The organism is Micromonospora sp. CNZ322 (assembly GCF_007827755.1).
Genome location: NZ_VITD01000027.1, coordinates 1 through 46,536 on the forward strand (window position 1 = coordinate 1; position 46,536 = coordinate 46,536).

The 46,536-nt window shown below is 70.2% G+C and carries 35 protein-coding genes and 1 pseudogene; 16 read left to right on the top strand and 20 right to left on the bottom strand.

Annotation, left to right across the window (positions count from 1 at the left end):
* Window positions 1–277: 277 nt before the first annotated feature.
* Both FB453_RS33715 and FB453_RS33720 read left to right on the top strand, forming a co-directional pair.
* On the top strand, window positions 278–1,192 hold the full coding sequence (locus FB453_RS33715; protein WP_112700226.1) for a DUF1996 domain-containing protein: 915 nt from the start codon (window positions 278–280) through the stop codon (window positions 1,190–1,192).
* 71 nt (window positions 1,193–1,263) lie between these two features.
* Entirely contained in the window at window positions 1,264–1,857 is a 594-nt protein-coding gene (locus FB453_RS33720) for a DUF305 domain-containing protein (RefSeq protein ID WP_145796824.1), read from the top strand.
* Between the two features lie 8 nt (window positions 1,858–1,865).
* On the opposite strand, the gene FB453_RS33725 is transcribed toward FB453_RS33720, so the two are convergent.
* From FB453_RS33725 to FB453_RS33735, 3 genes are all read right to left on the bottom strand, one after another.
* Window positions 1,866–2,396: an alpha/beta hydrolase gene (locus FB453_RS33725; RefSeq protein ID WP_486480595.1), complete on the bottom strand. Its 531-nt coding sequence runs from the start codon at window positions 2,394–2,396 to the stop codon at window positions 1,866–1,868.
* A 152-nt stretch (window positions 2,397–2,548) separates the two neighbouring features.
* A complete protein-coding gene (locus FB453_RS33730; protein WP_145796829.1) occupies window positions 2,549–4,192 on the bottom strand; it encodes an ABC-F family ATP-binding cassette domain-containing protein in 1,644 nt (547 codons plus the stop codon).
* Window positions 4,193–4,404: 212 nt separating this feature from the next.
* Entirely contained in the window at window positions 4,405–5,016 is a 612-nt protein-coding gene (locus FB453_RS33735) for a TetR/AcrR family transcriptional regulator (RefSeq protein ID WP_145796831.1), read from the bottom strand.
* A gap of 132 nt (window positions 5,017–5,148) precedes the next feature.
* Between FB453_RS33735 and FB453_RS33740 the strand changes: the two genes are divergently transcribed.
* Window positions 5,149–6,237 (top strand): aldo/keto reductase, encoded by a 1,089-nt coding sequence (locus FB453_RS33740; protein ID WP_145796833.1) that lies wholly within the window; start codon window positions 5,149–5,151, stop codon window positions 6,235–6,237.
* 65 nt (window positions 6,238–6,302) lie between these two features.
* Here FB453_RS33740 and FB453_RS33745 read toward each other — a convergent pair whose 3' ends face one another.
* From FB453_RS33745 to FB453_RS33760, 4 genes are all read right to left on the bottom strand, one after another.
* Window positions 6,303–7,268, bottom strand: coding sequence for an alpha/beta fold hydrolase (locus FB453_RS33745; protein ID WP_145796836.1), 966 nt, complete (start codon window positions 7,266–7,268; stop codon window positions 6,303–6,305).
* Window positions 7,269–7,343: 75 nt separating this feature from the next.
* On the bottom strand, window positions 7,344–8,240 hold the full coding sequence (locus FB453_RS33750; RefSeq protein WP_145796838.1) for an acetyltransferase: 897 nt from the start codon (window positions 8,238–8,240) through the stop codon (window positions 7,344–7,346).
* A 159-nt stretch (window positions 8,241–8,399) separates the two neighbouring features.
* Window positions 8,400–9,599 (bottom strand): low temperature requirement protein A, encoded by a 1,200-nt coding sequence (locus FB453_RS33755; RefSeq protein WP_145796840.1) that lies wholly within the window; start codon window positions 9,597–9,599, stop codon window positions 8,400–8,402.
* Window positions 9,600–9,714: 115 nt separating this feature from the next.
* Entirely contained in the window at window positions 9,715–11,256 is a 1,542-nt protein-coding gene (locus tag FB453_RS33760) for a flavin-containing monooxygenase (protein WP_145796843.1), read from the bottom strand.
* Between the two features lie 215 nt (window positions 11,257–11,471).
* On the opposite strand from FB453_RS33760, the gene FB453_RS33765 reads away from it, so the two are divergent.
* Window positions 11,472–12,434, top strand: coding sequence for an AraC family transcriptional regulator (locus FB453_RS33765; RefSeq protein WP_145796845.1), 963 nt, complete (start codon window positions 11,472–11,474; stop codon window positions 12,432–12,434).
* A gap of 70 nt (window positions 12,435–12,504) precedes the next feature.
* Here the strand turns inward: FB453_RS33765 and FB453_RS35295 are convergent, their stop codons facing one another.
* Window positions 12,505–14,484 (bottom strand): pectate lyase family protein, encoded by a 1,980-nt coding sequence (locus FB453_RS35295; RefSeq protein WP_486480592.1) that lies wholly within the window; start codon window positions 14,482–14,484, stop codon window positions 12,505–12,507.
* An 828-nt stretch (window positions 14,485–15,312) separates the two neighbouring features.
* Here FB453_RS35295 and FB453_RS33775 point away from each other — a divergent pair.
* Window positions 15,313–16,932, top strand: a complete 1,620-nt coding sequence (locus FB453_RS33775; protein ID WP_486480593.1) for a pectate lyase family protein — start codon at window positions 15,313–15,315, stop codon at window positions 16,930–16,932.
* Between the two features lie 31 nt (window positions 16,933–16,963).
* A complete protein-coding gene (locus tag FB453_RS35300; RefSeq protein ID WP_486480594.1) occupies window positions 16,964–19,480 on the top strand; it encodes a pectate lyase family protein in 2,517 nt (838 codons plus the stop codon).
* A gap of 86 nt (window positions 19,481–19,566) precedes the next feature.
* Here the strand turns inward: FB453_RS35300 and FB453_RS33785 are convergent, their stop codons facing one another.
* From FB453_RS33785 to FB453_RS33815, 7 genes are all read right to left on the bottom strand, one after another.
* Window positions 19,567–21,003 carry a rhamnulokinase gene (locus tag FB453_RS33785; protein WP_145796848.1) on the bottom strand — a complete coding sequence of 479 codons (1,437 nt, stop codon included), beginning with the start codon at window positions 21,001–21,003 and terminating at the stop codon, window positions 19,567–19,569.
* Window positions 21,003–23,036 (bottom strand): bifunctional aldolase/short-chain dehydrogenase, encoded by a 2,034-nt coding sequence (locus FB453_RS33790; RefSeq protein WP_145796885.1) that lies wholly within the window; start codon window positions 23,034–23,036, stop codon window positions 21,003–21,005. The genes FB453_RS33785 and FB453_RS33790 overlap by 1 nt, the downstream gene beginning before the upstream one ends.
* A 37-nt stretch (window positions 23,037–23,073) precedes the next feature.
* Window positions 23,074–24,255 carry an L-rhamnose isomerase gene (rhaI, locus tag FB453_RS33795; protein WP_145796850.1) on the bottom strand — a complete coding sequence of 394 codons (1,182 nt, stop codon included), beginning with the start codon at window positions 24,253–24,255 and terminating at the stop codon, window positions 23,074–23,076.
* A gap of 64 nt (window positions 24,256–24,319) precedes the next feature.
* A complete protein-coding gene (gene rhaS, locus FB453_RS33800; protein ID WP_145796852.1) occupies window positions 24,320–25,405 on the bottom strand; it encodes a rhamnose ABC transporter substrate-binding protein in 1,086 nt (361 codons plus the stop codon).
* 38 nt (window positions 25,406–25,443) lie between these two features.
* Window positions 25,444–26,499, bottom strand: coding sequence for an ABC transporter permease (locus tag FB453_RS33805; protein WP_145796854.1), 1,056 nt, complete (start codon window positions 26,497–26,499; stop codon window positions 25,444–25,446).
* Window positions 26,489–27,550 (bottom strand): ABC transporter permease, encoded by a 1,062-nt coding sequence (locus tag FB453_RS33810; RefSeq protein WP_112605312.1) that lies wholly within the window; start codon window positions 27,548–27,550, stop codon window positions 26,489–26,491. Before FB453_RS33810 ends, FB453_RS33805 begins: the two co-directional genes overlap by 11 nt.
* A complete protein-coding gene (locus FB453_RS33815) occupies window positions 27,547–29,070 on the bottom strand; it encodes a sugar ABC transporter ATP-binding protein (protein ID WP_145796857.1) in 1,524 nt (507 codons plus the stop codon). The genes FB453_RS33810 and FB453_RS33815 overlap by 4 nt, the downstream gene beginning before the upstream one ends.
* A gap of 196 nt (window positions 29,071–29,266) precedes the next feature.
* Between FB453_RS33815 and FB453_RS33820 the strand changes: the two genes are divergently transcribed.
* A complete protein-coding gene (locus tag FB453_RS33820) occupies window positions 29,267–30,298 on the top strand; it encodes a LacI family DNA-binding transcriptional regulator (RefSeq protein WP_112605318.1) in 1,032 nt (343 codons plus the stop codon).
* 28 nt (window positions 30,299–30,326) lie between these two features.
* Here the strand turns inward: FB453_RS33820 and FB453_RS33825 are convergent, their stop codons facing one another.
* Entirely contained in the window at window positions 30,327–33,923 is a 3,597-nt protein-coding gene (locus FB453_RS33825; protein WP_222431460.1) for a family 78 glycoside hydrolase catalytic domain, read from the bottom strand.
* Between the two features lie 343 nt (window positions 33,924–34,266).
* Between FB453_RS33825 and FB453_RS33830 the strand changes: the two genes are divergently transcribed.
* Window positions 34,267–35,370: a glycosyl hydrolase gene (locus FB453_RS33830; RefSeq protein ID WP_145796859.1), complete on the top strand. Its 1,104-nt coding sequence runs from the start codon at window positions 34,267–34,269 to the stop codon at window positions 35,368–35,370.
* A 1-nt stretch (window position 35,371) separates the two neighbouring features.
* On the opposite strand, the gene FB453_RS33835 is transcribed toward FB453_RS33830, so the two are convergent.
* Window positions 35,372–36,265, bottom strand: coding sequence for an NAD-dependent epimerase/dehydratase family protein (locus FB453_RS33835; protein ID WP_145796862.1), 894 nt, complete (start codon window positions 36,263–36,265; stop codon window positions 35,372–35,374).
* A 69-nt stretch (window positions 36,266–36,334) separates the two neighbouring features.
* On the opposite strand from FB453_RS33835, the gene FB453_RS33840 reads away from it, so the two are divergent.
* The 6 genes from FB453_RS33840 to FB453_RS33865 all read left to right on the top strand — a co-directional run bounded on the left by FB453_RS33840 (window position 36,335) and on the right by FB453_RS33865 (window position 40,344).
* Window positions 36,335–36,745 (top strand): VOC family protein, encoded by a 411-nt coding sequence (locus tag FB453_RS33840; protein WP_091399534.1) that lies wholly within the window; start codon window positions 36,335–36,337, stop codon window positions 36,743–36,745.
* Window positions 36,746–36,841: 96 nt separating this feature from the next.
* Complete coding sequence (locus FB453_RS33845) at window positions 36,842–37,468, top strand: VOC family protein (protein ID WP_145796864.1); 627 nt, start codon at window positions 36,842–36,844, stop codon at window positions 37,466–37,468.
* An 11-nt stretch (window positions 37,469–37,479) separates the two neighbouring features.
* Entirely contained in the window at window positions 37,480–37,935 is a 456-nt protein-coding gene (locus FB453_RS33850) for a pyridoxamine 5'-phosphate oxidase family protein (RefSeq protein ID WP_145796866.1), read from the top strand.
* Between the two features lie 85 nt (window positions 37,936–38,020).
* Window positions 38,021–38,440 (top strand): PPOX class F420-dependent oxidoreductase, encoded by a 420-nt coding sequence (locus FB453_RS33855; RefSeq protein WP_030337921.1) that lies wholly within the window; start codon window positions 38,021–38,023, stop codon window positions 38,438–38,440.
* A 49-nt stretch (window positions 38,441–38,489) separates the two neighbouring features.
* Entirely contained in the window at window positions 38,490–39,185 is a 696-nt protein-coding gene (locus FB453_RS33860; protein ID WP_145796868.1) for a TetR/AcrR family transcriptional regulator, read from the top strand.
* Window positions 39,186–39,333: 148 nt separating this feature from the next.
* The gene (locus tag FB453_RS33865; protein WP_145796870.1) at window positions 39,334–40,344 is read left to right on the top strand and encodes a hypothetical protein; all 1,011 of its coding nucleotides are present in this window, start codon (window positions 39,334–39,336) and stop codon (window positions 40,342–40,344) included.
* Between the two features lie 60 nt (window positions 40,345–40,404).
* Here the strand turns inward: FB453_RS33865 and FB453_RS33870 are convergent, their stop codons facing one another.
* Complete coding sequence (locus tag FB453_RS33870; protein WP_145796872.1) at window positions 40,405–41,289, bottom strand: bile acid:sodium symporter family protein; 885 nt, start codon at window positions 41,287–41,289, stop codon at window positions 40,405–40,407.
* 145 nt (window positions 41,290–41,434) lie between these two features.
* On the opposite strand from FB453_RS33870, the gene FB453_RS33875 reads away from it, so the two are divergent.
* On the top strand, window positions 41,435–42,778 hold the full coding sequence (locus FB453_RS33875; RefSeq protein ID WP_145796875.1) for a glycoside hydrolase family 18 protein: 1,344 nt from the start codon (window positions 41,435–41,437) through the stop codon (window positions 42,776–42,778).
* Between the two features lie 58 nt (window positions 42,779–42,836).
* On the opposite strand, the gene FB453_RS33880 is transcribed toward FB453_RS33875, so the two are convergent.
* Window positions 42,837–43,193 carry an effector-associated constant component EACC1 gene (locus tag FB453_RS33880; protein WP_486480596.1) on the bottom strand — a complete coding sequence of 119 codons (357 nt, stop codon included), beginning with the start codon at window positions 43,191–43,193 and terminating at the stop codon, window positions 42,837–42,839.
* Window positions 43,194–43,368: 175 nt separating this feature from the next.
* Here FB453_RS33880 and FB453_RS33885 point away from each other — a divergent pair, with 175 nt between their 5' ends.
* On the top strand, window positions 43,369–46,173 hold the full coding sequence (locus FB453_RS33885) for a M14 family zinc carboxypeptidase (protein ID WP_145796879.1): 2,805 nt from the start codon (window positions 43,369–43,371) through the stop codon (window positions 46,171–46,173).
* 69 nt (window positions 46,174–46,242) lie between these two features.
* On the opposite strand, the pseudogene FB453_RS33890 reads toward FB453_RS33885, so the two are convergent.
* Window positions 46,243–46,353, bottom strand: a pseudogene (locus tag FB453_RS33890) (DUF397 domain-containing protein); the annotation flags it as partial.
* Window positions 46,354–46,536: the final 183 nt, after the last annotated feature.

The window sequence follows — 46,536 nt, forward strand, 5'->3', positions numbered from 1 at the left end:
TGGATCGCCACCCGCGGCTACGCCACCAGCTGACCCACACACCACCAGCACACACCGAAGGGCCGGACCCCCACCACGGGGCCCGGCCCTTCGGCGTCTTTTCCACCAACTGCGGCACGTATTGACAATTGTCGACTTCAACGTGAGGCTGGGGGCAGTGAGAGCGCTCTCTCACACCGGCCCAACCGGCCACCACCCAGTCTGGCCAGGCACAACTCCGATGCCTTCGGCGGCGGCGCCGGAGCTGTCCCTGACCCGTCCCCCGACAGGAGTCACGATGGACAGGGCCGCACCCCTCTCCGGCATCCCCCGCCGACTGCGCCTCGCCACGGCGATCGGTGCCCTGCTGGTGCTACTCGGCACGTACCTGGTGTCCACCACCAACCGGGCCGACGCCGCCCCCGGCCGAGCCGGCGCTGACTTCGGCGCCAACGCCATCCGGGTCGCCGAGTTCCCCGCCGACTGCACCTACAGCCACCGGCTACCGGACGACCCGATCGTCTTCCCCGGGCTGCCCGGGGCGTCGCACATGCACAGCTTCTTCGGCAGCACGGTGACGAACGCCAGGACCACGCTCCCGGACCTGGTCAACTCGCCCACCACCTGCAACCCGCGGGTGGACGTCTCGTCGTACTGGGTGCCGACCCTGTATCGGGACAACGTCGCCGTGGAGCCGGCGATCGCCACGTTCTACTACCTGGGCGAGGGCGTGCGCGCCGACGTCGTCGCGAACACCCAGCCGTTCCCGCTGGGGCTGCGGCTCGTCGCCGGCAACGCGAAGGCCACCGGGCCGAACGACAGCATCGCCCGCTGGTCCTGCCTGCACGCCGGGCACGTGCCGCCGTCGAAGGACTTCGTCAACTGCCCGTCGGGCACGATGCTGGAGTCGTACCTCGACTTCCCGCAGTGCTGGAACGGCCGTGACCTCGACTCACCGGACCACAAGAGCCACCTGGCGTACCCGGTGAACCAGGCCTGCCCGAGCACCCACCCGGTGCACGTGCCGAAGTTGCGCCAGGTGCTTCGGTACCCGGTCACCGGCGACCCGTCGCGGTTCCGGCTGGCCTCCGGACCGGGTTACACGATGCACGGCGACTTCTTCAACGCCTGGCCGGTGGCGGAGCTGGCCCGCCGCGTCCAGGACTGCATCCGTCCCGTCATCAAGTGCGGTCACGACGGCCGACCGATCTGAGCGACAGCTCCACACCACTGCGGCGGGTCCGGTCACCCGGGCCCGCCGCAGTGGTCGGGAAGGGAGATCGGATGCGCAAGCCCACGGCGTTTACCCTGCTCATCGCCGTGCTGCTCGTCGCCGGCTGCGCCGACGGGCCACAAGACGCGGCCAGCACCGCCACACCACCCGTGACCGCGCCACGGGTGACGGCCGCGCCGACACCCACGGGTACGGCGTTCAACCCCACCGACATCGCCTGGCTGCAACTGACGGTGGCGATGGCCGAACGCCTGCTGCCCGTCCTCGATCTGGTGCCGGCGCGGACCACCGACCCGGCCTGGCGGCGGACGGCCACTCAGGTCGCTGGCACCCGGCGCGCCGATCTGGACCACGCCCGCCGGCTACTGGCCGACGCCGCCGCCCCGACGACGAATCCGCACGAGGGGCACGACATGCCGGGCATGGCCACGGCGCAGGAGATGACAGCGCTGCGGGCGGCCAGCGGGCAGCCCTTTCACCGCCTCCTGGCCGGGCACCTGCGGGCGCATCTCGCACAGTCGGTCCGGATCGCCACCGCGGAGCAGCAGAACGGGGTCCAGCCGGCCACCGTCGCGCTGGCGGAGGCCGTGGTCCGGTCCGGCACCGCCGACCTCGAACGACTCGATCACCTCGACCCCGCGTAGCCGCGCGCTCAGCGAGAGGTGACGATCTCGTCGAGCAGTGCGGCCAGCTCGACCGGACGGGACAGGAACGGTGAGTGGCTGGACTCGATCCGCCGGGCGTTGCTGGCCCGCTCGGCCATCTTCCCCTGCAGCGGCACCGGAATGGCCTGGTCGTTGGTGCAGACGATGTAGGTCGACGGGATTGAGCGCCACGCCGGCTCGGTCACCCGGTCCAGGCATGCCCGCAGGCGCTGGTCGACCAACTGACTGATGGCGGCCTCGGCATCGGCGTCCGACAGGTCGCCGTAGAAGGCCGCCCGCGGGTCCCCGGTGATCGGGATCAAAACGTCGGTCTCGACCGGGTCCGGCACGCCGTGGAAGCTGAACATCGACTCGCCACGGTCCAGCTGGTACGCCGTCACGTAGACGAGGTGCTCGACCTCGGACAGGCCGGTGGCGGCCTCGCTGACCGGGATGCCGCCGTACGAGTGGGCCACCACGACGACCGGCCCGCCGATCGCCGCGATCTCCTTGCGGACGGCGGCGGCGTCGTCCTGCATGCCGCCCACTGATCGGACACGATGCCGGACAGTGTGTCCGACTGAGCCAACGATAGCGGGCTCCGCCCCGCCGACCACCCGAGGCGGGTGAACTCCCGGTGTCGGTGCCGTGATCTGCGCGACCATCACCCGGCCCAGCCCGTCGTCGTCACTCACCCCAGGTCCGAGCACGGCATTCCAGCTCCCGGGAGCGAGAGCTCTCGACCTGGCCAGTGGGAGCGGAGTCTGCGGTCGTGGCTGGCCACGACGATGGCACCCGGGCCGGTGCCCAGGGCTTCCTCCAGTTCGTCGCAGAGCGTCGGCGAGAGGTGGTTGGTGGGCTCGTCGAGCAGGAGCAGCTCCGGCGGATCGGCGACGAGCACCGCCAGGGCGAGCCGACGGCGCTGCCCCACTGACAGGTCGGCCACCGGGCGGTCGAGGTCCGCCGGGGCGAGCAGCCCGAGGGACGACAGCGGTACGACCTCGGCCCGCTCCACGCCGACGGCCGCGTCGAAGACCTGCCGGGCCGTCCGCCGCGCATCCGGGAAGACGCTGTCCTGGGCGAGCAGGCCGACCCGCAGCTCCGGTCGTCGCCAGAGCGCTCCGACACCGGCCAGGTGGCCGGCGAGCACGGCGAGCAGTGTGGACTTGCCCGCGCCGTTGGGGCCGGTCACCAACAGCCGATCGCGGGACTTGAGTTCCAGGTGCGCCACCCGCAGTCGGCCGGGAACCTCCAGCCGGTCCGCCGTGACGATGACCCCGTCGCTGTCGCCAACGGCGAGTGCCGGCGCGTGGAAGCGCAACGGCTCCGACGGCACCGGAACGGGGTCGCGCTCGATCGTCTCCAGTCGACGGACTGCGTCGCGAACGCGACGGGAGATCTGGTTCTGGACGCGGCCGGCGGTGTGCCCGTACCCCATCTTCTCGCTGTCGCGCGGGCCCCGGCCGTGGGCGACCTGATGCCCGGTCACGGCTGCGGCCTCGCGCAGGTCGGCCAGGAGCGCCTGCTCGTCGTCGTAGCGCCGCCGCCATCGTTGCGCCTCGGCCCGCTTCGCCGTCAGGTACGCGGTGTAGCCGCCGCCGAAGCGGACCGGCCCGTCGACCGCCGGGTCCAGGTCGATGAGATCGGTGCAGACCGCGTCCAGGAAGGCACGGTCGTGAGTGGCCACCGCGACCACCCCCGGCATGGCACGAAGCTGGTCCTCGCAGAACGCCGCCGCCGCGTCGTCGAGATGGTTGGTCGGCTCGTCGAGCAGCAGCGCGCTCGGCCGGCGGATCAGCATCGCCGCGAGGGCGAGGCGGCCACGTTGCCCACCGGAGAGCACGCCCACCATGCGGTCGTGGGGCAGCCCGCCGAGACCGAGGCCGTCGAGGACCGTCCGGGCACGCCGGTCGGCGTCCCAGGCGTCGCGGTCCTGCGCCCGCTCCAGCACTTCGCCGTACGCGGCCAGCAGCCGGTCGTGCTGCTCGGTGCCCTCCGGCGAGTCGGCGAGCGCGACGCCGATCCGGTCCAGCTCGGCGAGGTCGGCGCGAGCCTCGCGCAGCGCGTCGTCGAGGACGGCGGCGATGGTGGTGGATGTCCGGAAGGGCAGTTCCTGGTGCAGGAAGCCGACGTCCGGTGGGCGCGTGACGGTGCCGGAGTCGGGTACGTCGACGCCGGCCAGGACCCGCAGCAGTGTCGTCTTGCCGGTGCCGTTCTCACCGATCAGGCCGATCCGGTGGCCGGGCGCGGCGGTCAGGGAGACGCCGTCGAGCACCCGGCGGTCGCCGCAGACCCGCACGAGGTCATGGGCGATGAGAGCAGGTCGAACAGACATGGGGAACCTCGGAGAACGACGATCCGGGGCGCGCAGCGGCAACCCGGCGGAAGCAGGACATGACGACGGAGGCCGCGGCGACAAAGGCGCGATCACGCGCCCGTCGGCGGCCGGTCCGGGTGCTCACCCGGAGATGTCGTCGTCACCTGCCACGTCTGCTCCGATCTCCGAAAACTCGGGCGCAAGGATAACTCGGCGTCGCGGGCCTCGGCTCAGCTCCCGCCCGTCCGGGCGCCTGCCCGCAGCGAATCGATGGTGAGGTCGAGGACGGCTTCGAGGTGGTCGATCTTTCCGGTGGAGAGCAGCAGCAGCACCCCGCCCTGGATGCCGGCGAGCAGCGCCGCGGCGGCCCGGTCGGCGTCGAGGTCCGGGTCGATGTCGCCGGTCGACTGCATGTGCCGGATGCCCTCGGTGATCGCCTTCTGCCAGCGCCACATGAGCCCGGTCACGATCGCCTGCGCGCCAGGCGCCCGCCGGCCGGTCTGACCGAGCAGACCGTTGAGGGGGCACTTCACCCCCTGCGCGAGATACCGCTCGATCAGTCGGTCGCGCCAGGCGAGCCAGGCCGGCCAGGACGTCAAATTGCTCAGCATCGGCTCCTGGTCGATGAGCACCTGGTCCGCCTCGTGCTGGGCCACCGCGAGCAGCAACCCCTCCTTCCCGTCCGGGAAGTAGTGAAAGAGCTGACCCTTGCTGGTGCCGGTGTGGGCCATCACATCCTCGAGGCGTACCTCGTCGACGCCGCGCTCGCGGACTTCGGCGGCGGCACCGGCGACGATCCGCGCCCGGGTCGCCTCGCCCTTGCGGGTCAACGCCCGTGTCATGAGACCTCCTGGTCTGGATCTGCGGGTCCAACCCTATCCCGGTTTTTGGACTTGCAGGTCCATTTTTGCCGAGCAAAGGTCTGGAACGCGCGGTCCGCAGCGGGCCGACACCACGATCGGGAGGGCACCACGATGAACCACTACTACCTGCTCGGGCGGTCCGGTCTGCGGGTGAGCCGGCTGGCGCTGGGCACGATGAACTTCGGCGTCGACGGGTTCCACGCCGCGTACGGCAAGACCGAGGACGAGGCCGAGCCGATCTTCCGGCAGTACCTGGAGTCGGGCGGGAACTTCATCGACACTGCGGACTTCTACACCGCCGGCGAGAGCGAGAAGATCCTCGGCCGTCTGATCGACCGGGCCGGCGCACGAGAGCGGCTCGTGCTCACCAGCAAGGCCACCAACACCGTCGACCCGAGCGACCCGAACGCGAGCGGCAACGGCCGCAAGCACATCATGCGGGCCGTGGAGGCGTCGCTGCGCCGGCTCGGCACCGATTACATCGACCTGTACCTGCTGCACACCTGGGACCGGATCACCCCGGTCGAGGAGGTCGTGCACACCTTCGACGACCTGGTGCGCTCCGGCAAGATCCGCTACGCCGGGCTCTCCGACGTACCGGCCTGGTACGCGGCTCGGGCGCAGAGCTACGCCGAGGCGCACGGGCTGGCCCCGATGATCAATGTGCAGCTGCCGTACTCCCTGGTCACGCGCGACATCGAGGCGGAGCACGTGACGATGGCCCAGACCCTGGGCATGGGGCTCACCGCGTGGAGCCCGATCGGCGGGGGTCTGCTCAGCGGCAAGTACCGGCGTACCGGCGAGGGCATGACCGGGACCGGCCGGTTGACCAACCCCGACGCCGCTGGTCGGGAGATCAGCGCCAGTGACTGGCAGGTGATCGAGGCGCTGGAGAGCGTGGCCGCCGAGTTGGGGCGCAGCATGGCGCAGGTGGCGATCAACTGGGTGGCCACCCAGCCCGCCGTCGGTTCGGTGGTGATCGGAGCGAGCAGTCCCGACCAGCTCGCCAGCAACTTCGGTGCGCTCGACTTCGAGATCCCGGCCGACGCCCGCCACCGGCTCGACGAGGCGAGCGCCCCGAAGGTCCCGCTGCTCTACTCCATGTTCACCCCGCAGTACCAGTCCTGGGTGGTGAGCCCCGGCCTCGGTATCGGCGACAAGCCGACCGGCTACGCCCCTCCGGTGTTCAACGGCAAGTAGAACCTCGCCAGGCACCATCGCGCCCGCCACGCTCCTGCCCGCGGGGCGGGGGCGGGGCGGCGGCGCTACCGATGGGTCGGCGCGTCGGTCGTCGGCGCTGGCTCACCCTCGTACAGCGCTACGTACCGCCGGCGCCACTCGTCGCCGTGGGCGCCGAGGTTGAGGGTGTTGTGTTCGACGCCCAACGTCTCCGGCAGGGTGCACACCCGCAGCGGTATCGCGTTCGCATCGGCGATCCGGCGCGGCACCCGGACCGCTGCCCTGAGGTCCACCACGCCGTCGAGCGGGCTGATCGCGACCGCCGCGGTCCGCAGACCGGTCCGCCGGGGCGGGTTCGGCAGGGTACGGGCGATCGTCAGGTACTGGGTGACGGCGGCGAGCGAATAACCACGTGACGTGACGCGATCCCGGAGAACGCGACGCCCGTACAGCACGATCAGCGGTTTCACCGCGTAGGCCGGCGCCTGTCGCGGATTCGGACCGAAGAACGGCGACAGCAACAGCAGATGCCGTACGACGTTGCCCGGCACCTGGGCCAGCCAGGCGGCCAGCACGGCGCCGCCGGAGATCCCCACGACGCCGACCTCGTCTCCCAGAGCCGCCGCGACGGCCCACCCCTGCGCGGCGTACGTCGTCAGCTCACCGGCCTCGACCCGGTGGTGGGCCCGCCGGTCGACGGTCCCGTGCTGGGGCGCCCGGGGAACCCAGACGTTGTACCCACTGTCGAAGAACTCCTCGGCCAGCCCTTCGTACTGCTCGGGCGCGAGTGTGTACCCGTGCAACAGCAGCACGGCCCGGCCGGTACGGGAACCGTGGCTCAGCAAGCGGCTGCGCGACTCCGGTCGCACCTCCGGATCGGCCGTCTCGGCGGCGATGATGGCCGCGGCGGCACGGGTGGCCGTGTCGAAGTCGAGCGGTCCGGCCGGCGCGACCCGTAGGCCACGGCGGCCCACCGGCCAGAGGTAGAGCCCGGCGATCGCCGCCCCGACGAGCGCCAACCCGCCGACGAGAAGCGCGATGATCTCCGGCATGGTCAGATGCTGACAGGGGCCGCGCTCGACGCTGGCTGAGGGGGTGCGCCCGGGTGACCGGGCGCACCCGGTCAGCTATTCCTGACTGTTCGGCGGCGCGAAGACGACCCGGGAGCGCAACTGCCGAAAGCCGGTCCGCTCCAACTCCGCCAGCACGGTCACCCGGTGCGATTCCACATCGGCGATGACCTCGCGGGCACCGCCGGCGGCCAGCACCCGGACCGCCTCGGCCAACAGCTCGGGCCGGGCCGCCTCGTCGAGGAGGCCGAGATAGGCGAGCAGGGGGTAGCAGGCGTCCCCGGCCGTGCCGACAAGCCCGACCGGGTTGCCGGCCGCCAGGGCGATGCGCCACTCCTCGGTGTTCTCGCCCAACCAGGCCAGCGGGTCGGTGGCGAGGTCGACGCCGCCGACCACCCGCGCGATCTCGACGCCGGTCAGCACGTCCGGCTCGGCGACCCTGGCGACCACGGCCTTGACCTCCGCCACGTCGACGGGTGGGCGGAAGTCGTACCGCCCGGACGATGCCGGCAGAGGGGTGCCCGTCCAGGAACAGCGGAGCCGCTCCCCCCGCTCGACCAGCCCGGCGAGTCGGGCGGCCTCCATGGGCGCCCGCACCACGGCCAGCACCTCGGGCCGACGCCGCCAGTGCGCCGGCAGTGCGGCGTAGTACAGACCGGGCCCGCCCAGCGCCTCGTGGGCGGCGCGCAGCAGCTCGGCGCCCACCTCCGGCTCGGCGTCCAGATCGAACCGGTCCAACCAGGGGGCACCGACGGCGCCCGGCGGAAGGAGCCAGGCGGCCCGACCCACCAACCGGCCGGCGCGCAGTGCGACCCAGGTGTTCTCGGGCCGGTAGCCGCCGCCGGCGATCCCGTCGGTGTACGCGACCTGGCGTAGTTGGGGCAGCGGATCAGGCATGGAGTCGAACAGGTTTTCCTCGCCCGCGACGAGCGGACGGATGACCAGATCAGTCATGGGTTGGTCCTCCGGGAAGCGCGCGCCCCGGATCAGATCCGCGCGGACGCCGGAGCGCGGAGGGGGCGCAGAACATCGGACATTGTTCTGACCTCCTTCCCAGCTCGACGGCGTGCCCGACGACCATACGCGGCCTGGTCGCCGGCTCGCAACGGGTCGTCACAGCGTCGGATTGGTCTCCGCCCCACGCTTGTGGGCACGCTGGTCGTACACGGTGATGCCGGCCAGGATCACCGCCGCGACGGCCGCCACGGCGACCGGCGGGAGCAGCACCATCGGCGGAGCCGCCACGGCGAGCGCCACCGCGCCGTAGTACAGCGCCCGACACCGTGGCGCGGATCGGTCCTCCCGCTCCAGGGCGCTCCGCCCGATCAAGAACAGCACCGGGCCGCCGAAGATGATGGCCACGAGAGCCCAGTCGATCGGCGGGTGCGGATCCTCGATGACCTGACCGAAGCCGACGGCGGTGCAGATGATGCCACCGACGATCAGCAGCAGGCTGTAGCTCGCCCACCGGGACAGCTGGATCCCCTGTCCCCTCGCGTTAGCGGCATGGCCGGATCTGACGTGGTAGAAGTAGATCCGCCAGAACGAGACGACTACCACGAACGAGGCGACGAGGACGATGGTTCCCTCGGTGGTGAAGCCCGGGAAGCTGACCGCGGCGCCGGCTTCGAGCACCACCTCGGCGAGAGCGATCATGAAGAACTGGTTGTACCGCTCGGCGAGATGCTCCTGCGAGACGGTGACCCCCGAGCTGGTGAGCTGTCTCCTTCCCATCCGGGGCAGGGGGTAGGTGGTGGCGGCGCCGATCAGCTCGATGGCGAGAGCGAGGGTCCAGAAGACGCCCCGACCGAGACCACCGCTGATGCCGCCACTGATCCAGAGCACGCTGGACGCCAGGTGCCAGGTCAGCACCCGGAGCGCGAACGCCTGGCCCGCGTGACCCCGCAGGGCGAGCGACGTGAAGAGCGGTCGACCGACCTGGATGACGACGTAGGTGCAGGCGAAGACGACGCCGCGTTGGCCGAAGGCCTGCGGCAGGGTGACCGCCAGCACCAGCGTGCCGAACATCGTCGCCAGCAGGACGGCCTGCAAATCGGGGCGACGGGGGTCGTAGGTGCTCGCCAGCAGAGCGTTGAGCGACCAGATCATCCACATCGCCGTGAAGAACAGGACGGTCTGGCCCGCCTCGGACAGCAGCGTGTGCCGGACGATGGTCAGGTCGTCCGCGACCCGCCCGGCGAGGCGAGCCAGCGCGAAGACGTAGACGATGTCGAAGAGCAGTTCCAGGACGGTGGCCGAGCGTGGGCTCCTACTGTCCCCGAGCCCACGAAAGAACTCGGTGCGCGTCAGCACGGAGGGCGAGACAGCTCAGCCGGCCAGGGCCGCCGGCGTGGGCACACCACTGTGGTGACCCTGTTCCGCTGCCATCGTCCCCGAGCCTCCCTCGCCGACCGGCCCCGCCTGATCCCTATCTGCGTATTTTATCCATCTTCATCGGGTTTCCGTCGTTGATGGCGGATACCGGGTCGGCGGTACGCCGGATCATCTGTGCCGTCACCCTGCGGTACGAGCCCGGGTCGACGGGGAACAGCCACTGCCGGGCCCGGGTCAGCGGGCCGACGTTGAGCCCCAACTCGTCCAGCACCTCGTCGACGTTGTGCATCGAGAACGGGATGATGTTCGTGCCGCGAGCGTGCCGTCCGTTGGTGCGCTTGGTCATCCAGAACAGCCGGGCGCGCACCTCGTCGCGCATCTGTACCTCGGTCGGCAGCGTGATCCCACCCCGCAGGTGCGCGGCCGTCCAGACCGCCGCCATCTCCGCGCTGAGCGGGCTGAAGAACGACGAGTTGTAGCCGGCGAACGTCAGCCGCGGCACGCCGATCGGCAGGATCTGCCGGTAGAGCATGAAGTTGCCGGCGTCGTCCTGGAGGCGGGCGTGCAGCGCGTCGTCGAAGAACGGCACGTGCTGGCGGAAGCCGGTGCCACAGATCACCAGGTCGGCGGGGAGCACAGTGCCGTCGGCCAGGCGGGCGGCGGGCCGGCCGCCGTCGACCAGCAACTCGGTGATCACCTGTTCCCGGTGCACGGCGATGCGACCGTCGGTGACCCGCTCGAAGAAGCCCTCGGTGGCGAGGCTGACAGTGCTGCGGGCGATGTCCTCGAAGCTGCCGTTGGGCACGAGACCCAGCTCGCGCAGCTTGAACTGCCGGGTCGCGACCGAGCCGACGCTGTCGACCATGCGCCGGCGCAGACCGTTCCCCGGGCCGTGCAGGAACCGCTCGAAGCCCCTCAGGTGCAGGTAGCGGAAGAGCGCCTCACCCATCCGGGTGAGCAGCAGGTACTTGTAGTTGAGCGCACCACCGAGCTTGCGGGGCATCTTCCAGAGCAGTTCGCGCGCCACCACGTGGGTCTGGGCGGCGACCTCGCTCACCGGGACCGCCACGTCGCAGGACGACTTGCCGTACCCGACCACGAGGACGTTCTTACCTCGGGCCGCCTCGATGTCGTGGAACTCCCCCGTCGCCAGTACGCGCCCCCCGGCGGCGGTGAAGTTCGCGTGCCCGGCGAAGGACGGGACGAACGGGTCGGAGAAGATGCCGTTGGCGACGATCAGGTGGTCGTACCGTTCCACGGTCAGCGGGTCCTGGGCACCCGCCGGCCGCGAGGTGACCAGCCACCCGGTCTCGTCGTTGACCAGCTCGGCCGAGGCGACCTCCGTGGACAGGCGCAGCGCGCTGGACAGCCGGAACTTCTCCACATAGCTCTCCAGGTACCGCTGGACCTGCTCTCCCGACGGCCACTGCGGGTAGTCGGCGGGCATCGGCAGGTCGGAGAGGTGGTAGGTGCCCTTGTCGTTCTGGGTGTGCAGGCCGGGGTATCGCCGGGTACGACTCCACACCCCACCCACGTCGGGCGCGCGCTCGAACACTGTGACGTCGAATCCGCTCTGCCGCAGCACCTTCGCTGCGCTCACACCGGCGAATCCGGCACCGACGACGGCAATCCTCATGATCTCCTCCGAAGGACGTACGAACCGTGCCGGCGCTGACCGCCCGCGGTGGTCGCACGCTAGCGAGCAGGCCGGCAAGGTCGCTATCCGCTCGACGCGGGCGCTGTCCGCGCTACGCAGTTGGACCCTTTTCCTGTCGGGTCGGCGGCTTTCGGGTCTGGTCCGGGCCGGTCGCGCCTTACGGTCAGCGCGACGGGACGCCCGGGAGGTGTCGGATGGATGCGGTGACGGTCCGGACGGACGATGTCGACCGGGCTCGCGCCGAGGTGGGTCGGGTCTTCTGTCCACACCGGCTCACCCCGCAGGCGGGTGTGCACACCGTGCAACTGCGGATGGCGGCTCGCCGAGCGGGTGGGGTGGGCGTCATCGATCTGGACTACGGGCAGGCGGTGCGCATCCAACCGCCGGCGCTGGAGACCTTCTACCTCGTCCAGATCCCCAGCGCCGGCAGCACGATGGTCCGGCACGCCGGTCAGACCGTGACCTCGACCCCGGACGTCGCCTCGGTGCTGTCCCCGTACGACTCCTCGGACATGCGGTGGTCCGAGGGATCGCCGCACCGGATCTTCTACGCCGACCGACGGGCCGTCGACCGGGAACTCGCCCGCCTGCTGGGCCGCCCGGTGGACGACCCGGTCCGCCTCGACGTCGGCATGCTCATGACCACGCCGACCGCGCAGGCGTGGGCGCGTGGGGTGGCGTTCCTCGCCGACGAGCTGTCCCAGCCGGCCGACGCATCCCTGTTCGACCACCCGCAGGTAGCCGCCCGTTTCGAACAGGGGCTCATCGGCAAGCTGTTGCTGGCCCATCGGCACAGCCACTCCCACCTGCTGGCCGAGCCGGGCCAGCACGCCCACCCCGGGCGTCTCGTCCGCCGGGCCTGCGCCCTGATCTCCGAACACCACGGGGAGGCACTGACCGTCGGTGATGTCGCCGAGGCGCTACGGGTGAGCGTACGAACACTGCAGGACTGTTTCCGCCGTGAGTTGCAGACCACCCCGACCGCGTACCTGCGGGCCTGCCGGCTCGACGCGGCACACCGCACGCTCCGCTCGGCCGCGCCGGGGGCGTCCGTGACGACTGTTGCCCTGCAACACGGCTTCGTGCACCTCGGTCGGTTCGCGACCGAGTACCGGACGCGATTCGGGGAGTCACCGTCCGCGACCCTGCGGCGCTGACCGGGCCGTCCCGCGTCGTACCGCCCAGGCCGCGTGCTGGGCACCACCTCGACGGTACGACCTGCGGGCGTCAGGTCAGTCGGCCGACCCCGGCACCCGCGGTGACCAGCGCCGGAACGTTTGCCGCCGGGTCCAGCTGGTACGGGTAGTAGGTTCGCGGCTCCGTGACCGTGCCGGCGGTCTCGGGCTGGCCGGAGTTGACGAAGACGTTGCCGCGCTGCACGGCACGGCCAGGGCCGCTGTCGGCGTACCCGCTCGCGGAGTGCAGCGGGTACGGGACGTCCCGGAAGTAGTTGCCCTCGACCAGGACGCCGGCGTTCTCCGTCGACGCGACGCCGTAGAGGGCGTTGCCGAGGAAATAGTTGTTGTAGACGTGCACCGGCTCGCCGAACCGCACCCGGGGATGGCGTTGGCGGCTGTGGTCGAAGAAGTTGTGGTGGATGCTCACCTTCAGGTGCCCGACGTCGGTGGACGCCGCGCCGTCGGAATGCCCGATGAGCATGCTCTTGTCAGCGTGGTCGAAGTGATTCCAGGAGACCGTCACGTAGTCGGCGCCCCGCACGATGTCGACCGAGCCGTCGATCGCGCCGGCGAAGCGGTTGTGGTCGATCCAGATGTGGTGGGAGTTCTGGCCGACGTTTATCGCGTCGTCCTCGGCCTCGGTGAAGTTGATGTTGCGGACGATCACGTTGTACGACCGGTAGAAGTCCAGCCCACCCCCGGTGATCTCGGCGTTCCCCACGCCGATGATCGTCTTGTGCGGGCGCACCCCCTGCTTGCTGCTGATCCGGATCACGCCGCTGACCTGGATGACCATCGGCCCGATGGTGTCGATGTAGTCGAGGAAGTCCGCCGCGTTGGTCGCGGTGACCACCGGGCCTCCTGCTCCGCCGGTCGTACCGTTCTGACCGAGCGCGGCGACGCTGGCGAACCCGTCCGGTTGGTTGGCCGGTACCGCGCTCGGCGAGGCACCGGCGAGTGTCGACGACACCTTGCCCACCCCGGCACCGGCCGGAACCGTGGTCGGGATGTCGGCGGCGGGGGTGAGCTGGTAGGGGTAGTAACCACGCGGATCGGGAACGGTGCCGCGGGTCTCGATCGGATGGTTGCAGGCGACGAGGATGTTTCCCCGTGCCACGATCCGGCCCAGATCGCCGCTGAAGTCCACCCGGCCGGGGTTGTTCACGGAGTAGAAGTAGTTGTTCTCCATGAGCACGGCGGCGTCGTAGGTGGACGCGACCCCGTAGCTGTTGTCGTAGTAGTAGTTGTTGTAGACGTGCGCCAACGCGGAGAACCGTACCCTGGGGTTGCGCTGGTCGGAACGGTCGAAGAAATTGTGGTGATAGGTGACCCGCAACCGGCCGGTGTCCTGCGGTCCGGCGTCCTCGTCATGTCCCAGTAGCAGCGTCTTGTCGTGATCGTGGAAGTGATTCCAGGAGACGGTCACATAATCTGATCCCCGTTTGATGTCGACCGCACCGTCATCACCATTCGAGAACTCGTTGTGGTCGATCCAGATGTGGTGGGAGAACATCTGCACGTTGATCAGGTCGTCGCTCGCGCCGGTCAGGTGCAGGTTGCGAATGATGATGTTGTGTACGGCGTTCGCCGGCGGCGCGGTGACGTCGTCGTCGACCGGCACACCGATGTTCAACCCGCCACCGGCGAGCATGGCGGTGGCGCCGAGCCCGATGATGGTCTTGTCCGAGGCGACGTCGTGCATTCCGTCATTGCTGCCCGCGGGCAGGTTGATGGTGCCGGAGACCTGGATGACGTAGGGGCCCGGCCGTGCGATGTAGTCCAGGAACTGGGCGGTGGTGGTGGCGGTGACGGTGGGTCCGCCGGCTCCGCCGGTGGTGCCGGCCTGGCCGAGCGCGGCGACGCTGGCGAAGCCGTCAGCGGGACCGGCCACAGCGCTGGTGGCGGGGATCGCCGTGGCGGTGGGCGCGGCTTGGGCCAACCCGGGCGGGGTGAGCAGGACGGTGGCGAGCCCGACGGCGGCGAGGGACCACCAGCGCGAGGCGGTACGGCGAGCGGGGGTGGAGAACATCTGGCCGCCTTTCGCGGGGGGCGAATCGCGGACCGGGGCGGGTCCGACGGGCCGCGGCGGCGAGCCCGAACCGGTCCGCGGTGCCTGGACGTCGGCGTCACGGGGCAGGGGCGAGCGCCGGATCGGCCGGCGATCCGTGGCGGTGGGGTGCGAGGGCGGAAAGCGCTTTCCGGAACCCATGCTAGGCGCGGTGATTAATTCATGTCAATCAACGGATCTTCGTTTCCTGCAAACGGTTGTTGCATTGATCATGGTCTACGTTCATGATCTCGCTACCAGCAGGGGACGGTAAGACGGCTCCCATCCTCACCAACGCGGATAAATGCCGCAGGTTCGCGGCGGGGCATTGACGCCCATCCAGCTTCTGTGGTTCCTTCGCTGCAAACCTTTGCAGGTTCGGGAGGTGACTTCCGGTGCCAGCGACGGCCATCAACCAAGACCTCCGCACCCCGCGCCGACACGCCGCCGCACCGCCCGACGGATCGTTCGGCCGACTGACGGCAAGCGCCGGCGGAGGCCGCCGGGCCCGCGCCACGAAACACCGGTCGAGCACAGGAAAGCCGCGACAACTGAACACCAGCCGCCGCGAAACATGCGTTGAAAGGCTGCAGAGAACTGGTGCGACCGTTCGGTGGAAATCGCACCGAACAAAGGACAGCTCGGCCGCCAGCGGCCGGGCAATACGCATTTCCCGAATAGTCTGCAACATACCTGCACACTCAATTCATTGACTCTCGCCAGTACGTCTCCCTACCGTTCGTGTATGGCTCATTTCAATTCCGTTACGTCGACGGACATCTGAGCCCGCCACCACCACCAGGGAGGCCCATGATGAAATCTTTGAACCCTCGGGGCCGGCCGAGGCCCCGGCTGATCGCGGCGGCGCTCGCCGCCGGAGCGCTCGCCGCCACAGCGGTGCTCATCGCCACCCCGCCCGCCTTCGCCGACACGCTGCTCAGCGACGACTTCTCCGACGGCAACTCGACGGGCTGGTCGCGGTCGGGAGGCAGCTGGTCGGTGGTGACCGACGGTTCACTGGCCTTTCGGCAGTCCGGCACCAGCAGCGACGCCCGGGCGTTGACCTCCGCCCCAGGCTGGACGGACTACGGCGTCCAGGCGCGGGTCAGACCCACCGGGTTCGGCGGCACGAACCGGCACGTCGGGGTGATCGCCCGGGCACAGAACAGCAGCAGCTACTACGCGTTGGCGGTCACCGCCAGCGGCGGCGTGCAACTGCTCCGGCGCGCCGGTGGAGACCCGGTGGCGCTCGACTCGGCCGCCGGCGGCGTGACCACCGGCAGCTGGGCCACGCTGCGCCTGGAGGCCGTGGGCACGACACTGCGGGGCTACGTCAACGGCGCACTGGTGGTCGAGGCGACCGACAGCGCGTTCGCCGCCGGCCGCGCCGGGCTCGCCACGTCGTACGCCAGCGCCTCCTTCGACGACGTCCGGGTGGACACCGAGACCGGAGCGCCTGGGGAGCCACCAGGCGAGCCGACACTGCCACCCACCGAGCCGCCACTGGACCCGGGCGCACCGCCGATCGGCTTCGCGTCGGTGAACGCGCTCGGCCAGATCGGCACCACCGGCGGCGCGGGTGGTCCGACAGTCACCGTCGACACCGCCGCCGAGTTCCTCGCCGCGATCGGGACCGCCGGCGCGTTGAACATCCGGGTCAGCGGCGTGATCGCGCTACCCGGCCCGATGCACGACGTGACCTCGGACAAGACGATCGTCGGCGTGGGCGCCAGCTCGGGCATCACCGGCGGCGGCCTGAACATCGGCCTGCCGGTGAGCACCGCGACCAGCCCGCCCGCCAACGCGGTGCACAACGTGATCGTCCGCAACCTGAACTTCCGCAACACGGTGGACGACGCGATAAACGTGCAGATGTTCTCGCACCACATCTGGATCGACCACAACGACCTGGCGTACGGCTACGACGGACTGATCGACATCAAGCGTGGCGTCAGCTACGTCACCGTCTCCTGGAACCACACCCACCATCACACGAAGAACATGCTGCTCGGACACGACGACAGCAACGCCGCCCAGGACACCAACTATCTGAAGGTGACCTACCACCACAACTGGTTCGACCGGACGCCGCAGCGCAACCCTCGGGTCCGTTTCGGCGAGCCGGTGCACGTGTTCAACAACTACTTCGTCTACAACACCGACGTCGGGGTCGCCTGTCAGCTCAACTCGGGCTGCGTGGTCGAGGGCAACTACTTCGAGGACGTCGAGGTGCCGTGGTCGATCAGCTACGCCGGGTCCAAGGGTCGGCTGATCGCCCGGAACAACGTGCTCGCCGGCACCAGCGAGCCGGGTGACGCGGGTGGCTCGGTGCAGGAGCCCAGCACCTACTACCCGTACACGGTCACCGATCCGAACACCATCAAGTCGGTCGTCTCGGCCGGCTCCGGCACCGGAAAGCTCGGCTTCTAGCAGCGACAGCTGCCACCACCAAGGAGGTTCCGTGCACACCACCGAAACCTGGCGAAGGCATCGCCGAGGTCTCCTGCTCACCATCGGGGCCGCGCTCGCCGCGGTCGCCCTCGCCCTCGGCATGGGCGCCACCGGCGCCTACGCCGACACCCTCTTCACCGACGACTTCGAGGACGGCAACGCCACCGGATGGACCGCGTCCGGGGGAAGCTGGACCGTCGCCACCGACGGCTCCCGGGTCTACCGGCAGTCCGGCACCAGCAGCGACGCCCGGTCGTTGGCCGGTACGGCGAGCTGGACCGACTACTCGGTCCAGGCCACCGTCAAGCCGACCGCGTTCAACGGCTCCAACCGCTTCGTCGCGCTGCTGGCCCGGGCGCAGAGCAGTACGAGCTACTACTACCTGGCTCTGCGCAGCAACAACACCGTCGAGCTCAAGCGGCTCAGCGGGGGCTCCAGCACCACGCTGGACAGCGCCGCGACCACGGTGACCGTCGGCACCGCGTACACGCTGCGGATCGACGTCGCCGGCAGCTCGCTGAAGGGCTACGTCAACGGCACCCTGCTGACCGAGGCCACCGACAGCCAGTTCGCCAGCGGCCGGATCGGTGTCGCCACCTTCAACGCCAGCGCGAACTTCGACAACGTCCAGGTCACCAGCGCCACCCCCGGGCCGGACCCGACCGACCCGACGCCGACCCCGCCCGGTGACCCGGGCACGAACGTGGCGGACGGCTGGGCGTCGGTCGACGCCTGGGGTCAGAACGGCACCACCGGTGGGGCCGGGGGCCCGACCGTCACGGTGACGACCGCGGCGCAGTTCATCGCCGAGGCCGCCTCCGCCGGTCCGAAGATCATCCAGGTCAGCGGACTGATCGCCCTGCCCGGCCCGATGCACGAGATCACCTCGGACAAGACGATCGTCGGGCTCGGCGCCAACTCGGGCTTCACCGGCGGCGGACTCAACATCGGCCTGCCGATCGACAACGCGGTCACCAGCCCGCCCGCGAACGCCGTGCACAACGTGATTCTGCGGAACCTCAACTTCCGCAACTGGGCCGACGACGCGATGAACGTGCAGATGTTCTCCCACCACATCTGGATCGACCACAACACCTGGACCACCGGCTCGGACGGCGGCCTCGACATCAAGCGCGGCTCGTCGTACGTGACGGTGTCCTACAACCACGCCGACGGCACCAACAAGAACATGCTGCTCGGGCACGACGACGGCAACGCCGCGCAGGACACCGGACGGCTGAAGGTCTCCTACCACCACAACTTCTTCGACGAGACCCGTCAGCGCAACCCCCGGGTCCGCTTCGGCGACCAGGTGCACGTCTACAGCAACTACTACCTCAACACCGGTGACTACGGTGTCGCCGCGACGGAGAACTCCGGCGTGATCGTGGAGGGCAACTACTTCGAGAACGTCGACGACCCGTACCACCTCGCCGAGGCCGACTCCGGCCCCGGTCGGCTCGTCGCCCGCAACAACTGCCTCATCAACTCGGGCGCGGGTGAGACCGGCGGCAGCGTGACCAACCCGCCGTACGAGTACACCATCACCACCGCCTGCGACATCAAGGCCTTCGTGACCGCGCAGGCCGGGGTCGGCAAGGTCGGCCTGCCGGGCGGGCCGACCAGCCCGCCCCCGACGACCCCTCCCCCGACCACCCCGCCGCCGACCACCCCACCGCAGACCGGCCTGGTCGGCTGGGCCACCCAGAACGGTGGCACCACCGGCGGCGCGGGTGGTCAGACGGTCACCGTCTCCGACGGCCCGGCGCTCGCCGACGCCCTGGAGTCGGCAGCACCGCTGATCATCCGGGTGCAGGGTTCGCTCACCATGCCGGACAAGATGAACGACGTCCGGTCGAACAAGACAGTGCTCGGCGTCGGCAACGCCACGCTGGACAACGGGCTGAACGTCAGCAGCGCCAGCAACGTCATCATCCGCAACCTCACCTTCCGGGGCTGGGACGACGACGCGGTCAACGTGCAGAACTCGCGCAACGTCTGGATCGACCACAACACCTTCGACGGCGGCTACGACGGCGCGTTGGACATCAAGCGGGAGTCCGACTTCGTCACCGTCTCGTGGAACCGGGTCACCAACCACACCAAGAGCATGCTGCTCGGCCACGACGACGGCTTCACCGCCGACATCGGGCACCTGCGGGTGACCTACCACCACAACTGGTTCGACGGCAGCAAGGAGCGGCACCCCCGGGTCCGGTTCGGCGACCCGGTGCACGTGTTCAACAACTACTACTTCGGCGCGGACTACGGCGTCGCGTCCACCATGGGCGCCGGTGTACTCGTCGAGGGCAACTACTTCGAGAACGTGACCCGGCCGACAGCGGTCGGCTACGCCGAATCGGACCCGGGCGACCTCGTCCAGCGCAACAACGTCTTCGTCAACTCCGGTGCGCCGGAGAGCGCGGGCGACGTCGCGGCCATCCCCTACTCCTACCAACTCGACGCCGCCAGCGGTGTGAAGGCGAGCGTCACCGCAGGTGCCGGCGCCGGACGCATCACGGTCTGACCCGTTGAACGGGGCGGCGGTCACCGGACCGCCGCCCCACTCCTGCCTGTGGAGCGCACCGGTCAGACCGCCAACCGCCCGCACGCTCAGTCCGCCCATCCGAGCCTTCGGGCTGCGGCGCGCCACGCCGTCGCGTCGGGGCGTGGCTCGTACCGCACGATCTGTTGCGTCCCACGCAGCACGGACCGCAGCTCGGCCAGGCCACCGCCGATCACGCCGAGGGTCCGGGCCTGCACCAGGGCGTTGCCCAGGGCGGTGGCCTCGACCGGCCCGGCGAGGACCGGCAGGCCGCAGGCGTCGGCGGTGAGCTGACAGAGCAGGTCGTTGCGGGCGCCGCCGCCGACGACGTGCACCGCGTCGACGTGCCGACCGGAGAGCTGCTGCGCTTGCTGGACGGCGCGCCGGTGCGCCAACGCGAGGCTGTCCAGGATGCACCGGACGGTCGCCGCCGGGTGCTCCGGCACCGGCTCGCCGGTACGTCGACAGGTCTCGGCGATGCGGGCGGGCAGGTCACCGGGTGGCAGGAACGTGGGGTTGTCCGGATCGACCACGGACCGGAAGGCCGGCTGTTCGGCCGCCTGACGGAGCAGGGCGGGCAGGTCCGTGGTGCCCCAGGTACGCAGTGACTCCTGCAGCGGCCAGAGGCCCATCACGTTACGTAGGTAGCGGAACGTGCCGTCGACGCCGGATTCGTTAGTGAAGTTGGCCCGCCGGCTCGCCTCGGTGAGCACCGGGGCGTCCAGCTCGACGCCGACCAGCGACCAGGTGCCGCAGGAGATGTAGGCGAAGTGCTCACCCACCGCCGGCACTCCCACCACGGCCGAGGCCGTGTCGTGCGATCCCACCGCCACCACCTCGGGCGTTCCGGGCAGATCGAGCGTGGGCAGCACGGGGCCGATCCGGGTTCCCGGCTCGCGCAGCGGCGGGAACATCTCGCCGCGGATCCCCGCGTCGGCCATCAGGTCGGTGGCCCAGGTGCGGCGGCGCAGGTCGTACAGCTGGGTGGTGGAGGCGTTGGTGACCTCGGCGCCGATCACACCGGTGAGCCAGTAGGCGATGAGGTCCGGGATCAGCAGCAGCCGGTGCGCGGCCTCCAGCTGAGGCGTTCCGGCGGCGGCGACGAGCTGGTAGAGGGTGTTGAACGGCAGATGTTGCAGCCCGGTCGTGGCATACAGCCGCGCCGGGCCGAGCTGCTTCGCCACCCGGTCACCGACGCCCTCGGTACGCCCGTCGCGGTAGTGCACCGGATTGCCGAGCAGAGCACCGGTGGCGTCGAGCAACCCGTAGTCCACCGCCCAGGTGTCGATGCCGAGACCGGCGACCGGACCGGCGGCGCGCAGCCCCTCCAGGACGCCCCGGTAGAGCGCCAGGACGTCCCAGTGCAGGGTGCCTGCGACCCGCACCGGATCGTTGCGGAACCGGTGCGCCTCGGTCAGCTCCAGCGTCCCTGGCCCGACACGAGCGAGCATGACCCGGCCGCTGGACGCGCCCACGTCCACGGCGGCCAGTCGCACGGCGGTCATCAGCGGAGGAAGGCTGCGGCGACCCCGGCGTCCACCGGGATGTGCAGCCCCGTGGTGTGCGACAGCTCGCCGCCGGTGAGCACGAAGACCGCGTTGGCGACGTGCTCGGGCAGCACCTCGCGCTTGAGCAGCGTGCGCTGGGCGTAGAACTCGCCCAGCTTCTCCTCCGGCACGCCGTAGACGGCGGCCCGCTGCGCACCCCAGCCCCCGGCGAAGATGCCGGAGCCGCGGACCACCCCGTCCGGGTTGACACCGTTGACCCGGACGCCGTGGCCGCCGAGTTCGGCGGCGAGCAGGCGGACCTGGTGCGCCTGGTCGGCCTTGGCCGCGCCGTACGCCACGTTGTTCGGGCCGGCGAACAGCGAGTTCTTGCTGGAGATGTAGACGATGTCCCCGCCCATCCCCTGCGCCAGCAGCACCCGCGCGGCCTCCCGCGAGACGAGGAAGGAGCCCTTGGCCATCACGTCGTGCTGGACGTCCCAGTCCGCCTCGGTCGTCTCCAGCAGCGACCTGGACAGCGAGAGCCCGGCATTGTTCACGACCAGGTCCACTCCACCGAAGGCGAGCACCGCGTCGCGCAGGGCGTTCGCGACGGCCGTACCGTCGCTGACATCGACGGCGACGGCGACCGCCACGTCGGTGCCGCCGATCTCCGTGGCGACCGCGCCGGCCGCCTCGGCGTCGCGGTCGGCGACCAGGACGCACGCGCCTTCCGCGGCGAGCCGGTGGGCGATGGCCCGGCCGATGCCGGAGCCACCGCCGGTGACGAACGCGATCCGCGTGGCGAGGGCCTTCGGCTTCGGCATCCGCTGAAGCTTCGCCTCCTCCAACACCCAGTACTCGATCCGAAACTTCTCGGCCTCGTCGATCGGCGCGTAGCGTGACACGGACTCCGCGCCGCGCATCACGTTGATGGCGTTGAGGTAGAACTCGCCGGCGACCCGGGCGGTCTGCTTGGTGGCACCGAAACTGAACATGCCCACGCCCGGCACCAGCACGACGGCCGGATCGGCACCACGCATCGCGGGGCTGTCCGGACCGGCGTGCCGCTCGTAGTACGCGCGGTAGTCGTCACGGTAGGCGGCGTGCAGCTCGCTGAGGCGGGTGAGCACGGCCTCGACGGGGGCGGTGGGCGGCAGGTCGAGCACCATCGGACGGACTTTGGTACGCAGGAAGTGGTCCGGGCAGGAGGTGCCGAGGGCGGCGAGTGCGCGGTGCTTCTCCCGCGCGACGAAGTCGAGCACCACGTCACTGTCATCGAAGTGGCCCACCTGCGGCCTGTCGGTGGACGCCAGACCCCGCAGTACCGGGAACAGCGCCGCCGCCCGACGCCGACGTTCGTCCGGTGGCAGCGGCTGGTAGCCGGCGATGACCGGGCCGAACGGTTCAGCCTGGCCCCGCTCGTCGAGGAACGCCTGTGCGTCCCGGATCATCTCCAGCGAGTTGCGTTCGCACTCGTCGCTGGTCGCGCCCCAGGCCGTGATGCCGTGCCCGCCGAGGATCACACCGATCGCGCGTGGGTTGGCTCGCGCCGCCGCGGCGATGTCGAGGCCGAGTTGGAAACCGGGCCGTCGCCAGGGCACCCACAGCACCCGGTCGCCGAAGATCTCCTTGGTCAGCTCCGGCCCGTCCTCGGCGGTGGCGATCGCGATTCCGGCGTCGGGGTGCAGGTGGTCGACGTGCGCGGCGTCGACGAGGCCGTGCATGGCGGTGTCGATGGACGGCGCGGCACCGCCCCGGCCGTGCAGGCAGTAGTCGAACGCGGCGACCATCTCGTCCTCGCGCTCCACGCCGGGGTAGACGTCGACGAGGGCGCGGAGGCGGTCCAGCCGCAGCGCGGCCAATCCGGACGCGGTGAGCGTGCCGAGGTCACCGCCGGAGCCCTTGACCCACAGCAGCTCGACCGGACCGCCGGTGGCCGGGTCGGTGGCCGCACCCTTGGCCGAGGTGTTGCCCCCGGCGTAGTTCGTCGTGGTCGGGTCCGCGCCGAGCCGGTTGCTGCGCGCGATCAGCGCCTGAACCTCGGATTGCATGGTCCTCACGTCCTCAGTCTGCGAATCTGTGTGGCGATCAGGCGCCCCAGCCGGCCTGTTGGCCGCCAGCGCGTTCGGCGCGGATCCGCTCGAAGTAGCCGGAGCGGGCGTACGCGGCCATCGGGTCCGGATCCAGGCCCACCTCCGCGCGCAGGTCGGCGAGCAGCGGTCGGACGTCGCTGTTGTACGCGTCCATCAGCACGGCGTTCGCGGCGAGCACGTCGCCGCTGCGCTGTGCGGCGGCCAGCGCGTCCGCGTCGACGAGGAGGGCCTTCGCCGTGGCCTCCTGCACGTTGAGCACCGAGCGGATGATGGCGGGGATCTTCGCCTCGATGTTGTGGCACTGGTCGAGCATGAAGGCGATGCCGGCTTCCGGCGCCAGTGCGTCGCCACGGACGATCTCGTACATGATCCGGAACAGCTGGAACGGGTCCGCCGAACCGACCATCAGATCATCGTCGGCGTAGAAGCGTGAGTTGAAGTCGAACGCGCCGAGCTTGCCGGCCCGCAGCAGGAACGCGACGATGAACTCGATGTTCGTACCGGGGGCGTGGTGCCCGGTGTCGATGACCACCTGCGCCTTCGGCCCCAGTTCCAGGCAGTGCGCGTACGCGGTGCCCCAGTCCGGCACGTCGGTGCTGTAGAACGCCGGCTCGAACAGCTTGTACTCCAGCAGCAGCCGCTGGTCGTCGCCGAGCCGGTCGTACGTCTCGCGCAGCGCCGCCGCGAGCCGGTCCTGCCGGGTGCGGATGTCGTCCTGGCCCGGGTAGTTGGTGCCGTCGGAGAACCAGAGCTTCAGGTCGCGGGATCCGGTGCGGTCCATGATGTCCACACACTCGAGCAGGTGGTCGACGGCCTTGCGGCGTACCCCCGGATCGGGGTTGGTGACGCTGCCCAGCTTGTAGTCGTTGTCCTGAAAGACGTTGGCGTTGATCGCGCCCAGGGCGACGCCGCGCTCCGCCGCGTACGCGGCCAGCTCGGCGTAGTCGTCGACCCGGTCCCACGGGATGTGCAGCGCCACAGTGGGTGCGATGCCGGTGAGCTGGTGTACGACCGCCGCGTCGGCGACCTTCTCGTACGGGTTACGCGGCACCCCCTCCTGCGGGAAGACCTTGAACCGGGTTCCAGAGTTGGCGTACGCCCAGGATGGCGTCTCGATCTGCTGGGACCGCAGGGCCTGCCTGACCCGTTCGAGGGTCTGCGTGTCGGGCAGCGTCATGGTGTCTCTCCCGTCGGCTCCCCGGTCGGTGCACGGCGTGCGCCGGCACCGACCGGAAGGGCGCTCAGAACTGGAACTGGTCGATGTTGTTCTTGTCGAACACGGTGGGCGGGCCGAGGATGACCACCCCGTCCTTGGCGACGGTGAACTCGCCGAGCTTGCCGGCCTTGAACTTGTCGCCCTCGGCGCCGGTGATCTGACCGGAGGCCAGGGCCGCACCGGCGTACGCGGCGAGGTAGCCGAGGTCGGCCGGGCTCCACAGGGCGAACGCGTCGACAGTGCCGTCCTTGACGTACTGGCGCATCTGGTTCGGCGTGCCCAGGCCGGTCAGCTTGACCTTGCCCTTGTACTGCGACCCGCTGAGGTAGCGGGCGGCGGCGGCGACACCGACGGTGGTGGGCGAGATGATGCCCTTGAGGTTCGGGTACGACTGCAGCAGGCCCTGGGTCTCCTGGAAGGACTTCTGGTCGTCGTCGTTGCCGTACGCCACGGTGACCAGCTTGATCTTGCTGTACTCGGGCTTCGCCAGCTCCGTCTTCATCAACGCGATCCAGGCGTTCTGGTTGGTCGCGTTGGCGGTGGCGGAGAGGATCGCGATCTCGCCGGCACCACCGATCTGCTCCGAGATGAGCTTGACCTGGTTCTCGGCGATGCCCTCGGCGGTGACCTGGTTGACGAAGACCTGGCGGCACTCCGGCTTGGTGTCCGAGTCGAAGGTGACGATCTTCGCGCCGGCCGCCTTCGCCTGGTTCAGCGCCCCGCAGATCGCGTTCGGGTCGTTGGCCGAGGTGACGATCACGTCCATGCCCTGCTGGGACAGGGTGTTGATGTAGCTGACCTGGGACGAGGCGCTGGCCTCGGAGGGACCGACCTCCTTGAACTCACCCTTGATCTCGGTGACCGCGTCCTTGCCGCCGTTGTCCGAGACCGTGAAGTACGGGTTGTTGAGCTGCTTCGGCAGGAAGGCGATCTTGAGTCCTTCCCGGAGAGCGGCGTTGGGATTGGCGGCGCCGCTGGCCTGGTTGCCGGCACCGGAGTCGTTGTCGGTGTCGTCCCGGGTGGTGCCGCCACAGGCCGTGGCGCTGAGCAGCAGTGCGACGAGAGTGAGGCTGGTGGCCCCGACGCGGAGCCCTCTGCGGTACGCGGACATCGTCATCCTTCCGGGGGTGGTTGGTGCGCGGGGGAACGTCACGACCCGGCGGGCTGCCGCTGTCGTCGACGGTGCAGCCGGGCGCGGACGTCCGCGACGGCGTTGGGCAGTACGACGGATGCGATGAGCAGAGTGCCGGTGACGATCGTCAGCGCGTTGGCGTCGACGTCGGCTAGTTGCAGCGCGTTGCGCAGGACTCCGAGGAGCAGCACGCCGGCCAGCACACCGAGCAAACCACCCCGACCCCCGAAGATCGACACACCGCCGAGCAGGACAGCGGTCACCACTGTCAACTCCAGGCCGGTGGCGTTGTCGCCCCGGGCGCTGGCGTAGCGCAGGGTCCAGAAGATGCCGACCAGCCCACAGACGGCACCCGAGACCACGAAGAGCCAAAACTTCGTGCGGGCGACCGAGACGCCGGTGAACGTGGCGGCCTGGTCGTTGTTGCCCATGGCGTAGAGCGCACGGCCGGCCGGTGTGGCGTGCAGCACGACCGCGAACACCACCGCGAGCAGCAGCAGCGGCAGGATGACGACCGGAACGGAGGTGCCGGGGATGTTGCGCACCATGGCGGCCGTCCAGTCGGCGGGGAAGTCTGCGACGGCCTGGTCGCCGAGCACGACGAAGGACAGGCCGCGGTAGAGGGCGAGCGTGCCGATGGTGACCGCCAGCGACGGCAGGCCGAAGCCGGTGACGAAGAGGCCGTTCACCGCGCCGAGCACGGCGCCGAGCAGCACCACGAGGACGCAGATCAACTCCAGGGACAGCCCGCTGGAGAGCCAGAGCTGACCCATCAGGGTGCTGCTCAGGCCCACCATGCTGGCGACTGAGAGGTCGATCTCGCCGGTGATCACGATCAGGGTCATCGGTAGCGCGATGAGCGCCAGCGGCACCAGATCCAGCAGCAGGAACTGGGCATTGCGGCCGGTGGCGAAATTTTCCACGGTCAGGCCGGCGAGCAGCACGACAACCACGAGAGCGGCGACGATCACCGCGTCCCAGGACCCGAGCAGCCCGCGCAGGCTGGCGATGCGGCCCGCGCCGGGCTCGGCCTCGGTGGTGGGCGGTGCCGCGTACAGGCTGTCATGCGCCATGGGCGCTTCTCCCTCGGAGCCGGGCCGCCACCCGCAGGGCCAGGAGCCGGTCCAACCCGATGGCGGCAAGGATGAGTGCGCCGACCACGGCCTGCTGCCAGAACGGGTCGATGCGCAGAACGGCGAGCGAGCTGCCGATCGTGGTCAGCAGCACGGCGCCGAGCGCCGCGCCGTACGCGCTGCCGCTGCCGCCGAAGATCGCCACTCCGCCAACCACGGCAGCGGCGACGACCTGGAGCTCCAGCCCGGTCCCGGCGGCCGCGTCCAGGGTGCCGAACCGGGCCGCGTACAGGACGCCGGCGAGGCCAGCGAGGGCGCCGTTGGCCACGAAGACGGCGAAGACCCGCCGCCCCACCGGGATGCCGGAGAGGCGCGCCGCGGCCGGTTCGGAACCGATCGCGTAGAGCTCCCGGCCGCTCCGGTAGGACCGCAGGTAGAAACCGATGACGGCCACGACGCCCACTGCGACGAGGAAGAGCACGGGTACGCCGAGCACCGTCTGGTTGCCCAGCCGCAGGAACGACTGTGGCATGTCGGCGGCGTTGATCTGCCGCCCGGACGCCCAGTAGTAGTCGATGCCCCGGAAGGCGTAGAGGGTGCCGAGGGTGATGACCAGCGCGGGTACCCGGGCCACCGCGATCAGGCCGCCGTTGACGACCCCGCACAGCGCGCCCAACGCGATACCCAGGACGAGCGCCACCGGCCACGGGGTGCCGGGGGCGGAGACGAACAGCGTGCCGGTGGCGAAGGCGACCAGGCCCAGGATCGAGCCGACGGAGAGGTCGACGTTGCGGGTGACGATGACCAGGGTCTGGCCGACCGCCAGGATCACCAGGATCGCGCAGCCCAGCAGGAGGTCCTTGACGCTCTGACCGCTCAGGAATCGGTCGTTGCGCAGGGTCGTGACCAGTACCAGCAGGCCGAGCGCGATCAGCAGGCTCAGCTCGCGTACGGCCAGCAGCCGCTCGGTGAGGCCACGGCGCCGCCGGCCGGGGTCGGTCGGGGCGCGCCCGGCGGTCTGGACTGGCGCTTCGGCGTCGGTGGGGCTCACGCGACTGCTCCTTGACCGGTGGCGGCGAACATGATCGAGGTTTCGTCCGCCTCGGCCCGGGACAGCTGGCGGACCAGCCGCCCCTCGTGCATGACGAGAACCCGGTCGGCCATCCCGAGCACCTCGGGCAGTTCACTGCTGATCATCACGATGGCCAGACCTTCGCCGGCCAACTCGGAGAGCAGGCGGTGCACCTCGGCCTTGGTCCCGACGTCGATGCCACGGGTGGGTTCGTCGACGATCAGGACCCGTGGTTCGGTGGCCAGCCACTTGGCGAGTACGACCTTCTGCTGGTTGCCTCCGGAGAGGGTCGCCACCGGCGCCCCGAGCCGGGCGCCCTTCACCTGTAGCCGCCGGGTCCAGCGGTGGGCCTCGGAGCGCTCGGCGCTCCCGAGCAGGAGGCCCAGCCGGCTCAGTGCCCGGCGGCGGGCCAGGGTGGCGTTGCGCTCCACCGACAACTCCATCACCAGGCCCTGCTGTCGACGGTCCTCGGGGACCAGCGCCATGCCGGCGGCGATCGCCCGGCCTGGGTTCCCGGCCGGTACGGCCCGGCCGGCCACCAGCACCGCACCCGTGTCGTAGCGGTCGACGCCGAACACGGCCCGGGCGACCTCGCTGCGCCCGGCCCCGACCAGCCCGGCGAGGGCGACGATCTCCCCACCCCGGACGGAGAACGACACGTCGGCGAAGACCCCGGTCCGGGTCAGCCCACGGACCTCCAGCAGCGTGTCCCGCAACTCGGCGTCCTGCTTCGGGTAGAGCGAGGAGACGTCCCGACCGACCATGCGCCGCACCACCTCGTCGACGGTGAGGTCGGTGGCGGCGTCGCTGGAGACCCAGGCGCCGTCACGGAGCACTGTGATGCGGTGGCACAGGTCGAACACCTCGTCGAACCGGTGCGAGATGAACAGCACCGCGGCCCCGCGCTCGCAGAGCGACCGGGTGACCGCGAACAGACGCTCGACCTCCACACCGGACAGCGCTGCGGTGGGCTCGTCCATGACCAGGACCCGGGCATCGAAGGAGATCGCCTTGGCGATCTCCACGAGTTGCTGGTCGGCGATGGAGAGCCCGCGAGCGGGTCGGGTCGGGTCGATCCGGACGCCCAGCCGTTGAAAGAGTGCCGCCGCGTCACGGTTCATCGTCGCGGTGTCGATGCGGCGCAGACCGCGAAGCGGTTGCCGGCCCATGAAGATGTTCTCCGCCACCGACAAATCCGGGAAGAGCGTCGGCTCCTGGTAGATGACGGCGATGCCGGCAGCCCGGGCGTCGCCGGGGCCGCGTAGGCGCAGCGGCTGCCCGTCGAGAGTCATCTCGCCGGAGTCCCGGTCGTGCGCGCCGGCCAGGATCTTCACCAGTGTGGACTTGCCGGCTCCGTTCTCACCGACAAGGGCGTGCGCCTCGCCGGAGTGCAGCGCCAGGTGCACCCCGCGCAGCGCGGCGACGGCCCCGAAGGACTTCGTCACGCCGTCGAGTACCAGCAGCGGAGCGCGGTCCGTGTCCGGTGCTTCGGCGGTCATGCGACCCCCTCCTGAATCGTTTCACGCATCGACATGGACCGTATGGGCCGGTCTTCGAGAGCGTCAAGAGTTTCACTGTCATTTCTTTCCTGTTGCCACACCGAGGCGAATAGATGAAACGTTTTAGCCGCTATAGACTGCCGGGCGGACCCGGTCGGCGCGGGCCGCGACCACCGCACCAGGCATTGAGGGAGTCATGGCAACGGCGAACATCAAGGAGGTCGCCCGGCACGCCGGCGTCTCCCTCGGCACCGTGAGCAACGTGCTCAACCGGCCCGACACGGTCGCCCCCGCCACCCGCCAGCGGGTGCTCGACGCCATCACCACCCTCGGTTACGTCCGCAACGACTCCGCGCGTCAACTACGTGCCGGGCACAGTCGCACCGTCGCCATCGTGGTGCTGGACGTGGCCAACCCGTTCTTCACCGACGTTGTGCGGGGCGCCGAACAGGTGATCGAGGAAGCCGGCGCCATGCTCGTCGTCTGCAACAGTGGCGAGGACAGCGCCCGGGAGCGCCGCCACCTGGAGTTGCTGGAGGAGCAGCGGGTCCGGGGCGTCCTCATCACCCCGGTCGGTCACGGCCCCCAGCCCAACCTGGACAAGCTCATTGACAGGGGCATCCCGGTGGTGCTGGTCGACCGGGGCACGGGCCGCGCGAACCGCTGCTCGGTGGCGGTCGACGACGTCCTCGGTGGCCGACTCGCCATGGACCACCTGCTGGACCAGGGGCACCAGCGCATCGCCTACCTCGGTGGCCCGGTCTCCATCGCCCAGGTCGCCGACCGGCACGCCGGAGCCGCCGCAGCGCTGAAGGAACGCGGCGGCACCGCCGAACTCCGGGTGGCGGTCACCGGCAGCCTGACCGTCGCCGCCGGCCGACGTGCCGCCGAGGAACTGCTGGCCCTACCGGCCCGGCAGCGCCCCACCGCCGTGTTCTGCGCCAACGACCTGCTCGCTCTCGGCGTACTCCAGGAACTGACCGCGCGTGGGCTGCGGGTGCCGGCCGACGTGGCCATCGTCGGCTACGACGACATCGAGTTCGCCGACGCGGCGGCGGTGCCGCTGTCGTCGGTACGCCAGCCCCGCGACCAGCTCGGCCGCACCGCGGCGGAGCTACTGCTGGACGAGGCCGATTCCGGCGACACGCACCGGCACCGGCACGTGGTCTTCCAGCCCGAGCTGGTCGTCCGCCGATCCAGCGACCAGCCCCGACGCACCCGACGGTGATTCACGAACCCGCGGGTGCCCGGCCGGCTCAGGCCGCCGGGCCGGGCATCGCCCAGACGTCGGCGATCGACGGGTCGTAGCCGGTGCCGGTGTCCTGGTACCGCACCCGCACGACGCCGTCCCGGGTGGCGTCCGGCAGGTTGACGACGAACTGGTAGCTGACAGTGCCGGGGCCGCCTGTCGTGCGCTGCCACGAGCGGGTGTGGGCCACCACCCCGTCCACGATCACCTGGTAGTCCTTGAGCTGAGGCCCGTCGTACGTCTCGACCTGGCGCAGCGCGAACGGTTCACCGGGCCGGACCGCGAGATCGAACTCGAACCAACCGCCCGGGCGGGTCACGTCGGTGTACCGGCGGGTCAGCCCGGCCTCGGTGCTGGTGCCCGAGTAGGTGGAGGCGGTGAGGCGGTGCGCCTGCTCGGACCCCGCGACGCCGAGGTCGACGTGGTCGGAGGCGCCCGCTGTTGGGACGACCGCGAAGGAGTACGAACCGGACCCGATCTCGTACACGGCGACCGCGCCGTCCATCCGCACGAACCGCACCCCGTCGGCCTGCTCCGCCGGCCGGCCGCCCTCGGTGACCGCCTCGCGTCCGGGTGCCGGGAAGCGCACCGTCGCCGTGGTGTTCGCCGGCACTGTGACGCGCAGCCGCATGTCACCGCGCGCGTCGAGGTCCCAGTCGCTGCCGATCGTCCCGTACGCCGAGCGGTACGACGCCTTGGCAGAGGTGAGGTTGCCACCCGGCTGGGGGGCGAAGGTGACGTGCGCGTATCCCGGGTTGGCGGCGTCGGGCTGGATGCCGGCCACCGTCCGGTACATCCAGTCGCCCACCGCGCCGTACGCGTAGTGGTTGAAGGAGTTCATCCCCACGTCGCCGAAGCTGCCGTCGGGTCTGATCGAGTCCCAGCGCTCCCAGATCGTGGTCGCACCTCTGGCGATCTCGTAACCCCAGGACGGGTAGGTGTCATTGAGCAGCAGCCGGTAGGCGACGTCGAGATGTCCGGTGGCGGTCAGCGCCGGCAGCAGGTCCGGAGTGCCGAGGAAGCCGGTGGAGAGGTGCCAGTCGTGCCGTTGCACGTTGGCGACCAGCCGGTCGGCGGCCCTGGCCCGCAGCGGGTCGGTCAGCAGGCCCATGCCGATGGCCAGCACGTAGCCGGTCTGGCTGTCGCCCTGCACGGTGCCGTCGGCCGCGACGTAGGTGTTGACGAACGCCTGGGCGATGGCCCTGGACAGCGCTGCGTAACGGGTCGCGTCGGCGTCGCGCCCGATGGCGGCGGCCAACTCCCCCAGCAGCCGGATGCTGTACGCGTAGTAGGCGGTGCCGACCACCCCGGCCGGTGTCGGATCGTCGAGGTTGAGCCAGTCGAGGTACGGGCCGGCGTTGGTCCGCAGGTTGCCCGAGCTGGTGCTCTCCAGCCAGGACGCGTACCGCACCATCGACGCGTAGTGCTCCTCGACCACCCGGGTGTCGCCGTAGCGCTGCCACAACGCGTACGGCACGGTGATCCCGGCGTCCGCCCAGCCCGTCGCGCCGTCCCCGCAGCAGGCGCGCGGCGCGACGTCGGGGTACGCGCCGTTTGCCGACTGCGCGTCGCGCAGGTCCTGCAACCACTTGGTGAGGAACGTCAGGCTGTCCATGTTGAACGTCGCGGTGTTCGCGAAGACGTTGATGTCGCCGGTCCAGCCGAGCCGCTCGTCGCGGGCCGGGGTGTCGGTCGGGATGGACAGGAAGTTGCCGCGCTGTCCCCAGGTGATGTTGCTGTGCAGCCGGTTCACCATGGCGTTGGAGGTTTGGAACTCGCTGGTCAGCTCCCCGTCGGTGTGCATCACCAGGCCCGTGACCGAGGACAGGTCGGGGGTGCCCGGATAGCCGGTCAGCTCGACGTACCGGAAGCCGTGGAAGGTGAAGGTCGGCTCGTGGACCTCGGCACCGCCGCCGCGCACTGTGTAGAGGTCGGTGGCTCGGGCCGTACGCAGGTTGGCGGTGTACGCGGTGCCGTTCGGGTTGAGCACCTCGGCGTGCCGGACCCGGACCGTCGTACCGGCCGGGCCGTTGACCTTCAGCCGCACCTTGCCGACCATGTTCTGGCCGAGGTCGAAGATCCAGGTGCCCGGGGTGGGCTGGGTCAGCACCCGGGCCGGCAACTCCTGCGTGACCCGCACCGGTGGGTCGACCTGGGCGACGATCTTGTCGGTGGCGTCGACGGCGTCGACGGTGGCGGGCTTCCAGCCGGAGTCGTTGAACCCGGGCTGGTTCCAGCCGGCCGGCAACCGCCGCGCGTCGTAGGTCTCGCCGTGGATCAGGTCGCTCTGCAGGAACGGCCCGGCCGTGGCGCGCCACGAACCGTCGGTGTTGACCGTCGCGCTGCGACCGTCGGTGTAGTCGATGAGCAGTTGCGCGCTCAGGTGCGGCCGGGAGCCGTAGTTGTCGGTGCCGAACCAGGCGATGCTGCCCGCGTACCAACCATCGCCGAGCAGGGCGCCGAGGGCGTTGTCGCCCGGGCGGAGCTGGCCGGTCACGTCGTACGTCTGGTACTGCACCCGCTTGTGGTAGTCGGTCCAGCCGGGTGCCAGCTCGTGGTCGCCGACCCGCTGGCCATTGAGGGAGAGCTGGTAGACACCGAGCGCGGTGGCGTAGATCCTGGCCCGGGCGACCGTACCGTCGACCCGGAAGCCCCGTCGCAGCAGCGGGTTCGCGTCCAGCGCGACGAGCATGGCCTCGGTGTCGCCGCCGACCCGCAGCCCGGCCGCGGTGGCCGTGCCGGCCCCGAACGGGTTCACCCCGTCGGTGAGCGGAGCCGCGAAGAGCGTCTGACCGCCGCTGGTCACCGAGAAGGCGGAGAAGACACCGGATTCCAGCCCGTTGGTCCGCAGGCCGACCGAGCCGGCCGGGTGCGCGGTGCTGGTGGTGACGTCGACCTGGGTCCCGTCGACCCAGGTGGTGATGGTGTTCCCGGCTGCCGTGATGCGCAGGGTGTGCGGCGTCGTCAGCCGGTCGGCCGGTACGACACCGCCGAGCGGCACCTCCTTGAGCACGGTCCAGGCACCGTTGACCCGTACGTGCGGGCGCAGCTTGGCGCTGCCGCCGGTGATGGAGAACTGCCACATGTACGCGTTGCCCGCGCCCCGGGCACGCAGGAAGATCCCGGCCGCGTCGCGTTCCAGTCGGACGGTCGTCTGCACCGTGTAGTCGGCCCAGGATTCGGTGGGCGAGGGCAGCCCGATCCAGTCGGCCTGCCAGCCCGCGCCACCCTGCACGCCGGTTTCCCAGAATGTCGGCGTGCTCCACCCGGAGGCGTTGCCGGCGGTGTCCCAGACCTGGACCTGCCAGGCGTAGCGGGTCCGTGGCCGCAGCGACGGCCCGGCGTACGGAACGAGGGTGCTCTGCCGCGACCGGACCCGGCCGCTGTCCCAGACGTCGGGGGCACCGAGGCGGTCCGCGCTGGTGGCGACACGTACCTGGTAGGACTCCTGGACGACGCTCCGGGTGGTGGCGTCGATCCGCCAGCCGAGTCGGGGTCGCGCCACGTCCAGGCCGATCGGCACGGTGGCCCGTTCGGCGGTCAGGTCGGTCGCCGTCAACGCTGCGGCGGCCGGTGCGGCCGCCGCCGAGTGCGGTGCCACCATCGGTGTCAGGCCAAGCAGCAGCACGAGAAGTGCGGAAAGTGCGGCGTGACGCCGCGACGTGCGCATCATTCCTGGCCCTCATCCTTCTCTGCACGGTGTGGCGGCAGGGGTCGGCCTCCGGGTTGATGAATCGTTTCAGGTAGGCTACGCGCTCGCTGTGGTCAAGTGAAGACGTTGACGGCTATGAATCCGATCCCGGCGAACGTGTGGTGATCGACGGCCGACACCAGCGGTGGAAACTGTTATCCCGGTGCGACCGGTCAGTCTCCTGAGGGGAGGCTGTAGCGGATCTTTCCGCCAGTCCCACGACGGTAGCGGTACGACCACACGAGGAGTCGAGACGATGCGCGGAACCGGGCCGGATGGAGCCGTCACACCAGGGGTCACCCGAGGCGCCCACGCGGAACCCCGGCGCGGTCTGCTCGCCCGCCTTCCGATCGGTGCGCAGCGTCTGCTGTGGCCGCTCCTCGTGGCCGCCGTGGTCGCCGTACTGGTGACCGGTGTGATCGTCGTGGTGCAGCCCACCGGGCCGACGCCCGCCCCGGCGGCGACGCAGGCGCTCGACGCGCCGCCGCCCACGAGCCCGCAGCCCGGCGCACCCAGCGCGACCACGCCCGCCGCCACGACGAGCCCGGCGGTAGCGACCCCGACGCCGACGCCGACGGCGAAGCCGACAACGGGACGTCCGGTCGCCCCGGCGGCCCCGACGGCGACCTCGAAGCGCAAGGGCGTCGGGGTGTGGACCTTCGACGGCGTCAGCCAGGCGCTGGCCAACTCCGGGGCGAGTTGGTACTACACCTGGGACGTGGCCCACCCGGGCGTCACCAGCCCGAAGGGCGCCGAGTTCGTCCCGATGATCTGGGGGGCGAAGAGCGTCACCGCCACCAACCTGCAACAGGCCAAGAAGAACGGCCGCCACCTGCTCGGGTTCAACGAGCCGGACCTGAAGGGTCAGGCGGAGATGACCGTCGAGCAGGCGTTGGAGCTGTGGCCGCAGTTGCAGGCCACCGGCCTTCCGCTGGGTAGCCCGGCGGTGGCCTGGGGCGGCGACCGGCCGGGCGAATGGCTCGACCGGTTCATGGCCGGGGCGAGGCAACGCGGCTACCGCGTCGACTTCATCGCCCTGCACTGGTACGGCGGCGACTTCACCACCGCCAACGCCGTCAACCAGCTCAGGTCGTACCTCCAGGCCGTGCACGACCGGTACGAGCTGCCGATCTGGCTCACCGAGTTCGCCCTGATCGACTTCTCCAACGGCGTCCGCTTCCCCACCCAGGCACAGCAGGCCGCGTTCCTCACCGCGGCGACCCGGATGCTGGGTGGCCTGTCCTGGCTACAGCGGTACGCGTGGTTCGGCCTGCCCGCCACGGACAAGGACCAGACCGGCCTGTTCCGTACCGGCAGCACCGCCACCGCCGTCGGCCGCGCCTACCAGGCGGCGCGCTGACCTACAGCACGTCGACGTGGTCCCGCCAGGAGTGCTGCGGCTCGTACCCCAGCACCCGGCGGGCCTTGTCGATGCTGAGCAGCGTCTCGTGCTCACCCAACTCCTTACGGATCTCGACGCCCGGGTAGACCTCGGCCATCAGGCTGGCGCTGGACCTGCTCATGACGGTGTCGGCGTTGGCGATGACGAAGACGTCGGCACCGGGCTGGTCGTGCGCGAGGGCGCGCTCGACCGCCTGGGCCCCGTCGCGGGCGTCGATGTAGCCCCACAGGTTCCACCGGCGCAGCTGCGGGTCGGCGTCGAACGAGGGGAACGGCGCATAGTCCTCGACGTCCATGACGTTGGAGAAGCGCAACCCCACCATGACCAGCCCCGGGTCCCACCGGCAGAAGTGCCGGGCCATCTCCTCCTCAAGGGCCTTGTTCAACGAGTACGTCGACTCCGGCCGTGGCGCGTACTCCTCGTCGACCGGCGCGTACGGCGGCGGGTTGTCGAACGGCAGCCCGAGCACCGTCTCGCTCGACGCCCACACGACCCGCTTGATTCCGGCCGCCCGGGCCGCGGCGAACACGTTGTACGTGGCGGCGGAGTTGTTTGCGAAGGTGGCCGCGTTCGACATCAGCCCGGGGGCCGGAACCGCCGCGAGATGCACGACCGCGTCGACGCCACCCGCGTGCTCGTCGGCACCCCCGGTGAACGCCTCCACCACCTGCCCGTAGTCGGTCAGGTCGACCAGCAGGAACTCGCCGTTCACGTCGCGTGGGTCGCGGCCACCGGCGCGGTCCACCGCCAGCACGTCGACGCCCACGGCGCGCAGGTGGGCGACCACGGCACGGCCGAGCTTGCCGGTGGCGCCGGTGACGACAACACGCCTGGGCAGTGCGGAATTGCTCATGACCACATCTTCGCCGGGGGCAAACGGGGACCCACACGCGGGTACGGCGTTACCCCTAGCATGATCGACATGGACATCACGATTCACACGTGCTCCCTGCCGCACACCGACCCGGACGCCTCCCTGGCCTTCTACCGCGACGCCCTCGGCTTCGAGGTCCGTAGCGACGTCGGTCAGGGCACGATGCGCTGGATCACGGTCGGCCCCGCCGACCAGCCCGGCACGTCCATCCTCCTGGCGCCGCCGGCCGCGGACCCCGGGGCCACCGAGGACGAGCGCCGCACCATCACCGAGATGATGGCCAAGGGCACCTACGGCTGGATCCTGCTGGCCACGCGGGACCTCGACACCACCTTCGAGAAGGTGCAGGCCGGCGACGCCGAGGTCGTCCAGGAGCCGACCGAACAGCCGTACGGCATCCGCGACTGCGCCTTCCGCGACCCCGCCGGCAACCTGGTCCGCATCCAAGAGCTTCGCTGAGCCGTCCGGTCCTCGTGTGCGCCGTTCGGGACAGCTGACGAGACCGGTCAGGAATCAAGAAGCGCCGGTCGCCCGGCCGCAAATAGCGTGATCGGCATGACATCCATCGCATCCGTCACCCTCGACGTGGCCGACCCCGCAGCTGCCCAGCGCTTCTACACCGCCGCCTTCGGTCTGGACAAGCAGATTCGCCTGCGGGCCTCGGACGCACCGACAAGCGGCTTCCGTGGGTTCACGCTGGCGCTCACGGTGTCCCAGCCGGCCACCGTCAACAGCCTCATCGGTGCCGCCCTGGACGCCGGTGCCACGTCGCTGAAGCCTGCCGCGAAGTCCCTCTGGGGCTACGGCGGTGTCGTGCAAGCTCCGGACGGGACGATCTGGAAGATCGCGACCTCGGCGAAGAAGGACACCGGCCCGGCTACCCGGCAGATCGACGAGATCGTGCTCCTGCTCGGAGTCGCGGACGTGGCTGCGAGCAAGCGGTTCTACGTCGAGCGCGGCCTTGCCGTGGCGAAGAGCTTCGGCCGCATGTACGTCGAGTTCGTTGCCGGGTCCAGCCCCGTGAAGCTGGCGCTGTACCGACGTCGTGCCCTCGCCAAGGACGTCGGCGTCGCCCCCGACGGCACCGGGTCGCACCGACTCACGATCGGCGGCGACGGCGGGCATTTCACCGACCCGGACGGGTTCGCCTGGGAAGCCGCATCGCTGGCGACCGCGAAGTGACTGGAGGAAGCATGACGGACGTTGCGCCGCGTGGGCTTGAGCAGAGGCTTCGGGACACTCGCGCCAGACTGGAGAGCGACATCGACCTCTGGGTCGCGACGGCGGGCTCCCCCGGGGGCGTACACCTCATCCCACTCTCGTTCCTCTGGGACGGGACCGCGTTCCTCGTCTCAACGCCGCGCGCCTCGGTCACCGGCCGCAACCTGGTGGCGGATGGCCGCGTACGACTCAGCCTCGGCCCGACGCGCGACGTCGTCATCGTCGACGGCATCGCCGAGCCGGTGGACATCGCCGACCTCGGCCCGGAGACGGGTGATGCGTTCGCGACCAAGACGGGCTTCGACCCGAGCGGTCTCGACGAGCCCTACCAGTACTTTCTGATCCGACCGCAGCGCATCCAGGCCTGGCGGGAGGCGAACGAGCTGAAGGGACGCGTCGTCATGCGTGACGGCCGCTGGCTCGGCTGACCGCGCGATGTACCTGTAGCACCATGATCGGGGCGGGCGGGTGCGTAACGTGCAGGGGTAAACGTTGTCGCGACGAGGAGACTTCATGTCCAAGCCACCGCTTCCCGAGGCCGCGGTCGCCATGCTCCAGAAGCCGAACCCCGCCGTCATGACCACCCTTCGCAATGGTGGCCAGCCGGTGTCCGCCGCCACCTGGTACCTGTGGGAGGACGGCCGGATCCTGGTGAACATGGACGAGAGCCGCCGCCGGCTGGAGCATGTCCGCAACGACCCCCGGGTGTCTCTCACCGTGCTCGACGAGGCCGGCTGGTACACCCACGTCAGCATCATCGGGCACGTCACCGAGCTGCGCCCCGACGAGGGTCTCGCGGACATCGACCGGCTGTCGAAGCATTACACGGGCAACGCGTACCCACGCCGGGAACGTGCCCGGGTCAGTGCCCTGATCGAGATCGACCGCTGGCACGGTTGGGGCGCGCAGAAGGACAACAACCAGGTGGGCTGACGAAGAGCGAGCAACGGAACTCCTGATTCCGTTTCGATAGGCTTCGGCGATGGCCACGTCTCGCCCCGCCCCGCCCGCTTCGGGCTCCCCCGGCACCCCGCTACGCAAGGACGCCGAACGAAACCGGCAGCGGATCATCGACGCGGCCCGTGAGGTCTTCGCAGAGCAGGGAGCACATGCTCCGGTGGAGGAGATCGCGAAGCGGGCGGGCGTGGGCATGGGAACGCTGTACCGGCGCTTCCCGGATCGCACCGAACTGGTCGAGGCGGTGTTCCTCGAACGCGCCCAGCGGTATCTCGATGCCGCGAACGAGTCGCTGCGGCACGAGGACGCGTGGCAGGGCTTCCGGAGCTACCTGGAGCGGCTCTGCGCCATGCAGGCAGATGATCGGCTGGTCACGGACGTGCTGACGCTCACCCTGCCGACCTCACCGACGCTGCAACAGCTCCGCAAGCGGCTGTACGCGACGCAGAACCGGCTGATCCGCGCGGCGAAGCGGCAGGGCGGTCTCCGCCCGGACTTCGTCCCGGAGGACGTGGTCGTGCTCCTGGTCGCCAACTCCGCCATCGTCCGCGCCGTCGGCGACGAGGTCCCGGAGAGCTCACCCCGCTTCCTCGCCCTCACCCTCGACGCCCTGCGGACCGATCGGCCCAGTCCACTGCCATCGGCGCCCTCCTCGGAGCGGTTGCTCCGGGCGATGCAGCGACCCGCCGTGAAGACGCGTCGCCGCGCTGACACCGCGTAGCCGCCGCACCTCGCCTCCAACCCAGCTGTTAAGCGGAGCACACCGCTCCGTTTCCTCGGTCGTGCGTGTTACCTTGAAACGGAGTTAAGAGTTCCGTTTCTGTGGTCAGAAGTGAGGTAGGGCCAACATGAGCCACGATGATGCGACAGTGAGCGACGGATCCGTAGGGACCGCACGACGCAGCCTGCTGCGCAACGTCGCGCTGGCGGGCGCGGCGGTCGCCGCGTCGACCCTCGTTCCGACGGGCGCGGCCGCCGCCGGCACCAAGGGCCACCACCATGGCTCCCCGCCGCAGGGGGCCAACGCTGACGTCGACACGAGCCATGCCACCTCGGAGGTGGCGAAGCTGTTCGTCAGGTACTTCCAGGACAAGACCCGAGCCGACGTCGACGCGACGATGTCCTACTTCTCCCGCTCCAAGATCACCTACGTCGACGCCACCCTGGGCTGGCCGTGGTACACGTGGGACGAGCTGAAGGCGCTGTTCGCCCAGTACATGCCGACCTGGCCGGCGACTGCCAGGTCGTACCCGACCCGGATCCTGGGCGACTCCAAGAGCGCCGTCGTGATCTTCACGGACACGCCCGAGCTGTTCGGCCACCAGATCCGCCCGCTCGGCTTCGTGAACTTCGAGCGCGGCAAGATCGTTCGTTGGATCGACTACTGGGACGGGCGCGACTTCACGATGGCTGACATCGTCGCGCAGCGCACCCCCGCCGACAAGTTCCCGCACGACTTCAAGGAGCCGACGGTCGGCGAGCAGGCGGCCTCGGCCATGCGGCGCACCGCCGAGGCCCTGCAAGCGGCGTTCGCGGCAAGGAACGCAGAAGCCGCGGCGCGGGTCTTCGCGTACGACGCGGTCTTCGAGGACCGGACCCTGCACGCGACCATCGTGGGTCGCCAGCACATTCAGGCCTACCTGGGTCGCGCGCTCAACCTGCTCCCGTACGGACCGGGCAGCGTTGTGCGGCACGTGGTGGGCAGCGCCATCGGCGGCGGCTACGAGTGGGTCAACCGGAGCAACCCGGCCACCCACGGTGGCACGGCCCTCGAACTGGACGCCGCCGGCCGGATCACCCGCCTCACCACCGCCTGGGACGGCTCGCTGGTCGACAAGTTGGTTTTGACCGAGCTGCTCGCCCGGAGCATCGAGGAGTGAGCTGATTCGACGCGACATGGCGGGACTGGCCCGGGACGACCGGGCCAGCCCCACATCACGTCAGGGCGTCAGGGCGGTGGCGGACCGGGCGCCGACGCGGGTCACCAGGTAGCCGAAGGCCGCCGCGGTGAAGAACATGACGATGCCGTAGACGGCGCCCGGGATCGCCATCTGGGTGCTGTTGAGCAGCGCCGGGCTGAGCGCGATCGTGATGGCGAGGGTGCTGTTGTGGATGCCGATCTCGAAACCGGCCGCCGTCGCGGCGCTCCGGTCGACACCGGCGAGCCGCGGCACCCCGTACCCGATGGCGAGGCTCAGCAGGTTGAACGCGAGGACTGCCAGGCCGACCGAGACGAAGTAGTCGGCGATGTTCTCCCGCTCACCGAGCACCGCCCCGGCGATCACCGCGACGAGCACGACGACGGAGAGGATCCGGACCGGGCGGTTCAGCCGCTCGGCCAGGTGCGGCAGCCGGGCCCGGATGAGCATGCCGATCGCGACCGGGACGAGCACGATGGCGAAGACCTGGAGCACCTTGTCGAACTGTAGGCCGATGCTCCTGCCGTCGGGCAGGAAGTACGCCGCCGACAGGTTGACCAGGATCGGCAGGGTGAACACGGCGAGCACCGAGTTGATGGCGGTCAGGGTGATGTTCAGGGCCACGTGCCCGCCGAACAGGTGGCTGTAGAGGTTGGCCGTGGTGCCGCCCGGGGACGCGGCCAGCAGCATCATGCCGACGGCCAGCTCGGGTGCCAGGTCGAACGCGAGGACGAGGCAGAAGCAGAGCGCCGGCAGCACCAGCACCTGGCACACCAGGGCGATGACGGCGGCGCGCGGATGATGGGCCACCCGGCGGAAGTCCGCCATAGTCAGTCCGAGACCCAGACCGAGCATGATGATGCCGAGGGCGATGGGCAGGCCGATCAGAGTCAGGGCGGAGTCCATGGCACAACATCGTTACCACCGGGTAACGCCGCAACAATCCCCCATGTGGCTGGACGCTCTTGACCCCGGACGGTGATCGGCTTAACTTCATCAATCAGATAAGTCTCTTTACTAATTCTGCTTGATGCCTCGTGGGAGTGTGCCGATGCGACCATTCCGCCACCGCCGTCTCACCGCCGTGGTCACCCTGGCGGCCCTGCTGTTCACCGCCGCCCCGCCCAGCGCCGCCAGCGCGGGCGACAACCAGCAGCGCCGCACCGGTTACCACCGGGTCGGCTACTTCACCCAGTGGGGCATCTACGGCCGGGCCTTCCCGGTCAAGAAGCTCGAAACCTCCGGGGCGGCGAGCCGCCTCACCCACCTCAACTACGCCTTCGGCAACGTCAGCGAGGACGGCCGCTGCTACGTGGACGGTGGGCCGGGCGAGGGCGACGCCTGGGCCGACTACCAGCGTCCCGTCCCGGCCGAGGAGAGCGTCGACGGCGTCGCGGACGCACCGGGCCAGGCGCTCAACGGCAACTTCGGCCAGCTCGCCAAGCTCAAGGCCAAGCACCCCAAACTGAAGGTGCTGATCTCGCTGGGCGGCTGGAGCTGGTCGACGTACTTCTCGAACGCGGCCCGCACCGACGCCTCCCGCAAGGCGTTCGTCACGTCCTGCATCGACCTCTACCTCAAGGGAAACCTGCCCGGCGGTGACGGCGCCGCCGGTGGCCCGGGCGCCGGGGCCGGCGTCTTCGACGGCATCGACCTCGACTGGGAATGGCCCAACTGGGAGGGTGAGCCCGGCAACGTCATCCGCCCGGAGGACCGGGAGAACTTCACCAAACTGCTCGCCGAGTTCCGCCGGCAGCTCGACGCGTACGGTCGCACGACCCGCGCGCACCACCCGCTGACCGCGTTCCTGCCGGCCAGCCCGGCCACCATGGACGCCGGCTACGAGGGCAGCAAGATCTTCAAGTACCTGGACTTCGCCACAGTGCAGGGGTACGACTTCCACGGCGGCTGGGACGCACGGGCCAACCAGCAGTCGGCGCTACGGGTCCCGGCGGGCGCCCCGGACAACCCGGACTTCTCCGTCGAGGTGGCCATCGACGGGTGGATCGCCCGCGGCGCGCCGCGGAACAAGCTCGTGCTCGGCATCCCCTACTACGGTCGCGGCTGGACCGGCATCACCGGCAGCGGCAACGGCCTGTTCCAGCCGGCCACCGGGCCCGCTCCGGCCACCTTCGAGGCCGGGTACGAAGACTACAAGAAGCTGAAGACCCTCGCCGGCAACGGCTACACGGTGCACCGCGACCTGCGCGCCGGGCACGCCTGGTTGTTCGACGGTACGACGTTGTGGACGTACGACGATCCGGCGGTCGTGATGCAGAAGATGCTCTACATCCGACGGGCCGGCCTGGCCGGCGCCATGATCTGGTCGCTCGACGGCGACGACGACAACGCCACGCTGACCAAGACGATCGGCCTCGGCCTGACCACCTGGTAGCCGCACCTGCGCCACCCCGGCCCGTCGCCGGCCGACCTCTCGGCCGGCGGCGGGTCGTTCACCGTTGGACGGGTGTCACCGCGCGCACCGCGGCCTCGATGAGCGCTGTCACCTGGTCCATGTCCCGAGCCCGGTGCACGTCCACCTCGGCCGACCATCCGTCGGGCCGGGTCAGTCTCACCGTCACATCGTCGCGGCGGTGGGTCAGCCAGCCGGCGATCGCCTGCACCAACACCATGGCGGCGCCCGCGTCGCTGGCCGCTACCCGCAGGACGTCAGTGGTGTCCGCCGACATCCCGTCGGGGGACGTCGTGGTCACCCCCTCCCGCAGCCGATCCTCAGCGCGCAGCCAGGACGCCAGCGAACGCCGAGCATCGGCGGACGGAAGATCCGGATGGACCGAGAGCGTGATCATCTCCGGCACGGCTCCTCCTCCCAGACGACGACAAGCCCACGCCACCATCCTGCCAGTCCGCGTCGGAACCGGCACGCCGAGTAGTCGGCAATATCGATCTACCCTTGACCGCCGTATCGGCGGTTCATAGGCTCCGGCCACTGCGAGGTTGTTCCCGAGAAGGGAAACACGACTCATGGCCCCATCGACACGTCCGTTCCGGATGGTCCCCGCCAGGCGGCTGGCAAGTGCCGCCACGATCGCCCTCCTGCTCGGCATGGTCCCCCTGCTCGGCGGCACATCGACCGCGAGCGCCGCCCCGCCCTCCCGGTGCAGCGACGACCCGACCGCCCGGTTGGGCACGGTGCCCACTCCGGAGAATGTGCTCGGCTTCCCGCTCGGCGCCGGGCAGGAGCGGGTCGTCACCAACGACGAGGTCCGGACCTACCTCGGGGCGGTCGATCGCGCCTCCAACCGGGTCGTCACCGGCGTGATGACCACCAGCGTGCTCGGCCAGCCGTTGCCGTACGCGGTGGTGTCCAACGAACGCCACGTGCGGCCCGCCGCGTTACGCGAGATCGCCGACGACATCCGCGACCTGCGCGACCCGCGCCGGACGAGCGCGCGAACGGCCGCCCGGACGGCGAAGGACAGCCCAGCCATCGTCTGGGTCACCGCGAACGTGCACGGCGGCGAGAAGAGCGGTGCCGACGCGGCGCTCAAGACGCTGTACGAGTTGGCGGCGGGCCTGTCCTGCGCGGTCGCCCAGCGCAACGACAACCTGGTCACCATCATCGTCCCCACCCAGAACCCGGACGGCCGCGACGCGACCCGCCGGCAGAACGAGTTCGGCTTCGACCTGAACCGGGACTGGTTCGCCCGCACCCAGCAGGAGACCGACGGCAAGCTCGAACTGCTGCGCCGCTACCCGCCGCAGGTCTTCATCGACGCACACGAGATGGGCGGCCGGCAGTACTTCTTCCCGCCCAACGCCGACCCGATCCACCACGAGATCGCCGGTGAGTCGGTGGACTGGATCAACCGCATCGGCGAGGCCAACAAGGCCGGCTTCGGCTTCAACGGGGCCTGTGACGAGACCGCCTTCACCGAGTGCTACTTCAACTACGACACGTACGACATGTTCTTCATGGGCTACGGCGACACGGTGCCCACCACCGGCTTCGGCGCGGCCGGCATGACGTACGAGAAGGGCAGCGCGTCGGCGGTGGCCGACCGGGTCCAGCAGCAGTTCCACACCCAGTGGTCGACGCTCGGCTGGGCCGCAGCGAACAAGCGCGAGGTGCTGAACGGCTACTTCGACATCTGGACCGACGCGCTCGCCCAGGGCAGGGCGGGCACCCTCGAACCGAACGAGGTGGTGCAGCCCACCAACGAGGTCCAGTTCCCGGTGCCGGACCTCACCATCCGCTCCTACTTCCTGCTGCCCGACCGGCAGCTCGCCGACGTCCGCCAACTCGTCGAGCGGCTGCGCCGGATGGACGTCGAGGTGTACGAGGTGCAGAAGGCGACCCGGGTGCCCACCGCGCGCGTCTTCGGTGGGCGCAGCGCCACCAACGTGACAGTGCCCAAGGGCGCGTACTGGATCCCGATGGACCAACCGCAGAAGCACTGGATTCAGGCCATCATGGGCGAGGACCCGTACGTCCCGTTCCCCTACTTCTACGACGTGTCGTCCTGGAGCAACCCGCTGCTGATGGGCATCAACGCCATCTACACCGGAGACACCGTCCGGCCGAGGGCCGAACTGGTGCGCAAGGTCACCGGCGGTCGCACCGGTGCGGCGTGGCCCTGGGGCTCGTACACGTACCCGCTCGACTCGGCCGCCGCCGCGGAGTTCACCTTCAGCCTGCTCGGCCGTGGCGTACCCCTGGTCCGTGACCTCACGACCAGCACTGTCGCCATCCCGGCCGCCACTGTGAGCCGGACCGTGGACGGGCTGGCCGAATCCCTCGGGGTCACCCTCACCCCGGGTGGTCGACCCGCCGGCACCCGCCTCGAACTGCCCGACGTGGGGCTGTTCCAGGGCACCGGCATCTCCACCACCTCCGGCTCGCACGGCGAGGCCCGCTACGTGCTCGGCAAGCGGTGGGGACTCGACCTCACAGCGGTCACCACTGCCGACATCAACGACAACACCGAGGCGTTCACCGGGCGTACGGTGCTGCTGGTGCCGGACGGCAGCAGCGCCACCGGCGGTCTGACCGCCGCCGGGCAGGCCAACCTGCGCGACTGGATCGGCCAGGGCCACACCTACCTCGGGCTGCGCAACGAGGGCACCCGGGTGGCCCGGGCCGCCGGGCTCACCTCGACCACGGAGAAGACCAAGCCGGCGGACTACCTGGTGATCGGCTCGCACCTGCGCGTCGACGTCGACCAGGACAGCCCGGTGGCGCTGGGTCGCCCGGCGGAGGACTTCGAGTTCAACAACAGCGACCCGATCCTCACCCCGAGCACCACCGGGACGAACGTGCTCACCTACCCGACGGGTGACACCTTCTGGGCCAACGGTTTCACAGTCGGGGCGGAGACGCTGAAGGGCACCGCAGCCGTCGTCGACGAGCCGACCGGCGCCGGTCGAGCGGTGCTGTTCGCGTTCAATCCGCTCTTCCGCGCGTACAACGAGAATGGTCTGCACCTGGTCGCCAACGCCTTGCTCTACCCGGCGACCGCCGCGCCCGACGCCCGGCGCCCGGCCGGTGTCGACGCGGCGCGCGCCAACGCCGCCGCCGCGCCCGTGTCGCCGGACCTGGGCGGCGGCTGGCGGCCGATCACCATCCAGGTGGCGGCCGGCGACCTGGCCCGCACCCGGGCGATCGTCGAACGCTTCACCGCCGACGCGCAGGCGTCCGAGAAGAACGGTTCGGCGTACGTCGTGATCCCGAACCCGCAGGGGCTCCAGGTGGACGAACACCCGTTCGCGCGTGATCTGGTACGCGCGCTGAATGCCGCCAAGGTGCCACTGCGGTCGGTGGTGGGCTGACAGACCCCGCACAGCGAAGCGCCCGTCCCCTCGACTGGGGGCGGGCGCTTCGGCGCGTTCGGGGATCGGCTACGACCGCTGGGCGACCTCAGTGACGAACGCCCGCCAGGCCACCGGCCCGAAAACCAGCGCCGGCCCTTCGGGGTCCTTCGAGTCCCGTACGCCCACGATGCCGGGCAGGCGCGGCTGGTGGGAGGACCCGAAACGTGGCGGCCGCGTTCGTACCGGAACCCGTGCAGATCATGGACAGTTTCCGTTACGGCGGAAATGTGCTGTCCCGAGACATGTGTCAAGGGGAAGTCCCGATAGATGTGTCAGGTGTTGTTGATCAGGCTGCTCGGGTGAGGCTGATGTAGGTCCGGT

Bases quoted from the DNA above. Each gene is read 5' to 3' on its own strand.
- FB453_RS33845 (WP_145796864.1), top strand. From the start codon at position 36,842: ATGACATCCATCGCATCCGTCACCCTCGACGTGGCCGACCCCGCAGCT.
- FB453_RS33730 (WP_145796829.1), bottom strand. From the start codon at position 4,192: ATGTCTGTTCGACCTGCTCTCATCGCCCATGACCTCGTGCGGGTCTGC.
- rhaS (WP_145796852.1), bottom strand. From the start codon at position 25,405: ATGTCCGCGTACCGCAGAGGGCTCCGCGTCGGGGCCACCAGCCTCACT.
- FB453_RS33820 (WP_112605318.1), top strand. From the start codon at position 29,267: ATGGCAACGGCGAACATCAAGGAGGTCGCCCGGCACGCCGGCGTCTCC.
- FB453_RS33715 (WP_112700226.1), top strand. From the start codon at position 278: ATGGACAGGGCCGCACCCCTCTCCGGCATCCCCCGCCGACTGCGCCTC.
- FB453_RS33835 (WP_145796862.1), bottom strand. From the start codon at position 36,265: ATGAGCAATTCCGCACTGCCCAGGCGTGTTGTCGTCACCGGCGCCACC.
- FB453_RS33740 (WP_145796833.1), top strand. From the start codon at position 5,149: ATGAACCACTACTACCTGCTCGGGCGGTCCGGTCTGCGGGTGAGCCGG.
- FB453_RS33815 (WP_145796857.1), bottom strand. From the start codon at position 29,070: ATGACCGCCGAAGCACCGGACACGGACCGCGCTCCGCTGCTGGTACTC.
- FB453_RS33760 (WP_145796843.1), bottom strand. From the start codon at position 11,256: ATGAGGATTGCCGTCGTCGGTGCCGGATTCGCCGGTGTGAGCGCAGCG.
- FB453_RS33725 (WP_486480595.1), bottom strand. From the start codon at position 2,396: ATGCAGGACGACGCCGCCGCCGTCCGCAAGGAGATCGCGGCGATCGGC.
- FB453_RS33830 (WP_145796859.1), top strand. From the start codon at position 34,267: ATGCGCGGAACCGGGCCGGATGGAGCCGTCACACCAGGGGTCACCCGA.
- FB453_RS35295 (WP_486480592.1), bottom strand. From the start codon at position 14,484: ATGTTCTCCACCCCCGCTCGCCGTACCGCCTCGCGCTGGTGGTCCCTC.
- FB453_RS33885 (WP_145796879.1), top strand. From the start codon at position 43,369: ATGGCCCCATCGACACGTCCGTTCCGGATGGTCCCCGCCAGGCGGCTG.
- FB453_RS33785 (WP_145796848.1), bottom strand. From the start codon at position 21,003: ATGACCGCCGTGCGACTGGCCGCCGTGGACGTGGGCGCGTCCAGCGGC.
- FB453_RS33850 (WP_145796866.1), top strand. From the start codon at position 37,480: ATGACGGACGTTGCGCCGCGTGGGCTTGAGCAGAGGCTTCGGGACACT.
- FB453_RS33720 (WP_145796824.1), top strand. From the start codon at position 1,264: ATGCGCAAGCCCACGGCGTTTACCCTGCTCATCGCCGTGCTGCTCGTC.
- FB453_RS33805 (WP_145796854.1), bottom strand. From the start codon at position 26,499: ATGGCGCATGACAGCCTGTACGCGGCACCGCCCACCACCGAGGCCGAG.
- FB453_RS33775 (WP_486480593.1), top strand. From the start codon at position 15,313: ATGATGAAATCTTTGAACCCTCGGGGCCGGCCGAGGCCCCGGCTGATC.
- FB453_RS33860 (WP_145796868.1), top strand. From the start codon at position 38,490: ATGGCCACGTCTCGCCCCGCCCCGCCCGCTTCGGGCTCCCCCGGCACC.
- FB453_RS33735 (WP_145796831.1), bottom strand. From the start codon at position 5,016: ATGACACGGGCGTTGACCCGCAAGGGCGAGGCGACCCGGGCGCGGATC.
- FB453_RS33745 (WP_145796836.1), bottom strand. From the start codon at position 7,268: ATGCCGGAGATCATCGCGCTTCTCGTCGGCGGGTTGGCGCTCGTCGGG.
- FB453_RS33870 (WP_145796872.1), bottom strand. From the start codon at position 41,289: ATGGACTCCGCCCTGACTCTGATCGGCCTGCCCATCGCCCTCGGCATC.
- FB453_RS33875 (WP_145796875.1), top strand. From the start codon at position 41,435: ATGCGACCATTCCGCCACCGCCGTCTCACCGCCGTGGTCACCCTGGCG.
- FB453_RS33750 (WP_145796838.1), bottom strand. From the start codon at position 8,240: ATGACTGATCTGGTCATCCGTCCGCTCGTCGCGGGCGAGGAAAACCTG.
- FB453_RS33840 (WP_091399534.1), top strand. From the start codon at position 36,335: ATGGACATCACGATTCACACGTGCTCCCTGCCGCACACCGACCCGGAC.
- FB453_RS33790 (WP_145796885.1), bottom strand. From the start codon at position 23,036: ATGCAATCCGAGGTTCAGGCGCTGATCGCGCGCAGCAACCGGCTCGGC.
- FB453_RS33880 (WP_486480596.1), bottom strand. From the start codon at position 43,193: ATGATCACGCTCTCGGTCCATCCGGATCTTCCGTCCGCCGATGCTCGG.
- rhaI (WP_145796850.1), bottom strand. From the start codon at position 24,255: ATGACGCTGCCCGACACGCAGACCCTCGAACGGGTCAGGCAGGCCCTG.
- FB453_RS33855 (WP_030337921.1), top strand. From the start codon at position 38,021: ATGTCCAAGCCACCGCTTCCCGAGGCCGCGGTCGCCATGCTCCAGAAG.
- FB453_RS33765 (WP_145796845.1), top strand. From the start codon at position 11,472: ATGGATGCGGTGACGGTCCGGACGGACGATGTCGACCGGGCTCGCGCC.
- FB453_RS33825 (WP_222431460.1), bottom strand. From the start codon at position 33,923: ATGGTGGCACCGCACTCGGCGGCGGCCGCACCGGCCGCCGCAGCGTTG.